Source organism: Vreelandella glaciei, from assembly GCF_013415125.1.
GTDB classification, from domain to species: Bacteria; Pseudomonadota; Gammaproteobacteria; order Pseudomonadales; family Halomonadaceae; genus Vreelandella; species Vreelandella glaciei.
This window is the reverse complement of the sequence record NZ_JACCDE010000002.1, coordinates 171,305-228,343: the sequence shown is the minus strand read 5'-3', so window position 1 is coordinate 228,343 and position 57,039 is coordinate 171,305. Positions and strand designations below refer to the sequence as shown.

57 protein-coding genes and 1 pseudogene (1 of these 58 running past the window's edge) are annotated in these 57,039 nt (G+C 53.8%); 17 read left to right on the top strand and 41 right to left on the bottom strand.

Translation table 11 applies throughout. The annotated features are described in order from the left end of the window. Positions 1-568, top strand: the 3' portion of a protein-coding gene (locus HZS80_RS02335; RefSeq protein ID WP_179915044.1) for a nucleotidyltransferase family protein. 50 nt of this gene lie to the left of the window's left edge; 568 of the gene's 618 nt are visible here — the last part of the coding sequence; its start codon lies off the left edge, out of view; the stop codon is at positions 566-568. On the opposite strand, the gene HZS80_RS02330 is transcribed toward HZS80_RS02335, so the two are convergent. Both HZS80_RS02330 and HZS80_RS02325 read right to left on the bottom strand, forming a co-directional pair. Beyond that, positions 549-1,664 carry a metallophosphoesterase gene (locus HZS80_RS02330; protein WP_179915043.1) on the bottom strand — a complete coding sequence of 372 codons (1,116 nt, stop codon included), beginning with the start codon at positions 1,662-1,664 and terminating at the stop codon, positions 549-551. The two genes, HZS80_RS02335 and HZS80_RS02330, sit on opposite strands and share 20 nt — an antisense overlap. A gap of 66 nt (positions 1,665-1,730) precedes the next feature. Next, on the bottom strand, positions 1,731-2,111 hold the full coding sequence (locus HZS80_RS02325) for a DUF423 domain-containing protein (RefSeq protein WP_035555044.1): 381 nt from the start codon (positions 2,109-2,111) through the stop codon (positions 1,731-1,733). Positions 2,112-2,247: 136 nt separating this feature from the next. On the opposite strand from HZS80_RS02325, the gene thiS reads away from it, so the two are divergent. Genes thiS through trmB form a run of 3 tightly spaced genes read left to right on the top strand, consistent with a single transcriptional unit; the run spans position 2,248 to position 4,045 of the window. Further along, on the top strand, positions 2,248-2,454 hold the full coding sequence (gene thiS, locus HZS80_RS02320; protein ID WP_022521266.1) for a sulfur carrier protein ThiS: 207 nt from the start codon (positions 2,248-2,250) through the stop codon (positions 2,452-2,454). 10 nt (positions 2,455-2,464) lie between these two features. Further along, on the top strand, positions 2,465-3,259 hold the full coding sequence (locus HZS80_RS02315; RefSeq protein WP_179915042.1) for a thiazole synthase: 795 nt from the start codon (positions 2,465-2,467) through the stop codon (positions 3,257-3,259). A gap of 15 nt (positions 3,260-3,274) precedes the next feature. Continuing rightward, positions 3,275-4,045: a tRNA (guanosine(46)-N7)-methyltransferase TrmB gene (gene trmB, locus HZS80_RS02310; protein WP_179915041.1), complete on the top strand. Its 771-nt coding sequence runs from the start codon at positions 3,275-3,277 to the stop codon at positions 4,043-4,045. 610 nt (positions 4,046-4,655) lie between these two features. Here the strand turns inward: trmB and HZS80_RS02305 are convergent. Beyond that, on the bottom strand, positions 4,656-5,570 hold the full coding sequence (locus HZS80_RS02305; RefSeq protein ID WP_035555010.1) for an AEC family transporter: 915 nt from the start codon (positions 5,568-5,570) through the stop codon (positions 4,656-4,658). Between the two features lie 104 nt (positions 5,571-5,674). Here HZS80_RS02305 and HZS80_RS02300 point away from each other — a divergent pair, with 104 nt between their 5' ends. Next, the gene (locus HZS80_RS02300) at positions 5,675-6,178 is read left to right on the top strand and encodes a hypothetical protein (protein ID WP_035555290.1); all 504 of its coding nucleotides are present in this window, start codon (positions 5,675-5,677) and stop codon (positions 6,176-6,178) included. Positions 6,179-6,183: 5 nt separating this feature from the next. Continuing rightward, on the top strand, positions 6,184-6,777 hold the full coding sequence (locus HZS80_RS02295) for an SCO family protein (RefSeq protein WP_035555008.1): 594 nt from the start codon (positions 6,184-6,186) through the stop codon (positions 6,775-6,777). A gap of 5 nt (positions 6,778-6,782) precedes the next feature. On the opposite strand, the gene HZS80_RS02290 is transcribed toward HZS80_RS02295, so the two are convergent. The 7 genes from HZS80_RS02290 to HZS80_RS02260 all read right to left on the bottom strand — a co-directional run bounded on the left by HZS80_RS02290 (position 6,783) and on the right by HZS80_RS02260 (position 13,180). Next, positions 6,783-7,892 (bottom strand): alpha/beta hydrolase family protein, encoded by a 1,110-nt coding sequence (locus HZS80_RS02290; RefSeq protein WP_035555004.1) that lies wholly within the window; start codon positions 7,890-7,892, stop codon positions 6,783-6,785. A gap of 3 nt (positions 7,893-7,895) precedes the next feature. Next, complete coding sequence (locus HZS80_RS02285) at positions 7,896-8,576, bottom strand: BamJ family beta-barrel-assembly machinery protein (protein WP_179915040.1); 681 nt, start codon at positions 8,574-8,576, stop codon at positions 7,896-7,898. A gap of 140 nt (positions 8,577-8,716) precedes the next feature. Then, positions 8,717-9,160 (bottom strand): universal stress protein, encoded by a 444-nt coding sequence (locus tag HZS80_RS02280; protein ID WP_035554995.1) that lies wholly within the window; start codon positions 9,158-9,160, stop codon positions 8,717-8,719. Between the two features lie 21 nt (positions 9,161-9,181). Beyond that, on the bottom strand, positions 9,182-10,465 hold the full coding sequence (locus tag HZS80_RS02275; RefSeq protein WP_035554992.1) for a TRAP transporter large permease: 1,284 nt from the start codon (positions 10,463-10,465) through the stop codon (positions 9,182-9,184). Positions 10,466-10,495: 30 nt separating this feature from the next. After that, a complete protein-coding gene (locus tag HZS80_RS02270) occupies positions 10,496-11,074 on the bottom strand; it encodes a TRAP transporter small permease (RefSeq protein ID WP_035554989.1) in 579 nt (192 codons plus the stop codon). A 289-nt stretch (positions 11,075-11,363) separates the two neighbouring features. Continuing rightward, complete coding sequence (locus HZS80_RS02265) at positions 11,364-12,410, bottom strand: TRAP transporter substrate-binding protein (RefSeq protein ID WP_179915039.1); 1,047 nt, start codon at positions 12,408-12,410, stop codon at positions 11,364-11,366. Between the two features lie 182 nt (positions 12,411-12,592). Next, on the bottom strand, positions 12,593-13,180 hold the full coding sequence (locus HZS80_RS02260; protein ID WP_179915038.1) for a TIGR02444 family protein: 588 nt from the start codon (positions 13,178-13,180) through the stop codon (positions 12,593-12,595). A gap of 29 nt (positions 13,181-13,209) precedes the next feature. Here HZS80_RS02260 and HZS80_RS02255 point away from each other — a divergent pair, with 29 nt between their 5' ends. Further along, entirely contained in the window at positions 13,210-15,186 is a 1,977-nt protein-coding gene (locus tag HZS80_RS02255) for an ATP-binding cassette domain-containing protein (RefSeq protein WP_179915037.1), read from the top strand. Between the two features lie 26 nt (positions 15,187-15,212). Here the strand turns inward: HZS80_RS02255 and dtd are convergent, their stop codons facing one another. From dtd to HZS80_RS02205, 10 genes are all read right to left on the bottom strand, one after another. After that, positions 15,213-15,650, bottom strand: a complete 438-nt coding sequence (gene dtd / locus HZS80_RS02250; protein ID WP_035554980.1) for a D-aminoacyl-tRNA deacylase — start codon at positions 15,648-15,650, stop codon at positions 15,213-15,215. A gap of 44 nt (positions 15,651-15,694) precedes the next feature. Beyond that, positions 15,695-16,279, bottom strand: a complete 585-nt coding sequence (locus HZS80_RS02245) for a chalcone isomerase family protein (RefSeq protein WP_179915036.1) — start codon at positions 16,277-16,279, stop codon at positions 15,695-15,697. A gap of 123 nt (positions 16,280-16,402) precedes the next feature. Next, positions 16,403-17,248, bottom strand: coding sequence for a universal stress protein (locus HZS80_RS02240; protein WP_179915035.1), 846 nt, complete (start codon positions 17,246-17,248; stop codon positions 16,403-16,405). 127 nt (positions 17,249-17,375) lie between these two features. Continuing rightward, on the bottom strand, positions 17,376-18,206 hold the full coding sequence (gene thiD / locus HZS80_RS02235; protein ID WP_179915034.1) for a bifunctional hydroxymethylpyrimidine kinase/phosphomethylpyrimidine kinase: 831 nt from the start codon (positions 18,204-18,206) through the stop codon (positions 17,376-17,378). Positions 18,207-18,344: 138 nt separating this feature from the next. Then, a complete protein-coding gene (locus HZS80_RS02230; RefSeq protein WP_035554970.1) occupies positions 18,345-19,457 on the bottom strand; it encodes a TRAP transporter substrate-binding protein in 1,113 nt (370 codons plus the stop codon). 201 nt (positions 19,458-19,658) lie between these two features. Continuing rightward, the gene (locus HZS80_RS02225; protein WP_035554968.1) at positions 19,659-21,062 is read right to left on the bottom strand and encodes a TRAP transporter large permease; all 1,404 of its coding nucleotides are present in this window, start codon (positions 21,060-21,062) and stop codon (positions 19,659-19,661) included. Further along, on the bottom strand, positions 21,062-21,622 hold the full coding sequence (locus tag HZS80_RS02220) for a TRAP transporter small permease subunit (protein ID WP_035554966.1): 561 nt from the start codon (positions 21,620-21,622) through the stop codon (positions 21,062-21,064). Before HZS80_RS02220 ends, HZS80_RS02225 begins: the two co-directional genes overlap by 1 nt. 118 nt (positions 21,623-21,740) lie before the next feature. Continuing rightward, positions 21,741-22,577, bottom strand: a complete 837-nt coding sequence (locus HZS80_RS02215; protein WP_179915033.1) for an endonuclease/exonuclease/phosphatase family protein — start codon at positions 22,575-22,577, stop codon at positions 21,741-21,743. 2 nt (positions 22,578-22,579) lie between these two features. Beyond that, on the bottom strand, positions 22,580-23,212 hold the full coding sequence (locus HZS80_RS02210) for a thiol:disulfide interchange protein DsbA/DsbL (RefSeq protein WP_035555284.1): 633 nt from the start codon (positions 23,210-23,212) through the stop codon (positions 22,580-22,582). A gap of 155 nt (positions 23,213-23,367) precedes the next feature. Continuing rightward, the gene (locus tag HZS80_RS02205; protein WP_179915032.1) at positions 23,368-23,997 is read right to left on the bottom strand and encodes a c-type cytochrome; all 630 of its coding nucleotides are present in this window, start codon (positions 23,995-23,997) and stop codon (positions 23,368-23,370) included. Positions 23,998-24,402: 405 nt separating this feature from the next. On the opposite strand from HZS80_RS02205, the gene yihA reads away from it, so the two are divergent. Next, positions 24,403-25,041 carry a ribosome biogenesis GTP-binding protein YihA/YsxC gene (gene yihA, locus HZS80_RS02200; protein WP_008956511.1) on the top strand — a complete coding sequence of 213 codons (639 nt, stop codon included), beginning with the start codon at positions 24,403-24,405 and terminating at the stop codon, positions 25,039-25,041. Here yihA and HZS80_RS02195 read toward each other — a convergent pair. The 8 genes from HZS80_RS02195 to HZS80_RS02160 all read right to left on the bottom strand — a co-directional run bounded on the left by HZS80_RS02195 (position 25,014) and on the right by HZS80_RS02160 (position 33,982). Continuing rightward, positions 25,014-25,787, bottom strand: coding sequence for an HAD family hydrolase (locus HZS80_RS02195; protein ID WP_035554958.1), 774 nt, complete (start codon positions 25,785-25,787; stop codon positions 25,014-25,016). The two genes, yihA and HZS80_RS02195, sit on opposite strands and share 28 nt — an antisense overlap. After that, positions 25,784-26,728 carry a tyrosine recombinase XerC gene (locus tag HZS80_RS02190; RefSeq protein WP_179915031.1) on the bottom strand — a complete coding sequence of 315 codons (945 nt, stop codon included), beginning with the start codon at positions 26,726-26,728 and terminating at the stop codon, positions 25,784-25,786. Before HZS80_RS02190 ends, HZS80_RS02195 begins: the two co-directional genes overlap by 4 nt. Continuing rightward, positions 26,721-27,431: a DUF484 family protein gene (locus HZS80_RS02185; protein ID WP_035554952.1), complete on the bottom strand. Its 711-nt coding sequence runs from the start codon at positions 27,429-27,431 to the stop codon at positions 26,721-26,723. The genes HZS80_RS02190 and HZS80_RS02185 overlap by 8 nt, the downstream gene beginning before the upstream one ends. A 16-nt stretch (positions 27,432-27,447) precedes the next feature. Next, positions 27,448-28,281 carry a diaminopimelate epimerase gene (gene dapF / locus HZS80_RS02180; RefSeq protein WP_035554950.1) on the bottom strand — a complete coding sequence of 278 codons (834 nt, stop codon included), beginning with the start codon at positions 28,279-28,281 and terminating at the stop codon, positions 27,448-27,450. After that, positions 28,281-29,552: a diaminopimelate decarboxylase gene (gene lysA / locus HZS80_RS02175; protein ID WP_179915030.1), complete on the bottom strand. Its 1,272-nt coding sequence runs from the start codon at positions 29,550-29,552 to the stop codon at positions 28,281-28,283. Before lysA ends, dapF begins: the two co-directional genes overlap by 1 nt. 33 nt (positions 29,553-29,585) lie before the next feature. Then, positions 29,586-29,717 (bottom strand): LPS translocon maturation chaperone LptM, encoded by a 132-nt coding sequence (gene lptM, locus HZS80_RS02170; protein WP_008956505.1) that lies wholly within the window; start codon positions 29,715-29,717, stop codon positions 29,586-29,588. Continuing rightward, positions 29,714-31,117, bottom strand: a complete 1,404-nt coding sequence (gene argH / locus HZS80_RS02165; protein WP_179915029.1) for an argininosuccinate lyase — start codon at positions 31,115-31,117, stop codon at positions 29,714-29,716. The genes lptM and argH overlap by 4 nt, the downstream gene beginning before the upstream one ends. An 81-nt stretch (positions 31,118-31,198) precedes the next feature. After that, a complete protein-coding gene (locus HZS80_RS02160; protein WP_179915028.1) occupies positions 31,199-33,982 on the bottom strand; it encodes a bifunctional diguanylate cyclase/phosphodiesterase in 2,784 nt (927 codons plus the stop codon). 134 nt (positions 33,983-34,116) lie between these two features. Between HZS80_RS02160 and hemC the strand changes: the two genes are divergently transcribed. Genes hemC through HZS80_RS02140 form a run of 4 tightly spaced genes read left to right on the top strand, consistent with a single transcriptional unit; the run spans position 34,117 to position 38,609 of the window. Then, on the top strand, positions 34,117-35,061 hold the full coding sequence (hemC, locus tag HZS80_RS02155) for a hydroxymethylbilane synthase (RefSeq protein WP_179915027.1): 945 nt from the start codon (positions 34,117-34,119) through the stop codon (positions 35,059-35,061). Then, a complete protein-coding gene (locus HZS80_RS02150; RefSeq protein ID WP_179915026.1) occupies positions 35,058-35,837 on the top strand; it encodes a uroporphyrinogen-III synthase in 780 nt (259 codons plus the stop codon). Before hemC ends, HZS80_RS02150 begins: the two co-directional genes overlap by 4 nt. Before the next feature lie 13 nt (positions 35,838-35,850). Then, positions 35,851-37,335, top strand: a complete 1,485-nt coding sequence (locus HZS80_RS02145) for a uroporphyrinogen-III C-methyltransferase (RefSeq protein ID WP_218927548.1) — start codon at positions 35,851-35,853, stop codon at positions 37,333-37,335. Further along, the gene (locus tag HZS80_RS02140) at positions 37,332-38,609 is read left to right on the top strand and encodes a heme biosynthesis HemY N-terminal domain-containing protein (RefSeq protein WP_133732189.1); all 1,278 of its coding nucleotides are present in this window, start codon (positions 37,332-37,334) and stop codon (positions 38,607-38,609) included. The genes HZS80_RS02145 and HZS80_RS02140 overlap by 4 nt, the downstream gene beginning before the upstream one ends. A 63-nt stretch (positions 38,610-38,672) precedes the next feature. Here the strand turns inward: HZS80_RS02140 and mscL are convergent. Beyond that, positions 38,673-38,840 (bottom strand): annotated as a pseudogene (gene mscL, locus HZS80_RS02135) (large conductance mechanosensitive channel protein MscL); the annotation flags it as partial. A gap of 151 nt (positions 38,841-38,991) precedes the next feature. Beyond that, positions 38,992-39,435: a universal stress protein gene (locus tag HZS80_RS02130; RefSeq protein ID WP_179915025.1), complete on the bottom strand. Its 444-nt coding sequence runs from the start codon at positions 39,433-39,435 to the stop codon at positions 38,992-38,994. 208 nt (positions 39,436-39,643) lie between these two features. Here HZS80_RS02130 and HZS80_RS02125 point away from each other — a divergent pair, with 208 nt between their 5' ends. Further along, on the top strand, positions 39,644-40,546 hold the full coding sequence (locus HZS80_RS02125) for a LysR family transcriptional regulator (RefSeq protein ID WP_133731904.1): 903 nt from the start codon (positions 39,644-39,646) through the stop codon (positions 40,544-40,546). A 9-nt stretch (positions 40,547-40,555) separates the two neighbouring features. Here the strand turns inward: HZS80_RS02125 and HZS80_RS02120 are convergent, their stop codons facing one another. From HZS80_RS02120 to HZS80_RS02070, 11 genes are all read right to left on the bottom strand, one after another. After that, positions 40,556-41,356, bottom strand: coding sequence for a universal stress protein (locus HZS80_RS02120; RefSeq protein ID WP_179915024.1), 801 nt, complete (start codon positions 41,354-41,356; stop codon positions 40,556-40,558). A gap of 37 nt (positions 41,357-41,393) precedes the next feature. After that, the gene (locus HZS80_RS02115) at positions 41,394-42,593 is read right to left on the bottom strand and encodes a benzoate/H(+) symporter BenE family transporter (protein WP_327050257.1); all 1,200 of its coding nucleotides are present in this window, start codon (positions 42,591-42,593) and stop codon (positions 41,394-41,396) included. Between the two features lie 80 nt (positions 42,594-42,673). Further along, positions 42,674-43,405 carry an ABC transporter ATP-binding protein gene (locus tag HZS80_RS02110; protein WP_133731901.1) on the bottom strand — a complete coding sequence of 244 codons (732 nt, stop codon included), beginning with the start codon at positions 43,403-43,405 and terminating at the stop codon, positions 42,674-42,676. After that, on the bottom strand, positions 43,402-44,169 hold the full coding sequence (locus tag HZS80_RS02105; protein ID WP_133731900.1) for an ABC transporter ATP-binding protein: 768 nt from the start codon (positions 44,167-44,169) through the stop codon (positions 43,402-43,404). Before HZS80_RS02105 ends, HZS80_RS02110 begins: the two co-directional genes overlap by 4 nt. Positions 44,170-44,172: 3 nt before the next feature. Beyond that, complete coding sequence (locus HZS80_RS02100; protein ID WP_179915023.1) at positions 44,173-45,240, bottom strand: branched-chain amino acid ABC transporter permease; 1,068 nt, start codon at positions 45,238-45,240, stop codon at positions 44,173-44,175. Between the two features lie 12 nt (positions 45,241-45,252). Beyond that, positions 45,253-46,113, bottom strand: a complete 861-nt coding sequence (locus HZS80_RS02095) for a branched-chain amino acid ABC transporter permease (RefSeq protein WP_022521206.1) — start codon at positions 46,111-46,113, stop codon at positions 45,253-45,255. Positions 46,114-46,178: 65 nt separating this feature from the next. Beyond that, positions 46,179-47,351, bottom strand: a complete 1,173-nt coding sequence (locus tag HZS80_RS02090) for an ABC transporter substrate-binding protein (RefSeq protein ID WP_179915022.1) — start codon at positions 47,349-47,351, stop codon at positions 46,179-46,181. Positions 47,352-47,455: 104 nt separating this feature from the next. Beyond that, positions 47,456-47,944, bottom strand: coding sequence for a benzoate 1,2-dioxygenase small subunit (benB, locus tag HZS80_RS02085; protein ID WP_179915021.1), 489 nt, complete (start codon positions 47,942-47,944; stop codon positions 47,456-47,458). 33 nt (positions 47,945-47,977) lie between these two features. Beyond that, positions 47,978-49,345 (bottom strand): Rieske 2Fe-2S domain-containing protein, encoded by a 1,368-nt coding sequence (locus HZS80_RS02080; RefSeq protein WP_179915020.1) that lies wholly within the window; start codon positions 49,343-49,345, stop codon positions 47,978-47,980. Positions 49,346-49,420: 75 nt separating this feature from the next. Next, entirely contained in the window at positions 49,421-50,392 is a 972-nt protein-coding gene (gene catA, locus HZS80_RS02075; protein ID WP_179915019.1) for a catechol 1,2-dioxygenase, read from the bottom strand. Between the two features lie 703 nt (positions 50,393-51,095). Then, positions 51,096-51,833 (bottom strand): GntR family transcriptional regulator, encoded by a 738-nt coding sequence (locus HZS80_RS02070; protein ID WP_179915018.1) that lies wholly within the window; start codon positions 51,831-51,833, stop codon positions 51,096-51,098. 190 nt (positions 51,834-52,023) lie between these two features. Here HZS80_RS02070 and HZS80_RS02065 point away from each other — a divergent pair, with 190 nt between their 5' ends. From HZS80_RS02065 to HZS80_RS02050, 4 genes are all read left to right on the top strand, one after another. Then, the gene (locus HZS80_RS02065; protein ID WP_218927547.1) at positions 52,024-53,580 is read left to right on the top strand and encodes a hypothetical protein; all 1,557 of its coding nucleotides are present in this window, start codon (positions 52,024-52,026) and stop codon (positions 53,578-53,580) included. 493 nt (positions 53,581-54,073) lie between these two features. Next, positions 54,074-55,102 (top strand): C4-dicarboxylate TRAP transporter substrate-binding protein, encoded by a 1,029-nt coding sequence (locus HZS80_RS02060; protein ID WP_179915017.1) that lies wholly within the window; start codon positions 54,074-54,076, stop codon positions 55,100-55,102. Between the two features lies 1 nt (position 55,103). After that, positions 55,104-55,613: a TRAP transporter small permease gene (locus HZS80_RS02055; RefSeq protein ID WP_179915016.1), complete on the top strand. Its 510-nt coding sequence runs from the start codon at positions 55,104-55,106 to the stop codon at positions 55,611-55,613. 2 nt (positions 55,614-55,615) lie between these two features. After that, positions 55,616-56,959: a TRAP transporter large permease subunit gene (locus tag HZS80_RS02050; protein ID WP_179915015.1), complete on the top strand. Its 1,344-nt coding sequence runs from the start codon at positions 55,616-55,618 to the stop codon at positions 56,957-56,959. Positions 56,960-57,039 lie beyond the last annotated feature (80 nt).

Sequence of the window (57,039 nt, the reverse complement as noted above, 5' to 3'; positions counted from 1 at the left end):
CCGATTTGGTGAGGATGACAAGCGCTGCGCAACTTTAACCGACGGACGCTCGCTGTTGGCAGCCTCTGTCGCGAATGCCGAGCAAGCCTTTCCTATACTGCGCGTGGCAATCCGTGAAGAGGATGATGCGACCCTGCTAGGCCTTGCAGAAAGCACGCCTCTGGTGCGACTTCATCAGGCACATCTTGGGTTAGGGGCAAGCCTCGCCGATGCGATGGCCGCGCTTAGCCACGACGCCCGCCTGAAAAGCGTCGAGGCGGTCGCGATTTTATTGGGCGATATGCCCTGGATTCACCAGAAGACGCTGCTGTCGTTACAGCGGCAAGCCACTCGCGATACCATCGTGCGGCCCTGCCATGAAGGCAAGCCGGGGCATCCGGTTATCTTTGGGCGTATGCTTTGGCCCGCGCTTGAAGCGCTAAGCGGCCATACAGGGGCCAAAGAGATTATTCGCCACAACGCCGCGCACTACCGTGAGTATCAGGTGCAGGATGTGGGTACGCTGATGGATATCGACGAGCCCGCTCACTTAGCGTTATCAACACACGCTACCCCTGGCGGAGCGTAATGCGGGTTAGCTCGGAGGGCTTGCCGAGACGTAAAGCAAACCCTGGCCATAAGCCTGTACCGTTATTGACGTAAAGCGTCATGTCTTGAACATTATAAAAGCCTGAGACGAAACCATTGTTAGCGCTGGCAACCAGTCGATCGAAACCAAGAATCATCCCCCCGTGAGTATGCCCGGAGAGCTGCAGATCCACACCGGCAGCAGCCGCAGCCACCGCATTGCGGGGTTGATGATCCAGCATAATAATCGGCGAGTCGCTCGGTGCCCCTGCTATCGCTTCCTCGACATTCGGCGCAGCAAAAGCGTGCCTGGCGGCCGTAAAATCCGTCACTCCCGCAAGGACTAAGTTCGCCCCCTCGTTGTTGATCACAATGTGTTGATTTGCCAATACCTGCATGCCGAGCGACTGGTAATACTCCATCCACTGCGGGTAACCAAAATAGTACTCATGATTACCCGGAATGGTATAGACGCCGTCGGGCGCTGAAAGCGCTTGTAAAGGGGCCACATCTGCACGACGCACATCCAGGTCGCCATCGATCAAATCCCCGGTGATGACGATTAGATTTGGCTCAAGCGCATTGGCCTTTGACACCACCGCTTCAACCCAAGGGGCTTCAAACAGCCGGCTGATATGCAGATCAGTTAACTGCACAATCTCATACCCATCAAACTCCGCTGAAAGCCCTTGAATGGCCACCTCGATATCCTTAACCGCAGGAATTCTAGCTGCTTGGCTGACGGCAAAAGCAGCCACGCCTAACGCCAACGCTCCCATGCTGTAACGCAGCGAAGAGGGAATGGCGACACGCCTTCTTTTTACTGCCATTAGCATCAGCGCTATCGCATCAACCACTAGCTGAAACACTGCTAGAAACAGCATCGTGCCGAAAATCCAATTGACGACCAGCACAATAGCTCTTGGCACCTCAGGAGAGAACATGGAGCCAAAAGCCATCAAGGTAAGCCAATGATGCTGAGCCACCAGCAACAGCGCAACGCTGAGGAGAGCTTTAAACCAGAGCGGCCATTTGAGTGGCACTAAATAGCGAAGAATAACAATCAGGCAGGGTATGGCGACGACAAAATGAAACATAGAGATGCTCATGAATGGGAAGAAGCGCGGCGCACAGCCACGCGAATATTTGGCCTACAAAGGTGCCTACTGCTTGGCCATCAGTGCGACGACCGCAACCGCCAGCCACCCGGCCATTAACAAAACGCCGCCAATGGGCGTCACAATGCCGAGGCTTAGCCCCGCCAAGGCCATTAAGTAGAGCGAGCCGGAAAAGCACACAACCCCCAATGCCCACAGCGCCAGCACCCAACGCTGACCTGCCAGCGGATGTACTCGACGCCACACCAGTACGATCATAATGGCTAGGGTGTGCCACGCCTGGTAAAGCACGCCGGTCTCGACGGCACTCACCATGGCCTCGGTCGTGCGCGCCGCCAAGCCGTGTGCCGCATAGGCGCCCAGTATTACCATCATGGCGCCTGATAGCGCCGCTATACACCACCACACTTTATCTGTTTGTTGCACACTGCTCTCCTGCTTCAATTTCATCTCTCACTTTCACTTGGTCCATCGTGCTGATTATACCCACGGCGTACCTTGCGCGGCGCTAAACCGCTACAATAGAGCACGAACTGCCACGACGAATGAGACGCGCCTATTTATGTCTATCCAGATACGTCTAAACGGTGAACCCCATACGCTGTCCACCGGCCTCACCGCCGCTGACTTAGTTGAACAGCTGGGCCTTAGTGGTCGTCGTATCGCCGTCGAAATTAACGAAGAGATCGTCCCCCGCAGCCAACACGCCGACACCCGCTTGGTCGATGGCGACCACGTAGAGGTTGTCCACGCGATTGGCGGCGGCTAAAGGAAATACTATGACCCAACTAACTGATACACCGTTAACCATTGCTGGGCGCGATTTTCACTCGCGCCTGCTGGTTGGCACAGGCAAGTACAAAGACTTTACCGAGACCGGCGCCGCCATTGCCCAAAGCGGCGCTGAAATCGTCACGTTTGCCGTACGCCGCACTAATTTAGGCCAGGACGCCGATGCGCCCAACCTGTTAGACGCCATCTCCCCCGAGCGCTACACCCTGCTGCCCAATACCGCCGGCTGCTATAACGCTAAAGATGCTGTGCGCACCTGCCGGTTGGCCCGCGAACTGCTCGACGGTCACAATCTGGTCAAGCTGGAAGTGCTCGGCGACGATCACACGCTTTATCCCAACGTGGTCGAAACGCTAAAAGCCGCTGAAACGCTGCTTGCTGATGGCTTTGACGTCATGGTGTACACCAGCGACGATCCTATTGTGGCACGCGAACTAGAAGCCATGGGCTGCTGCGCCATCATGCCGCTAGGCTCACTGATTGGCTCGGGCCACGGCATTCAAAACCCACACAACGTGCGCTTGATTGTTGAACAGAGCAAGGTACCGGTACTAGTGGATGCGGGCATTGGTACGGCGTCAGATGCTGCCATGGCGATGGAGCTAGGCTGTGACGGCGTGCTGCTGAATACCGCTATTGCCCACGCTCGCGAGCCGCTTCGCATGGCCAACGCCATGAAGCTGGCCGTGGAAGCCGGACGCGATGCGTTTCTAGCCGGCCGCATGCCGCGCCGCCAATCTGCCGATCCCTCTTCACCTTTCGCTGGCCGTATTAACGGTTAATTGATTCGAGACCCCATGACTGAACCCAACGATAGCGTACCCGAACGTCACGCCGCGCCCGAAAGCAACGCCACCACAGGGCCGGAAGGTACGGATGCACCGCTGCATCGCCGCGGCATTAAAAGCTATGTGATCCGCGCGGGCCGTATGACCCAGGCGCAAAACCGTGGCTTAGAAGATATCTGGCCGCGTTTTGGCCTGACCATCGCCGACGGCCGCCAAGACCTGAACGTCCTGTTTGGCCGTCAGGCACCGCGGGTAGTAGAAATCGGCTTTGGCATGGGCAACTCGCTGATAGAACAGGCTGAAACCCATCCAGACACCGACTTTATCGGCATTGAAGTCCACGCCCCTGGCGTTGGCAAACTGCTCGATGAAGTTGATAAGCGCGGCCTGACTAACCTGCGCGTTTACCGCGAGGATGCCCTGGCGGTGCTGGAGCAGTGCCTGCCCGAAGACTCTCTGACCACGCTGCAGCTGTTCTTCCCTGACCCGTGGCCGAAGAAGAAGCACCATAAGCGGCGCATCGTGCAGCCTGCATTTGTTGAGCTCATTCGTACTCGCTTAATGCCGGGCGGAACTTTCCACTTAGCTACCGACTGGGAAGCCTATGCGGAGTGGATGGCCGAGGTAATGGAAGCGGCCCCTGGTTATGCCAACACCGCCAGCGCAGAAACCGCCCCGTACGTGCCACGCCCGGCGTTCCGCCCATTGACCAAGTTTGAAGCCCGCGGCGAGAAACTCGGCCACGGCGTGTGGGATTTGATTTATCAACGAAAGGGGTGACTTACTCAAACGCCGCTGGCAAAGCGTCATTAAATCTAATAAAAGCACGTATTAGAAAAAAGAAAGCCGCTCCAAGGGAGCGGCAAAAAGACCGTGACTAGCAATGAGAGGGAGAAACCATGACAGTAAACTGGCGGTTTCTGTCGTGGTTGCCAACGTCTCATCAAACGCTGACAATAACACTATAATCATTCTCATTTACCTCGTCAATACAAATACGAATATTTTTTATTTACTTTTTTGTCGTAGCAACCTCGCGCCTCTATCTGCATTGTTTCTCAGCGAACAGCGATTGTTTAGATGGTTTAACTGGCACGCGAGGCATACAAACACTTAATGAGCATTTGCCCGGATCTTCATTTCGATTGACACAAGATGATAAAAAGAGAGATCCACAAAAAAAGAAAGCCGCTCCAATGGAGCGGCAAAAGACCGTGACTAGCAATGAGAGGGAGAAACCATGACAGGAAACTGGCGATAATTTTGCCGAGCAACTGTCGTGGTTGCCAGCGTCTCATCAAACGCTGATAAACACACTGTAATAGTTCTCATTTACCTCGTCAATACAAATACGAATATTTTTTATTTAAAGCCTGAGTCTGCCTATCCATCAGCTTACCAATCGCAGCCAAAACGGTAGCGTCGCCATGGCCAATAGGGTTTGTCCGGTGATAATGGCCGCCATCAGTTCAGCATCGCCGCCCAGTTGGCGGGCTAAAATATAGGCAGACGTAGCGGTGGGCAGCGCTGCAAACAGGAGCGCCACGTCACGACTGACCGGATCTAGTTGCAGCACCCAGGTTAATGCCAAGACAAACGCGGGCAGCAGCAGCAGCTTAACGCTATTGGTAGCCAGCACGCCGCGGTCAATACGCATCAACGCCGCCGGGCGCAGCGCTACCCCCACCGCTACCAGCCCCAGTGGCAACGCCGCACGCCCCAATAACTCGACCGTGTCCTGACTCCAACCAGGTAGACCGACACCGGAAAGGTTCAGGCCAATGCCCGCCAAGCAGGCCAGAATTAGCGGATTTTTAATCAGCGCCATTGCGCTTTTACCCACGCTAGCGCCGCCCAGAGTGCCAGCGGCCACAAAGCTAGCCACACACATCACGTTAACCACCGGTACCATTAGTGCCACAGCGACTGCTGCAGTGGTCGCTCCCAAGCTGCCGTGTAGCGCAGCGGCACCAGCAACGCCCACATAAGTATTAAAGCGTACCGCCCCTTGAAACACCGAGGTAAACGCAGCGGGCGTAAGCCGTAACCAGCCCCGTAAACGCCAAAGCAGTATGCCAAACAGCACCATCGCGCCCAGTAATACCAGTGCTAGGCGGCCTACCGGCACTTGGCTCACATCGGCAGTCGCCAACGTTCCCACCAGCATGGCGGGGAACAGTACAAAATAAATAAGCCGCTCCATCTGCGGCCAGAAAGTATCGCTAGGCCAACGCCAATAGCCGAGCACGGTGCCCAGTAAAATCAATAAAAACAGGGGGCCTAAAGCGCCAGTGATACTCTCCATTTGCGTCCCTTTTGCCTGCGACATCCCAGCACAGCGATATCGGCTCGATTACTGTTACCATGGCGAAACACCCGCCTCACGGCTTGCGTAGCGATTATTCTGCCATGAAGATGATATCAAAACCTGCACACCCGGCAGGCTTTCCTGCTTTAAGGGTACTGATACTGGTCACTGGTATAGCGCTGGCTGCCTGTGCCTGGTATGCCTTTGCCCATTGGTTGCACCGCGATAGCGATGTGACTTGGTTTCCCCCCGCTGCAAGCTGCAACTTGCATACAGCGCCTTGTTCCGCCACGTTGGGCGATAAAGGCAGCATCACCCTCCATGTTCAAGCGAGCGGGCGGATTGATGCATTAGAGGTATTACCACTGGAAGTTGAGGTTGATGGCGTTACGGCCACGCAGGTTGACGTTTATTTTGTTGGCCGTGATATGGACTTAGGGCTGCACCGTTTTGCCCTCAGTGCAGGTGCGCCCGGCCATTTTCAAGGACAAGGCCAAGTGGGGATTTGCACCCAAACCGTTATGCCCTGGCGAGCGCGTGTCATACTGGACACTGCAGAAGGCAAAGTGGGTAGTTGGTTCGATTTTGACGTGATTCGGAGTTAACGTATATGGCAAGGAAACCGTTATGGCTAGGCGCGGGGGTGATCGCAGTCTTGCTGGTGACCAGCGGCATAGGCCTCTATCATTATGCTTTCGCCCCCAAAGATGGGGAGCCCGTGGGCGGCCCGGTTGAACTACCCTCTACCCAGGGTGATTTTTCGCTGACCCAGCTGGATGACGATCAGCTAGCCATTTTGTCGTTTGGTTACACGTTCTGCCCTGATATATGCCCGATGACCCAGTCGGTCAAACGCCAAGCCTTGGCTCAACTCTCTGAGGAACAGCGCGAGCGGGTGGTGCCGGTGATGATTACCGTTGACCCCGAACGCGACACCATTGAGCGCATGCAGGAGTACATGGGCTTTTTCGGCGAGGAATTCATTGGTGCGGTAGGCAGTCAGGAGCAGCTTGAGGATGTTGCGTCGCGCTATGGCGTGATATGGCGAAAAGTCGAAGCGCCGGATTCTGCAATGGCATATACCATTGATCACAGCGCCTCGCTCTTTTTAGTTAACCGTGAGGGCGATATTTTGCAGCGAGTGCTCTATTCGCCAACTCCCCATGGGTTAGTCTCGGCATTAGAGAGCGAACTGGGCAGTTAGTCCACTCACTCTGATGCGCTTTCGGGAGCAGTTTGCAAGCGATCCAGCATCGCCAGCAGCGCGCCAATTTGGGTACCGCTACGGGTATCGTGCTGCGGGCTTAGTTGCCACGTACTTTCAGCAAACCCCCACCAGTCCCAGCAGCCCTGCGGGTTCGCCATACTGCTCTCCGCCTGGGGATAAAGCACAATTTGCTGATGCGCTGCCGCCCAGGCATTTAGCCCGGTATAGCGTATGAACGTATCGCCAATCGCTTCTTCATTCATTTGGCAGCCGTGCAGTGCCAGCGTTACCGGGCACTCGCCCGCTTCGCAGCCTTCAGGTATAAACACATAGCCAGTGTCGGCTAAGCCTTTTACCGCAAATTCTGACTGATCAAAGGCAACTAGTTCGCCACCCTGCTCGCCCTCTGGCTGACTACTAGGCTCGCCAGCGTCCGAGGCCTCACGTTCGGGGTAGAGCCAATCCAGCATTTCTCCGGCAATATCTTCATCGCAAGATAATAAGAAACTACCGCCCCCCTGACGACAATCTCCCCACTCCTGGGGCCCAGGGGCGGCTTCACTGGGTAACCGTACCGGCCAACCATGCCCCGCATTTTCGCTGCGCGCAACGCGTAGCTGGTCAGGCGAGTCAAGCCACTGCTGCCACTGCTCGGCGAGCAGGTCGCCGAGCAGTGGCTCAACCACTTCGTCCTCTTCACCGTGCCACAAATAGGCCCTGAGCTGGCTAAGCGCCTCGGCGCTACCTACCTGTTCAAGCCCGAGATAGCGCTGGTGGCGAGACTCAAGCTCATCTAATGAAGGCGCGCCGCGGCGCGTCATCATGCACTGGTTAAGCGCCAAACTCAGCGAGCCTTGTGCACAACTCCAAGGCCCCGCCGCCAGTACGCCCAGGCCACTAAACCGTTCTGGCCAAGCGACCGCCAGCTGGGTCGCCATATAACCGCCCGACGACACCCCCACCACGCTGGCCTGCTCACTCGCAGCACTCAATGCAGGCAAATCTTCGGGCTCACTGGCCGTCTCGGCTTGTGCTAGTAGCGGTGTGCATAGACCTAAGCAAGCTACTGCCCGAGCAAAAGAATACAGGCTGGAAGAGGGGGTTGAAGTCATCGCTTATTCGACGCCTAACAGTTCAACGCGAAAGGTCAGTACTTCATTGGGTCCAATCGGCCCTTGGCCATTCTCGCCATAAGCAATATTCGCAGGGATGTATAGCATCCAGCTATCGCCAACGCTCATCATCTGCAGCGCTTCCTGCCAACCTTCGATCACTTGGTTGGTTTGGAAACTGACTGATTCACCGCGCTCAAAAGAGCTATCGAAAACGGTGCCATCCAGCAGCATGCCTTCATAGTTCACTTCGACGGTATCTTCAGGGCCAGGCGTGGCACCATCACCAGATTCAAGCACTTCATACTGAAGGCCAGAGTCCGTCACTGTCACTTCTTCACGTTCGGCGTTTTCAGCCAGGAAAGCTTCGCCCTCTTCGAGATTGTTCTGCGCCATCTCTTCAGCTTCGGCTTCACGTGCTTGCATTGATTGCTCTTGGAACGCCATCAACGCTTCAGTCATCTCTTCTTCACTAAGCGCTAAATCATTACCTTCAAACACGTCACTCATACCGTCGTGAAACGCATCCAAGTCGAGGTCTTTGATATCGGCCTGCATGCTTTCACCCAGAGTGACACCCAGGCTGTAAGCCAAACGCTGTTCATCGGTTTCGGGCGCTGCCGCTGCAAAAGGGGCGACCAAAAGCAAACCTGTCAAAGCCGTGGTAGAGAGCAGTAGTTTCATGAAAGATCCTTTTATCTTTTATATAGCGGCGCCGAACGCCTATCTGGGTCACTTAAAGATTAACACCCACCGCCCCAAGCTGCATCTTTAGGGCGGTGGGTGTTAATAAGACCATAAAGCAAGCAAGAGGTTTAACGGATTTAGACGACCAACGTAGGACAATGAGCGGCGCCAGCAACCCGTTGAGAGACACTCCCCAGCAGCGGATTCTTTTCGCCGTTGGTGCCCTGGGCGCCAATCACGATCAGATCGCACTCTCGTTTACGGGCGAAACGCACAATAATTCGCGAGGGGCGCCCGCCTTTTACAAAGGCACGCACGCGGGAGTCATCAGCGCCCAGCTCAATAGCATGCGCTTTCGCATGTATGGCGATCTCGGTGGCGTACTCTTTTAACGCATCGTCAGGAATATCCAACTGATTGGGCCGCACCATGGAAAGCGAGGCTTCCAACAGGCTGTGGTGTTTAAACACGCACAGCAGATAAAGCTCGGCGCCCGTTAGCATCTGCAAGCCTACCGCCTTCTCCAGCGCCCTTAAGGCGCCTTTTGAGCCATCCACCGGGACTAATATGCGATTAAACATTCGCGTACTCCTTGTGGCTGTTTAGCGGAAGGCAACATCGCGCAGGAACAGTGCAATTTGCGGGAACATAATCAACAAGGCGGCCGCTAAAATCAGCATGAAAATAAACGGCGGTGTGCCTTTTATCACATCCCAGTAAGGACGTTTGAAAATCGCAATCGCGGTGAAAATATCGCAGCCGAAGGGCGGCGTTGCCGAACCTATCGCCACCTGCAGTGTTATCAAAATACCCACCAGCACAGGGTCTAAGCCTGTTGCGGCAATAGCCGGTGCGAAAATCGGTGTTAGCACTAGGATGACCACAATCGGGTCAACGAACATGCACGCCACAAAGAAGGAGATACAGATGGCAATCAGCACACCCGTCGGCCCGGCGTCATTGACCCCCACGCTCTCCAAGATCATCTGCGGGATCTGAGCAAACGAAATAATCCACGAGAAACCATTGCCTACGGCCACCAGAATAAACACCACCGCGGTGATCAAGCCGGTTGATTTTGCGATGGCATAAATATCGTGCATTTTGAGCGAGCGGAAGACCACAAACTCTAGCAAAACGGCATACAGCACGCAGGCGGCAGCGGCTTCCGTTGGGCTGAAGATACCGCCGTAAATACCGCCAACGATAATCACCGGGAAACCGAGCGGCCACAGCGCTTGCTGCACGGCCACGGCACGCTGTTTCCAGCTTGACTTTGGTTCGGTAGGTACGTCTTTTACGATGGCATAAATAATGCTGTAGGCCGAAAACATCAGCAGGATCATTAAGCCTGGCCCAATCCCGGCAATAAACAGCTCGCCAATTGATGTACCCGAGATAACCCCGTAGATAATCATGCCGATACTAGGTGGGATCAGAAAGGCAATATCACTGGCATTAATGATTAGCGCCAGCGTAAACGAGTCAGAGTAGCCCGCTTTGAGCATTTTGGGTCGCAATGGTGAGCCCACGGCCACCACCGTGGCCTGGGTAGAGCCTGAGACGGCGCCGAATAGCGTACATGAAGCTGCGGTGCTCACCGCCAACCCACCTTTGATATGACCGATAAACGACATCACCATATCAATTAAGCGATTCGCGGATTGCCCGCGGGTCATAATGTCGGCAGCAAGAATAAACATCGGCACGGCAATCAACGAAGCAGGCCGAATCCCCGCCATCATTTGCTGGATGAGCGTATCCATCTGACCGAAGCCGTTAAACATCATGTAAAAGCCAATTACCGCAGCGGTAATCAACGGGATCATCATAGGAAAGCCCAGCAACAGCAGGGCAATCATAGTGGAGACCATTATTGTCGTCATAGCTATTCCCCTAGAGTGCAGTGCTCTGCATCAGACTTCAGTTTCGGTGTCTTTGTAACCATCCACCACGCCCGTCGAGAGATACACATCGTGAGAGGTGAAGTTTTTAACAGCGGTCAGCAGGTATTGAATACCGGTAATCAAAAAGCCTATCGGCACCCATAGGTAGATAATCCAGATCGGCAAGCCCATGGAAGGCAGTACGCGACCTTTGCTATACAGATCCAGAATATAAACAACCGAATAGTAGAGCAGGAAAAACATCACTAGCGCTGTGAACAGCGCAATGCAGATCATTAGCACTCTGCGCCCACCTACCGGCAATGCATCGTAGATCGCCGACATGCGAATATGGCGACCATGACGAGCTGCATAGCCAATACCCGCAAAGGTAATCATGATAATCAAAATCCGGTTTAACTCACCGGAAAACATGATGCTGTTGCCAAATACAAAACGGGCAACCACGTTGGTGACCGTATTCAGCGCCATTAGCAAAACGCCCATCGCGAGGATCACGGCTTCCATTTTGCTAATTACAGTGTCGATCACACCTAATATCCCCGGCAAACCGGAATGGTAACTATTTTCCATCTCTTCGTCGGTCATGGCCGGACTCCTTCCTTACGGCTTTAACGACATCTGTTCAATGCCGCCAGCACAAATTAACACAGCGCTATCTCAGACCTATCAATTGCAAAGCTATCTCGCGCTATTCAGCGCGGTTCCCACTCTAGCGTAACGGCATGCCGCCGCCGGTGATTCAACGCTGGATGTACGTAACTAACGGTAACCTGCTGTTCTCCTCACCGATGACCGACTCTCACCAGCGCAACAAAAAAGGGGCAGCCGTTGCTGCCCCTTGATACATCACCTATGCCAGAACGGCTTAGGGAGATTACTCGTTAGTGACGGCTTCAAGGTCAGCTTTAAACTGCTCAAGTAGCTCTTTGCCATCTTCACCGGTCATTTCCAGGAAGGCTTCTTCAACCTGCGGGGCACGGTCACGGAAGACTTGGATCTGCTCTTCGTCAAGACGTGTGACGGTCACCTCGTCGGAGGCTTCCTGAATCTTCGCTAGCGACTCTTCCGCCAAGCCTTTGATGTGATCAATGGTGTGATCATACGCGGCTTCAGAGGCTTCGTTCACCAACGTTTGGTCTTCTTCAGACAAACCTTCGTAGAAATCCTGGTTGGCCATCATCGCCGTAGTGAACCAGCCGTGACCGGTAAAGGTCAGGTGCGGAGACACTTCGTACAAGCCGCCGGACTCGATCCAGAAAATCGGGTTCTCTTGGCCATCGATGATACCGGTCTGCAGGCCACCGTAAACTTCACCCCACGGCAACGGCGTCGGCGTTGCACCAAAGGCGTCGTAGGTTTCCGTCAATAGCGGGTTAGTCATGGTACGAATTTTTTTGTTATCCAGCTCCTCCGGCGTTGAGAAGGGCTCATTGGTCGTAATAACCATTTCGCCTTCTGGATACATTTTCAGTAGCTCTAGACCTTGCTCGGCGTAAAGCTCTGGGAACATCTCGTTGATGGCTTCACTTTCGTCAAAGAACTCAAGTACGGTTTCTTCGTCGGTAGGCAGTAGGTAAGGAATGAAAAATATCTGCGCTTCAGGAATCAGCGCGCCGGTAAAGCCTGGCGACTGGTTTACAAACTGCAGAATACCGTTCTGAGTCTGCTCCATTATGTCGTCAGACTCGCCCAGCTCACCAAAGCGGTAAACCTGAACCGTGTGATCGGAATTCTCTTCGATATGCTCTTTAAAAGCATAGGCAAAGACATCCTGTACGTCGCCTTCATACTCTTCATGAGCGTAACGCCAGTTGTCCGCCTGCGCGACAGCCGTCATGCCCATCAACAGTGCACCCACGCTTGCCGATGTGGCTAATTTGGTGGTGAAAGAACGATTAAATACGGGTTTGCTTGCCTTCATACGGTGTTCCCCTTTCAGTGGTAAGCGCGCTATATAAGTGCGCAAGAACCTAGATAATCCACGCGTATCTCAACACGACACTGTTATCCGCTATTCAGCGTTCACTAACAGACAATGGCGCTGCTTTTATTGTGTTAGCCAACGAATAACGCTAGGTATTTTAAAATCAGCTTAAATTCAGGCTAGCGCGCTCCTTGATGAGGGTCAAGCTGACAAGTAAGCGTTTGTAGCGCCTGACATAGTGCCGGCGCGGTATTTAAGCTACTCTCCGAGTGGATATTAGGTTTGCTAAAAAGCAGCTGATTTCGCAGCCATTTAGCCGAATCTTGCGGCATTTCGACGATATTAATTACACGTTGCTCATCACTATGCGCTTCTAAAACCCATTCTTGCCAACGTTGAAGGTTCTCACGCTCGGCCATTAGTTCCGCCTGCTTAATGGTTTCCCGCAGCGCAGCCACAGAGTCACTAGACGCTGCCGAGGCTTTTAAATCGCGGCGTAAACCACGCAAAACTGCTGTTACACTGCTCTGCCATTGGCGACGCTGCTTGCGCTGGCGAGCAGCCGCACGCGGGATCGCTTCTAAACCATATGAGTAGAGCCAGCAATGGAATAGTAGCTCGCAAACATCCAGCTCAGCTTCCTCCTGGAGCGTCAGGCAAGCAGTCTCAACACCAGGTTTTGCGTAAAGTGCCAGCGCAAATTCCCATAACGGTGTCTGCTGTAGGCGCTGCAATCGGGTAGAATCAAGCGTATTAGAATCTCGCATCAAATGACCCACTTTCTTCGGGAGAAGGCATGATCGCACTGCGCCAAGTCGCCCTGCAACGCGGCACGCAAACGCTACTCGACAACGCGGACGTTACCCTTAATAACGGGGTAAAGGCCGGGATTATCGGGGCAAACGGCGCCGGTAAATCGAGCCTATTCAAACTCCTGCTCGGCGAGCTTGCGCCCGACCAGGGCGAGGTAGAGATGAGCGGCGGCCAGCGCATCGCGCATATGGCTCAGGAAGTTGACGCCCTCGACCGCCCGATTATCGAGTATGTACTCGATGGCGACTTGGCGCTACGCCAAGCAGAAGCTGACTTACTGGCCGCCCGAGAAGCCGGGGAAGCCCACCGCGAAGCCGAACTGCACGGCTTGATTGAAACCCTGGATGGCTACCGCGCCGAGTCGCGAGCGGCGCAGCTGCTGGTGGGGCTGGGCTTCCTTCAGACCGATCTCACCCGCCCACTCTCGGCGTTTTCCGGCGGCTGGCGGATGCGGGTCAACCTCGCCCGTACGCTGTTTATGCCTTCTGACCTACTATTGCTGGATGAGCCCACCAACCACCTGGATCTGGACGCCCTGCTATGGCTGGAGCAGTGGCTGACCCGCTATCCGGGCACGCTGCTGCTGATTTCACACGACCGCGACTTTTTAGATGCCGTGTGTGACCACATCGTGCATATGCACCACCAAACCCTGGAGCTTTACCGCGGCAACTACTCCCAGTTTGAGCGCACGCGCGCTGAAAAGCTCGCTCTGCAACAGGCTGAAGCCGCCAAACAGCAGGCCCGCCGGGAAGAGATCGAGCGCTTTATCGCCCGCTTTAAAGCCCAGGCAACAAAGGCGAAGCAGGCACAAAGCCGGGTTAAGATGCTGGAGCGGATGGAAGATATCGCTGTAGCCCATATGGATTCTCCCTTCCACTTCACCTTGCCTGCTGCCGATAAAACATCGCGTCCGCTACTGGTGCTTGATCAGGCGCAGCTAGGTTATCGCGGTAAAAAGGGCGACGGAAGCGACGACAACATCCAGTTGGACAAGGTCAACGTTACCCTGCTGCCCGGCAGTCGCATTGGCCTGTTAGGCCCCAACGGTGCAGGTAAATCGACACTCATTAAATCACTCACCGGCGAACTCGAGCTACTTAACGGCAAGCGCGTGCCCGGCGAGCATTTGGCGATTGGCTATTTTGCTCAGCATCAGCTTGAGAGCCTGGACGTATCATCGACGCCCTTTGTGCACGTGCAGCGTCTCTCGCCTACCGCCAGCGACCAGGAGATCCGCAACTTTCTGGGCGGCTTTGGCTTTAAGGGCGACGACGCCTTCGGCACAGTCGCCAACTACTCAGGCGGTGAAAAAGCTCGCCTGGCGCTGGCGCTGGTCGCTTGGCAAAAACCCAACCTACTACTGCTCGATGAGCCCACCAACCACCTGGACTTAGAGATGCGCGAAGCGCTGACCCAGGCGCTGGCAAGCTTCGAAGGCACGGTGATTCTGGTTTCCCATGACCGTCATCTGCTGCGCGCCACGGTCGATGAGTTTTGGAAGGTGGCGGATAACCGCGTCGAGCCCTTCGATGGCGATTTGGAAGACTACCGGGTTTGGCTCAAAGCACGCCTGGAAGAGAGTCGTCGGGATTCACGCGGTGAAAAGGCCGAGCGCCAGAACCAGCAACCCAGCGGCGACAGCCGCGAAGCACGCAAAGCGTCACGCAAAGCGGCCGCTGAGTTGCGGGAGAAGCTGCGCCCGCTGAAAAAGCAGCGCGACCAGGCAGAAAAAGCCATGGAGAAGGCCCAACAGGAACTCGATAAGGTAGAGCAAGTGCTGGCAGACCCAGAGCTATACACCGACAGCGGCCGCAAAGCCGAACTGACTAAGACACTTGGTCAGCAAGCGGAGATTAAAGCGCGTCTGGATGCGTCAGAAAGGCAGTGGCTGAGCGCCGAAGAGGCGCTGGAGACAATGGAAGCAGAGCTTCTCGCCAGCGAAGAGACGGCTAGCTAGCAAAAAGCGAAGTCTCTAAAACCGGGCTAGCTTTCCAACAAAAACGTCACCGGGCCATCGTTGATAAGCGCCACCTGCATATCGGCGCCAAATTCACCGGTCGCCACGTGCGGCCAGGCAACGCGGGTCTGGGTAACCAGCAAATTGAACAGCGCTTCACCGTGGGCTGGCGGAGCGGCGCTGGAGAAGCTGGGCCGTAGCCCTTTATGGGTATCCGCCGCCAGGGTGAACTGGGAGACAAGCAGCAAACCACCGTTCACCTGCTGCAGGTTGTGATTCATCTTGCCGTCCGCATCGCTAAATACCCGGTAGTGAAGGAGTTTATGCAGCAGCTTTTCCACGTTGGCCGCGTCATCGTGTTTTTCCACACCTACCAGCGCCAACAACCCGTGGTCGATACTCCCGACGATATTGCCTTCCACTTCCACGCTGGCGCGCTTAACGCGCTGGATGAGTGCCTTCACAAAGCTTCTCCGAACTGACAAACGGCCATTATAACGACCGCTTGTTAGTTTTTCCCTAGCAGCGCATCGCGAAAGTCGTCATCCAGGGGGCGCTCGCCCAGCCATATACTGAACATGGCACTGGCCAGTTCTGCGTTACCGCCCTCAAATAGCGTTTCGCCATTGAGCGCCAGGCGCAAAGCAGCGCCGTCCCAACTCAACACATAACGATCTTGCGGCTCGACGTCCTGATAGCTTCGATTAAAAGCGTTAATATCGGCTTCTAGCTGCGAATACTCATAGGCAGTGAGGCTCTTCTTAAGGCTTTCTGTGGTGGCTTCGGCGAAGTCCGGGGCGTCGATGGCGTGAAAATAGGCAAGCTCCAGGCGCCTTGGTACGTCACCCAACGGCTGCGGCTGGGTTTCTTCTACCGCTTGGTAATAGGCGCCCGCATAGGCAGTCCAAATCATGTAACGAAACACACCGCTACCGATAAGACTATAGCGCTGGCCGTGCTCCTCTACCGTGCGCTCAAACGCTTCGCCTTTCTCAGTCACACTGCTGGCCATCGCCCAAGACATTAGCAATAGGCCAGTTAACAGCAATGATATTTGTACGGCGCGCCTAGCGCCTAATAAGCGTGTGGGCATAGAACCTCCTTCTGGCAGCATAACTATACATACCATTGCGCCAAATAAAGGTTCCGTACAATAATTTATTGTTGCCCGTACTCTCTTGAAATACCCGTATTCTGTTGAATAAATAGTGCCCGCTTACCAAGCGCGGCAGAGCATTAAATCGCAGTGCGGTTCACTTAGCAGCATCTCGGTTAGCAAGCTGGTGTGATGGGGCTGTCCACGGCTGCCGATCATCACGAGATCGGGCGAGTGGCGTTTCATATATGCCTGCAGCACATCGCAGGGTGTGCCTTGCTCTAGCACCAACTCAACATCGGGCACCCCGTCTAACTCGCGCATCAGGCTATCGACTTCGTTACTCAACTGCTCGCGCAGTCGCTGCACTTCATGTTCACGCCAATGGGCGTAATAGGCCTGCGAACCCAGTTCACGTTCGCCGGGCAGTGTCCAGGCGTGCAGCAGGGTGAGCGCCGCTTCAGGAAAGCGGATTAGCGCCTCTTTCAAGGTATGTCGCGCCGTTAGCGAAAAATCGATAGGCACCAGGATATGTTGCCAGGGCTGGGTCGGCTGGTGAGAAGAGACCACCACAGGACATGGCGCACTGCGCAGCACGCGCATGGTGGTGGTACCCGCCAGCAGGTCTTTTTGCCCACGCTTGCGATGCATGCCCAGCACAATCAGCTCGGCGTTACGCTCATGGGCTTCGCGGACGATTTCAACGTGAGGCGAGCCGGTCACGGTTTGGATCAACGTTTTCGGCGCCTCTAGGGCGTAGTCTTCGCGTAGATCCGTCAACATAGTGGTGATGTCTTCCACTACCGCGCTCTCGACATCCAGTAGTACTCGCCTGGGTAGGTAAGGGTCCAGCACGTGCAGCACGTCGAGCTGAACGCCCTGGGCATAGGCCAACCGTAGCGCCCGCGCAAAAGCGGCGCGATTATCAGCGGAAAGATCGGTGGCAAACAGAATAGTGCGAGGCATGGCGAAACGCTCCTCGGCTGAGCAGCTCAGCCTTACAAGCCGTTAAGCAAACACTCTTTATCATGGTGCGCAATATCCATTCTCGCAAGCTAACTGCTGCCCAAATGCTTCAAAGCAGTACACTCAATCACCACCAAGCGTGAAAATGGTGCACCGGGCCGCGCCCTTTCCCCACATTCAAGCGTACGCTCGCCTCCAAGGCCGCATGCAGCCACTGCTTGGCATCGCTGATGGCAGTTACCGGGGCATCCGCATCGGCATCCACGGGGAGCTTCGCCAGACAGGCGGCAATCGCCGAAGATAGCGCGCAACCGGTACCGTGCAAATTGTCGGTATCGATGCGCGAGGCGGGCAACCACTCATGGCCGTTGGGGGTTGCCAGCAGATCCGGACAGGTCGCTCCACGCAGATGGCCGCCTTTCAGCACCACATAGGGTGCACCCAGCTGCGTTAACCCCGGCAACATCGTTTCCATGGCGTCTAAACTGGTGGGCGACGATGTATCGAGCAGTACCGCTGCTTCCGGTAGGTTGGGGGTAATCACATCGGCCAATGGCACGAGAATATCGCGTACTGCTCGAATGCCGGCGTCATCGACCAGAATATCGCCGCTCTTGGCGACCAACACCGGGTCGAGCACGATCCAGCGTGGGCGCCGCTGACGCAGCACATCGGCTATCACCTCGGCGACCTCGCGGCTGGCCACCATGCCAATTTTGACCGCGTCTAGCGAGACATCATCCAGCAGGTGTTCCAACTGCTCGCGAATAGCCTGGGGCGAGACGGGGTACACCGAGGCCACACCACAGGTGTTCTGAGCGATCACTGCAGTAATCACGTTGGTGCCGTAAACGCCAAGGGCTGAAAAGGTTTTCAGATCCCCTTGCAGCCCGGCGCCCCCCGAAGGATCGGAGCCGGCGATGGTAAGCACATTGCGAAGACGGGAATGGGTAGACATGGGGCTCCTTCACGGCAAAAACGTCACTATGCTCCTAGGATACCCAAGCTGCGCGCCTTATGCTGCCGAAAACGTAAATGCCAAACACACAAAAGCCGCCCGAAGGCGGCTCGTTAATGTGCGTCAAGCACCGGCAAACTATTGCGCGGTATCACCTTCCGGGTTGCGGGCGTTGTAGTACGCCTGCTCGGAGATGGCGTGGTAATCCTCGACCTTCTCTTGGAACGCCTGATAAGAGTCATAGATACGCGTAGCTAATTCGCTCGATTCCGCTAACTCGGCAACCACATCTTGCGAGTGCTCACGCGCCTGGGCCAGTACGTCGTCGGGAATGCGGCGTAGCTCAACATCGTGCTCATTCACCAGGGTTTCCAGCGCATCGTTGTTACGTGCGGTGTACTCATCCAGTACGCTTTGGTTAATGTCGCTAATAGCGGTTCGCAGGATCGCCTGTAGATCCGCTGGCAGCTCCGCGAAAGCTTCTTCGTTAACGATTGCCTCGAACATGACCGTGGGCTCGTGCCAGCCTGGATAGTAGTAATAATCGGCGGCTTGGTGCAGGCCGAATGCCAGGTCGTTGTAAGGGCCAATCCACTCGGTTGCGTCAATCGCACCAGATTGCAACGAAGTAAAGATCTCGCCGCCCGGCATGTTCACAATCGCGACACCCATACGGCTCATTACTTCGCCGCCCAGGCCCGGCATGCGCATTTTCAGGCCGTCGAGATCGTCAACCGAGTTGATCTCTTTGTTGTACCAGCCGCCCATCTGCACGCCTGAGGCACCCGCCACCATGACGTCAACGCCGAAGTCATCGTAGAGCTCGTTCCACAGCTCCATACCGCCGCCATAGCTTAGCCAGGCGTTCATCTCTTGAGCATTCATCCCAAACGGCACGGCGGCGAAGAACTGTGCGGCAGGCGCTTTGCCCTTCCAGTAGTAGGAAGCGGAGTGGCCTAGTTCAGCGGTACCGTCAGAAACAGCGTCAAACACCTCAAACCCCGGCACCAACTGGCCAGCACCGAAGACTTCAATGGTCAGGCGGCCATCCGACATTTCGTCGACCAGCTGCGATAGACGCTCTGGACCCTGGCCAACACCTGGGAAATTCTTTGGCCAGGAGGTGACCATTTTCCAGCGGAACTCGTCCTCTTGCGCCTGGGCGTGATTATCGAAGCTAGAAACCACCAGCAAACTGGCGGAGAGAGCGGTCGTCATCGCGATGGCGACTGGGAGTGTTTTGGCTTTCATACAATAACCCTCTTACTTTCTATTATTACTATTATGAGTAGGGAATACCCCGCCTAGCGTAGAACGCTAGGCGGTTTGCTACAGTCCATTATTTGCTATAAGACACTAATGGCTCGTTGCTGCTTTTTAGTTAGGTTGCCACATATATTCGTTGATAACTGCGTTGACCACAGCAATGCTTTTCAACTTACCTCTTGTTGACTAGAACTGCGAGGGAAGCCAGGTTGCCAACTGCGGGAAGAAGCTAAGCATGAGCAACATACCCAGCTGCATCAGGATAAACGGGATCACGCCACGGTAAATAGCCGAGGTAGATACAGACGGTGGCGCTACGCCACGCAGATAGAACAGCGCGAAACCAAACGGCGGCGTTAAGAACGATGTCTGCAGATTGATAGCAATCATGATGCCCAGCCAAATCGGGTCAAGCCCCATGGCAAGCAGAATTGGCCCGACAATCGGCACCACCACAAAGGTGATTTCGATAAAGTCGAGAATGAAGCCGAGCAGGAAGATCACCAGCATCACGATGATCGTCGCGCCGACCACGCCGCCAGGCATACCCTCGAACAGCTCGGTCACCATGTGTTCGCCGCCGTAGGCACGAAACACCAGCGAAAACAGCGCTGCGCCGATCAGGATCAGAAACACCATAGTAGTGACGTGAGTGGTCGAACGCAGCACGTCTTTCAGGGTCGCCCAATCGAGCTGACGATAAGCCAGCGCCAGCACCAGAGCGCCAAAGGCGCCTACCGCAGAGGCCTCTGTGGGTGTGGCAAAACCGCTTAGAATCGAGCCTAGCACCGCCACAATCAGCACCACGGGAGGCACCAAGCCTTTGAGCAGCAGCATGCCAATGCCTGAGGTGTGGCCAAGCTCAGCCATTAACTCTTCGCGGTCAGCAGCAGGCGCCATGTGCGGGCGCAACCACGCCACCAGCGCCACATAGATCATATACATCACGACCAGCAGTAGCCCAGGCACCAGCGCGCCCATAAACAGGTCGCCCACGGAGACCGTTTTAGGACTGAAGATCCCCATATCCAGCTGCGCTTGCTGATATGCCGATGACAGCACGTCACCGAGCAGTACCAAGGCAATGGAGGGCGGAATAATCTGCCCCAGCGTGCCGGTAGCACAGATAGTACCGGTCGCCAGTGACGTGCTGTAACCACGCTTTAGCATGGTGGGTAGCGACATCAACCCCATGGTGACCACCGTGGCCCCCACAATACCGGTAGAGGCGGCCATTAGCATGCCCACCAGCGTCACCGAAATACCCAAGCCACCGCGCATAGCGCCAAACAGCAGGGCCATGGCATCCAGCAACGTTTCCGCCACTTTGGATTTTTCCAGCAAGACGCCCATCAGCACAAATAGCGGCACCGCCAACAGCGTTTGGTTGGTCATAATACCGTAGAGCCGATTGGGCAAGGCGGCGAGATAGCCGCTATCAAAATTGGCGTCGATACCAATGGCTTCCAGACCCAGCCCCATACCGGCAAACAGCAGCGCCGTTCCCGCCAACGAAAGCGCTACGGGAAAGCCGAACATCAACACAATGCAAATGACGGCAAATAAAATAATCGGCATGAATTCCAGCATCAAACACGCTCCTCAAGATGGTTGCCGCCAGCAGCAGCCGGCACTATCCGTCCAGCCATCACATAGCCATTACGCACGATCTCAACCACGCCTTGCACGATCATCAGCACGGCAAACAGTGGAATTAAGGTTTTCAGTGCATAGACAGCCGGAATGCCACCGTAATCAGGGGAGGTTTCCAGAATGCGCCAGGAGTTGGCCACGTAGCCCAGGCTGGAAGCGATGATAAAGACCATCACGGGAATCAAAAGCGTGATAATACCTACAACATTGATTAACGCCTGACGGCGCGGGGTCATGCCTCGATAGAAGATATCCACTCGCACGTGGCCGTCGTGGCGAAAGGTATAGGCAGCGGCAAGCATAAAGACACTAGCGTGCATGTACATCACTAGTTCTTGCATGAAAATGCTGTTGATACTGAACATATAACGAAGCAGTACAATCGCGAACTGAATCAACATCATAATGATGATCAGCCACGCAAGGGTACGCCCGAACCACTCTGAAGCGCGGTCCAGCGCACCAATAAATGCAGGTAGTTGTGTTGTGTCCGACATGGAAGTGTCTCGCGTAAAACGACTAAGGGGAGTCAGCGCCCCAGACAATAGCGCATATACGCGGACAATGCAGCGCTCACAGACGACAAAGACAAGCTTGTTAGCCTAAACACTTAGCCTAAGCGCTTGAGCGAATAGCCGCTAAACAAGCCTCAGGCAGCGGAAGATTGACGGCTATCGGCAGATGATCAGAGAACAGATGATCCAGCACGTGCACTTCCGCGGCCTCTAGCGATTGCGACAACAGAATATGATCCAGCGCATGGCGCGGTTGCCAGGAAGGATAGCTGAAAAGGGGTTTAACCGGGTGCAGGGGCAGCGACAAACTAAAGCGCTTGTGAGCGTGTAGTTGGTCAGGCGTACAATTGAGATCGCCCATCACCACTACGTGGCGCAGCGGCTGAATAATATCGCTTAGATAGTTGAGTTGGCGCACACGACCGCGGTGGCTAAGCGCCAAGTGAGCAACAAAAATATGCAGGGCATCCGGGCCTTCGCCAAAGCGGGCATGAATAGCGCCTCGGCCAGGCATTGCGCCCGGCAAGCGGTGCTCAACAATCTGACTAGGTACCAAGCGCGACAGTAACCCATTGCTGTGCTGGGCAATACGTCCCAGGTTGCGGTTTAACTGCTGAACATGGTGCGGAAATCCCGCTTTGGTAGCGAGATACTCCACTTGGTTAACGCGGCTGGAGCGAAAGCTGCCGCCATCAACTTCTTGTAGCCCAACTATGTCGAACTTACTCAGTACTTCGCCCATCATGTCCAGCCGCTGCTGGCGACGGGGATGCGGCAATAAGTGCTGCCAGCTGCGCGTGAGATAGTGATGATACGCTGACGTCTGGATGCCCACCTGCAGGTTAAACGTCAGCAAACGCAGATGGCCATCTTCCAGCAGCGTCGAGCGTGGGCTGCTTACCTGCGAGTTATCACGCTCTCTCGCTTCACGCAACACGGTTATTCTGCGCGCTCTGCACGCACCTGCTCGACCAGCGCATCAGCGATTTTAGGCATATTTTCCAGGCTACCGGCTGAACTCGGCGAAACAACGTAGCGACCATCAATCACCAGCGCGGGCACACCCATCAACTTCATCTCACGCATACGGTTGTTGGCTTCATTGACATCGCTACGAACACTAAAGTCGGTCAGCGCTTTTTTGGCCTCTTCTTCGCTGACACCGTAGTTAGCGAAGAAAGCGGCAATCTCATCGGCCTCGGTGAGCGACTGATTTTCCTGATGGATAGCATTAAAAAAATCGGCGTGTAGCTCCTCTTCAATACCCAGCGACTCAGCCGCGTAGAAAGCGGTAGCGTGGGTATTCCAGTCGCTGCCCATGGTAGCAGGCATATGTTCTACGCTAACGTCGTCTTCCAGCGTCTCGTACCACTCATTAACCGGTGTTTGTAGGCGGTAACAGTGCGGGCAGCCAAACCAGAACACTTCAGTAACTGCAATTTGCCCGTCTTCAGCGTGGGTTTCTACCGGGGACTCAAGCACTTCATAGTGCTGGCCTTCAACGACATCCTGAGCACTCACTAGCGCAGAAAAACCTAGACCGGCTAGCGTAACCATTAGCGTTTTAAACACTGTTGTTTTAAACATTGTCGTTTTAAACATCGTATAAATTTCTCCATGGGTAAGCGAGGACTAAGACCGTGGTTATATTAGCGGGTTCCCTCATTTCAAGCACATCGGCAAATGAGGGAACCAAACGGCACAAGGAGGTATAAAATTTTGCAGCCTTAATTCAGTCCTAAAACGTAGTTCGCCACAGCTTCCATATCCCTGTCACTCATTTTGGAAGCAATATCGCCCATAATATTATTGGGGTCATTGGTGCGATCGCCGGACGCAAATGCCTGCAGCGTAGAAACCGTATATTGAGCATGCTGCCCGGAAAGGCCAGGATAAACGGCACTGCCAATGCCTACCCCGGTTGCCGTGTGACAGGCTGAACAGGCAGGGATACCCTTGGCCATATCGCCAGCACGGTAAATCTCTTCGCCGCGCGCCAATAGTTCAGCGTCTTCGTCGTTGGTTTGACCCAAGTTAGCGTCTTGTTCCGCAAAGTAGGCCGCGGCATCCCAAGCATCTTGGTCAGAGTAGTCATCCACGATGCCCGCCATTTGAGGCACCACGCGTTCACCGTCGCGGATATCCATAATCTGCTTGGCCAAGTAAGACATTTGCTGCCCCGCCAGGTTAGGGAAAGCGCCCGATGGGCTAATGCCCTGTTGACCATGACAGGCGGCGCAGGTTTGGGCCATTTCCTGGCCAGCGGATGCGTCAGCATCGGCTTGGTAGTCCGTTTGAGCGTGGGCGATGCCAACGGCGCCCATGGTAATTGCCAGGCTTGCCAGTAACTTTCTCATTGCTATTCCACTATGCCGTTTTATGTTTGACTGGTACGCACCCTGGGCGCTTCCCAGGCTCCACAAATTACCAGGGTTAGCTCCGCCAAAACGAACAACGTATCGCATTGGTCGCTGTCGGCTAGAGGGCGATGGTACACTAGCGCCCCAGGTCGCAGATATAAACCGCTTGCATTATAACGAATCACCCCAGCGGCGGGAATGCAAGTCCTGGTCTGCTTTAGGGGTAATTCGTCGCAGTCCTGCTCTCATTTCTCTATTATGCGTCACTACCAAGCGTTCTACTTTACGCGCTGAAGAAGCCATGCTGGGTTGATAGTACGTTGATGATAGCGCATTGATGAGAACATTGATGATAGTGCGTTGAGTAGGCCGCTTTTATGTTCGTTTTTCAGGATTAAGTCCATGACTACCCCCCACGATAGCCCAGTCCCTCGGCTGAACTACCCGACGGCAAGTTTTATTATCAGCGCGCCTACCTTGGCTTTGTGCCCAGATGATACCGGCGCAGAAGTCGCCTTTGCCGGGCGCTCTAACGCGGGAAAATCAAGCGCTATCAACGCCTTAACGCAACAAAATGCGTTAGCGCGCACGTCGCGTACACCGGGGCGCACTCAGTTAATTAACTTCTTCAGTGTCATGAACGATGAGTCGCTGCGTTTGGTTGACCTGCCCGGCTACGGCTACGCCAAGGTGCCAGAATCGGTCAAGCTAGAATGGCAAAAGCACTTAGCAGAATACCTACGCAACCGCTTTAGTCTACGCGGCTTAGTACTGCTAATGGACGTGCGCCACCCGCTCACTGAGTTCGATCAGATGATGCTCAATTATGCCGACCAGCGCGAAATGCCGGTGCATATTCTGCTGACTAAAGCGGACAAGCTTAAAAAAGGGCCCGCCAGCGCTTCGTTGCAGAAAGTACGCTCGCGCTTGAAGGAGTGGGAAGACTTGGTCTCTGTACAGCTGTTCTCTTCGCTTAAGCGCGACGGCGTCGATACACTATCCCAGAAACTCAATCAGTGGCTGTATACACCGCCTGAATGATGCGTTTCCAAGCCCGCCTTTTCTAACATCTCAAGCACGCGGGGCAGCTCTTTCACATGGGCAATACGGTGTACCCGCGGGGGAAGCGGTTGATCCTCCGCTTCAGAAATCCATACCGCGTGCATTCCCAGCTGCTGGGCAGGGAGCACGTCCTCCTGCCACGAATCGCCCACGTGCATGGCGCACTCAGGGGCGACTTTTAAACGCGACAGTGCGGTGAGGAAAGGCTTCGGGTCGGGCTTGGGCGCCAGTAACTCGCCCGCAGCAATGGCGACCGGAAAATAGCCAGCCAGCGGCTGACGTTTAAGATGTATATTGCCATTGGTAATCGCCGCCAACTGATAGCGCTCCGCCAGGGCAGCCAGCAGCCCGGCCGCTTCTGGGTGTGGCGTGACCTGCACGCGTAAGCGGTGAAACTCATTCATCGCCGCTGATGCCCACATCAACGCAGCACTGCGGTGCAGACCTGCGTCTTCTAACTGGGCCTCCAGGGCGCGCAAACGTAGCCAGGTAAAGTCACCGCGCCGTTCAGACACCTGTTTGGCTAACTGTTGACGGCGCTGAAGGTAATCTCGCCCGCCGCCTTCGTGGGTTAGCACCAAGGCAGGCTCCTGACGCGCCGCACGCCAAGCCTCAAGGGCTTCCAGCAGCCAGCGATAGTGCCCCTCTTCGGTGCGCGCCATCACCCCGTGGTTATCCCAAAGCGTGTCATCCAAATCGAAGGTAATCGCCTTCAGCATCGTCATGGTTTGCTCCTGGGGCTATTTTTGCGGTCGCTGGGGCCTCGTTTGGCGCGGGGGTGGGCGGCATCGTAACTGGTTGCAAGATGCTGCCAATCAAGTCGGGTATAGATTTGCGTGGTCGAAAGATTGGCGTGCCCCAGCAATTCTTGCACGGCGCGCAGATCCTGGCTCGACTCCAGTAGATGGCTGGCAAAGGAGTGGCGTAAACGGTGGGGGTGAAGATGTTCGGGTAGGCCACGGGCAAGCGACAGCTGCGCTAAGCGCTTTTGGATGGCGCGATGGCCTAATCGTTGCCCGCGCTGGCCCACAAATAGCGCCTGCTCATTAATGGGGGCTAGCGCTGAGCGGCAACCCAACCACTCAGCCAGTGCCTGTTGAGCGCGACGCCCGACGGGCACCTGGCGCGGCTTCCCCCCTTTGCCAATGACCCTTACCCGGCTATTTTGCAAATCACCCAGATCAAGCCCGGCAAGCTCCGCTAAACGTAGGCCGCTGGAGTAAAAAAGCTCAAGAATGGCCTGATCCCGGGCACCCAGCGGCGAACCATCGTGGGGGGTATCGAGAAAACGCGCCAGGGCGTCGACATCCACGGGGCGTGGCAAGTGGCTAGGCTGTTTGGGCGTGCGCAATAGCCCGACCGGGTTATCGTTCAACACACCCTGCTTGACCAGGTAATCCGCGAACCTGGAAAGCGCCGCCCTTCGCCGGGCAAGGCTTCGAGGCGCCAAGCCCCGGCTGCGTTCTGCGCCCAAAAACGCCCGCAGCAGTGCGGTATCTAACGCCGCAGGATCCGTCACCTCACGGCGATCAGTAAATACGCATAGCGCGGCTAAATCATGCCGATAAGCCTCTACGGTGGCAGGGCTAGCATGGGACGCCAGCGCGGCCAGAAAGGCCTCCACGCGCTTGGCGATCATGGTTTCCACCAGCGGCGTTTCAACCATGATCGCCGAGACGCACCAAAAGACGCGCGACGATATCACCCAAGTACTCGGTGAACAGCGTGTCCATGCTGGCGCGATAGGCGTCAGGGCTGGGGCTGGCCAGCAGCAGATAGCCCAACGGATCACCGGCTGAAAGGCGTGAAATAGCGCAGGAACCCGCTTTACGGGGTGCTTTCACGTGGGGCAGCAGGCACTTCCAGTCACTGACGCTGAGCTTCACGCAGCGGCTGGTGCGGCCATCCAACAGCGCCGCTAGGCGCGCACTCGCGTGCTGATCCAGTACGTGACGCGGCGGCTGGGGTGGCGTTGGCTCACTATCGCTTAAAGAGGCCGGACACCATAGCGCCATGGCCGGGGTTTCAAAGCGCTCGCTAAGCTGAGTGGCCAACGCCTGCGCCAACGCATCGCGATCCGGCGCTTCCACCAGCGCGATTAGCGTTTCCCGCAGCCGACGGTACTGGGACTCGTTATGGCGGGCGGTTTCCAGCAAGTGTTCCAGGCGGCCTTCCGCGGTTTCCGCACGCTTACGCAGATCAAAGACCAAGCGCTCCAACAGCGATACCGCCCCGTCGATGTTCGGGTGGGGAACCTGCAGCTGTTGCAGAAGTCCTTCGCGACCGACGAAAAAATCGGGATGACGCGCCAGCCAGAACGCCACTTGATCAGGATCGAGCGTTTTGCGGGGTTCGGGGGCTTGAGACATCGCCGTTCTCCTCGAATTAATTGAGTGCTACGCGACCATCGAAGACGCGTGTAGCCGGTCCCACCATCGTCAGCGCCCCTTCAGGGTCAGGCCACTCAATGCTGAGCTCTCCACCGGGTAAATGGACTTTTACGGGGCTTTTTAACAGCCCCTGGCGAATACCGCTGGCCACTGCCGCACAAGCGCCCGTGCCGCAAGCGAGCGTTTCGCCGCTGCCGCGCTCGTATACGCGCAGGCGTATTTCGCTGGGTGAGAGTACCTGCATAAAGCCCACGTTAACACGCTTGGGAAAACGGGGATGCGCCTCTACCAACGGCCCGAGGCGTTCCACCGGGGCGCTATCAACGTTCTCAACCTGCATCACCGCGTGGGGGTTGCCCATGGAGACCACACCGATCTGCAGCGTTTCATCACCCACTTGTAGCTGATGTAAGGGCTGATCCCCTGGGGCATCGAACGGCAGCGCCAGCGGGCTAAACCGCGGGCGGCCCATATCCACTCGCACCATGCCATCAAGCTGTACGGTCAGCACCAACGGGCCACCGGCGGTTTCTACGTGGATTTCATGCTTGTGAGTCAGCCGCTGATCGCGAACGAAGCGGGCAAAGCAGCGCGCCCCGTTGCCACAGTTCTCCACTTCACTGCCGTCAGCATTATAAATGCGGTAGCGAAAATCCATCTCGGGGTCGCGGGGCGGCTCGACAACCAACAACTGGTCAAAGCCAATGCCGAAACGCCGGTCTGCCAGCGCGCGGATCTGGGCTTCGTCCAGCCGGGCACGCTGAGTGACGAGATCCACCATGACAAAGTCATTACCCAGGCCGTGCATTTTGGTGAAGTGTAAAAGCATCAGCGCTCCCCTTCGGGCAGCAGCGCTTCACCTGCCCACAGACTGGCAACGGTTTCCCGTGCACGCACCACGTGGCAACTGTCGCCATCGACCATCAACTCGGCGGCGCGCGGGCGGCTGTTGTAGTTCGACGCCATGACAAAGCCGTAGGCGCCTGCGGAGCGAACCGCCAGTAAATCGCCTTCGGCAATGGCCAGCTCGCGCTCTTTACCCAGGAAGTCACCGGTTTCGCACACGGGGCCCACTACGTCGTAAAGGGCGCTTTCGCGCGTTTGGCGAGTATCCACCGGGACAATCGCCTGCCAGGCTTGGTACAGCGCCGGACGAATCAGGTCATTCATGGCCGCATCGACAATGGCGAAGTTCTTGGTCTCACCAGGCTTGAGAAACTCTACCCGAGTGAGCATAACGCCAGCATTAGCGGCGATGGAGCGGCCAGGTTCAAACAGCAGCGTCAGCGCTTCACCACCTTCCCAACGTGAAAGCCGCGCCAACAGCTGGCTGGCGTAATCAAACGGTTGGGGCGGCTTTTCATCGCGGTAAGGCACGCCCAGACCGCCGCCTAAATCGAGATGTTCGATTTCGATGCCGCGTTCACGCAGGCGCTCCATAAGCATCAGCAAGCGATCAAGGGCATCCAAAAAGGGTGCCGTTTCGGTGAGCTGTGAACCAATGTGGCAGTCGAGCCCTTTCACCTTCAGATTAGGCAGACTCGCTGCTAGTTCGTAAACATCCAGCGCTTCATCCACTGGAATACCGAACTTATTGTCCTTCAAACCGGTGGAGATATACGGGTGGGTTCCCGCGTCGACATCTGGATTGACCCGCAACGAGACAGGGGCGATTTTACCCAGCTCCCCCGCAACGCGATTCAAGCGCTCAAGCTCCGGGCGTGACTCAACGTTAAAGCACTTAATGCCCACTTCCAGCGCACGGGTCATTTCATGGGGCTGCTTGGCAACGCCTGAAAACACCACCTTCGCCGGGTCACCACCGGCTTTAAGCACCCGCTCAAGCTCACCGATAGAAACAATATCGAACCCGGCACCCAGCTTGGCCAACAGCCCCAGCACCGCCAGGTTGGAGTTGGCCTTCACCGCGTAACAAATCAGGTGCGGATGGCCACCCAGTGCTTCGGTATAGGCGCGAAAGTGACGCTCAAAAGTGGCTTTTGAGTAGACGTAGCAGGGCGTGCCGTGTTCGTCGGCAATGCGTGATAGCGGCACGTCTTCGGCATACAGCACGCCATCGCGGTAATTAAAATGATCCATGGTGCTCTCCCCTTCTCCTGGGCCTGCAGCTATCTATTCAGACGCCTGACTAGACTGCTCATCAGCAGGTGCATCGTCCGGCAAATAAAGCGGCCCTTTTTGCCCACAGCCTGCCAACCCGGTTAACAGCAGTGTGGTAAGGGTCAAAATTGCCAATGTTTTCATGCGCCCGCCTTGAGTGCGCTGAGTGCCTCACGCGCTCGTTGGGCGGCAGCCCGCACTTGGTTTGGCGCCGTGCCGCCAATGTGGTTGCGGGCAGCTACCGAACCTTCCAGGGTAAGTACCTCGAACACATCCTGCTCGATGGTAGCGGAGAACTGCTGGAGCTCATCAAGGCTCATTTCAGACAGATCTTTTTCGGTTTTTAGGCCATAGGCTACTGACTGACCAACAATTTCATGAGCGTCGCGGAAGGCCACACCTTTGCGTACCAGGTAGTCAGCCAAATCCGTCGCGGTGGAGAAGCCGCGCCGCGCCGCTTCATACATGCTGGCTTTTTTGGGTTCAATCGCGGGCACCATATCGGCGAAGGCTTTTAAGCAGTCGCGTACGGTATCCACCGCATCGAACAGCGGCTCTTTATCTTCCTGGTTGTCTTTGTTGTAAGCCAACGGCTGGGACTTCATCAGCGTGAGTAGCGACATCAGGTGACCATATACCCGGCCGGTTTTGCCACGCACCAGCTCGGGCACGTCAGGGTTCTTCTTCTGCGGCATGATCGAAGAGCCGGTGCAGAAACGGTCAGGCAAATCGATAAAGTTGAACTGGGCGCTGGTCCACAGCACCAGTTCCTCACTCATGCGCGACAGATGCATCAGTAGAATGCTGGCAAAGCTGGTAAATTCAATCGCGAAGTCGCGGTCTGACACGGCATCCAGAGAATTCTCTGACGGGCGGTCAAAGCCCAGTAGCTCTGCGGTCACATGGCGGTCAATGGGGTAAGTGGTACCGGCCAGGGCAGCCGCGCCTAGCGGCATCACGTTAACGCGTTTGCGACAATCCAGCAGGCGCTCGTGATCCCGGGCCAGCATCTCTTGCCAAGCCAATATATGGTGGCCAAAGGTGACCGGCTGGGCGGTTTGCAAGTGGGTAAAACCGGGCATAATCGTCTCGGCTTCACGATCAGCCAGTTCGATCATGCCTTCGCGCAGGCGCTTGAGTTCCACTTCGATAACATCGATCTCATCGCGCATAAACAGGCGAATATCGGTGGCGACCTGGTCGTTACGCGAGCGCCCGGTGTGGAGTTTTTTGCCGGTAATGCCGATCTTTTCGGTCAGCCGCGCCTCGATATTCATGTGCACGTCTTCTAACGGCACCGACCAGTTAAACTCGCCGCGCTCGATTTCGCCCTGAATCTCGTTCAGGCCGTTAATAATCGCATCGCGCTCGTCATCGGTAAGCACGCCGACCCTAGCCAGCATATTGGCGTGGGCGATAGAGCCCTGGATGTCCTGGGGGGCCAGGCGCTGGTCGAAATTAACAGACGCGGTGAAACGTGCGACAAAGGCATCGGTGGGCTCGCTAAAGCGACCGCCCCAAGACTGATTCGTAGCTTGGCTCATCGAAGGTATATCCTGCTGACAAAGCGTAAAAGTCGTTATGGAAAGTGGGAGTCGTTGGGGAAAGTGTACCAGAGTCGCCGGTCAGCGAGCAGCAAACACAGGGGGAGATGCCAAAAATGCGCGGAGTGCGTCTAAGGGCATAGGACGAGCGAAGTAGTAGCCTTGAAAGTAGTGGCAGTGGCACTTTTCAAGGTAGGTAAACTGCTCCAGCGTCTCTACCCCCTCCACTAGCACCCCTAGCCCCATTTTTCCCGCCATGGCGACAATACCATCGATAATGGCCGCATCGTTGTGATCGGTAATCACATCGCGCACAAACGAACGGTCAATTTTGATTTTATTAATCGGCAGGCGCTTAAGGTAGCTCAAGCTAGAGAAGCCGGTGCCAAAATCGTCTAAGGCAATATGAACGCCCAACGCAGACAAATCCTCTAATGCCTGGATTGCTTGTTCGGCGCTGTCCATTAAAACTCCCTCGGTAATCTCAAGCTCTAGCAGCACTGGCGCTAAGCTACTCTGGGCCAACACCTGTTCAATAGAGGCCAGAAAACCGGGGCGTTGAAACTGCATCGGAGAGATATTGACCGCCATGGTGATCGGGCCAACACCCATGGCATTAAGCTGCTGGGCATCCCGGCAAGCGGTCGCTAGCACCCAATCACTGATCGGTATGATCTGCCCGGTATCTTCTGCCAAGCTGATGAAATCAGACGGTGGAATATTACCGCGCTCCGGGTGTTGCCAGCGGATTAATGCTTCCACGCCCACTACGCGCCCACTCGGGGCATGGATTTGCGGTTGGTAATACAGCGTAAACTGCTGTTGCTCAATGGCCTGCTGAAGCGCGCTGCGCAAACTTACCCGTTCACTCACTTTGCGGTTTAAATCTTCGGTATACCAATGGTAGGTATTGCGCCCTCGGCGTTTGGCCTTGTACATGGCCAAATCGGCTTGTTGAATAAGCTGGCGAGGGTTTTTCATATTGCCATCGTTGATAGCAATGCCGATGCTGGCGGTAATGCGCAGTTCGCTACCGCGATACCAATAGGGCGGCGAAAGCCTCTGCAGTACGCGTTCAACCACCTGTATCACATCGTTTTCATAGGCTAAATCGGGCAGCAGCACAACGAACTCGTCACTCCCAAATCGCGACACGGTGTCCCAGGGGCGCAGCTCGTCTTCAAGACGCTTGGCGACTTCAATCAAGATAAAGTCGCCTACCTCATGACCCAGGGTATCGTTAATCGGTTTGAAATCATCCAAGTCGATAAACAGAACGGCGATAAAACGCTGGTAACGACGCGCCAGGACGCACCCCTGCTCCAAGCGTTGGCCAAGCATTACCCGATTAGGCAGCCCGGTCAGGGCATCGTGATTGGCGTTATAAGTGAGCTGGGCCTGATACTCGCGCTGCTCAGATACATCGTTTTGAACACCCAGATAGTGAGTCACGTCACCTGTTTCGTCGCGCACTGGCGAAATATACAAGTCATTCCAAAAAATCGAACCATCACGCCGATAGTTACGGATCACTACGTGCACTTCGCGCTGCTCAGTAACACCTTCCCGCAGCAGTTTGACGGTAGCGGGGTCGGTATCTTCGCCCTGTAAGAACCGGCAATTACGCCCCCGCGCTTCACTGCGCGCATAGCCGGTGATGCGCTCAAAGGCGGCATTGACGTAGACCATGGGGAGATCGCTGCTTTGGGCATCGACAATAATCACCCCATTGGTGCTTGATTCCACACTACGCTCTAGCAGCTTCAGCTGATGCTCACTCGCTTTGCGATCGCTAATATCACGGAAATAGACCGTAAGCCCTTCAACGGAAGGATAGACATGTACCTCAACCCATATGCCTAGCCGCGGGTTAAAGGCCTCAAAATGACCTGCCTGCTGTTGACTCGCAGCGCGTTGATACTCCTCGTCAAAGCGGCTGCCTTTTGCATCGGGAAAGCTCTGCCAAATATGCTGGCCCAATAACTCACCTTCACGGCGCTTCAATATTCGCTCCGCCTCGCTATTAACGTAGGTGAAGTGCCAGCGAGTATCTAAGGTAAAAAAGCCATCGGTGATACTATCAAGGATAATGGTAAGCCGTTGTGCAAGTTGGGTGATGTTTTCACGCAGCTGTTTTTGCTCGGTAATATCCTGCGTCGAGCCCTCCACCTGACTGATTTCCCCACGCTCATCGCGCACGGCCTTACCAATAACACGCACCCAGATATGCTTACCTTGGTAAGTGATCACCTCAAGCTCTTCGTCAAAACTCGTCCCTTTTTCGCAGCAGGCGGCGAACACTTCGTGGATACGTGATTGAGAAGAAGGTGTGTAAAATTCAATCGCTTGAGTAACGGTGGGCTGGAAACCGGGAAGCAGACCATGGATACGGCAAACCTCATCTGACCAATTTGGCTGCCCAGCGTCCATATCCACGTACCAACCACCAATAAGCGCGGTTTCACCGGCAATTTGAAACAGCCGCTGATTGCTCAATAACTGCGCCTGAGCAAACTTCTGCTGCGTCACCTCGCGGGCAATAATATAAATAATATCGCCACCGGCACTGGGGGTAATCTCAATCCAGTGCGTTTGGCCTAATATTGATAATGCTCGCACTTCAAAGGCGGCAACAATTTCCCCCCGCTGCATGCGTACCAGCGCCGCTTCAATCACAGGATGATCCTGCGGGTCCACCACGACACCGCAGCGACGACCTAATAACGCATCTGCTGAGTATCCCAATAGCGACTCAAAGGCTGGGTTGACCTGAAGCAACCTACCCTCAAAATCAAGGCAGCAGAACAGATCCTGCGACAGCAGGAAAAACTGATCGAGCTGGCCATGCGGTAACACTATGGACATAAGGCTTCCTAGGGAACTAATGGGTACTTTGCAGAGCCAACATTAACGCCGTTATTTTTACTGTGGCGCTAGGTGCTTTATGATGACACTTATCATAGCTTGACTCGCCGTGTCTGCGGTATAGGGAGAATAACGTGCTATCAATCACCAAACTGCGCATTGCCACACGTAAAAGCCAACTGGCCATGTGGCAGGCTGAGTACGTTCGCGACCGCTTAATGGCGGCCCACGACGGCCTTGAGGTCGAGCTTGTGGCACTGTCTACCAAGGGCGACAAAATTCTCGATACGCCGCTTTCAAAAATTGGCGGTAAAGGGCTGTTCGTCAAAGAGCTGGAAGACGCCATGCTGGACGGTCGTGCCGATATTGCCGTCCACTCGATGAAAGATGTACCCATGCACTTCCCCGAAGGGCTGGGCCTGTCGGTCATCCTAGAGGGCGCCGACCCTACCGATGCGTTTGTATCCAACCATTACTCTAGCATTGATGAGCTTCCCGAAGGGGCGCGTATTGGCACCGCCAGCCTACGCCGCGGCCTGCAGATGCGTGAAGCTCGCCCCGACCTGCAAATTCTTAATCTGCGCGGCAACGTGCAAACTCGGCTGGGTAAATTAGACGCGGGCGAATTTGACGCCATCATTCTGGCGACCTCCGGCCTCAAGCGGTTGGGCTTGGATGAGCGGATTGCCCAGGCACTACCGCCGGAAGTGTGCCTGCCCGCCTGCGGCCAAGGTGCCCTAGGCATTGAGTGCCGCCTGCATGATCCCGAGCTGATTGCCTTGCTAGCCCCGCTTGATGACGCGGATACCGCGACCCGCGTACGCGCCGAACGGGCCATGAACACGCGCTTAGAGGGCGGCTGCCAAGTACCCATTGCGGGCCACGCGGTGCTGGATATTGACAATGAAACCCTGTGGCTACGTGGCTTAGTGGGCAACCCAGAGGGCACCGAAGTGCTGCGCGCTGAAGGCCGCGGCTCGATGCATGAACCGGAAGCGCTGGGCATTCGCATTGCCGAAGAGCTGCTCGACCAGGGCGCTGGCGATATTCTGGCTGAGGTTTACGGCCGCGCCATATGAGCCAACCGGTACTGATCTGCCGCCCCGGCGAGCGCGGTGAAGCGTTGGCCGCTGCTCTGCGCGAGCGAGGCGAGAACGTTGAATCACTCAATGTGATGCAACTCGAAGCCTTACCAGAAACCCCTGAAATGCGGCGTATCTGGCTGGATATTGATCAGTACCATAAGATAATAGTCATCAGTCCCTTTGCGGCCACTTGCTTAAGTGAAGCGCTGGATCGCTTCTGGCCGCAGTTGCCTATTGGCATTGACTACTACAGCGTTGGCAGCGCCACAGCAGCGACGCTTTATGATCAGTTGGGTGTCCGCGTGCATGTGCCTGATCTGAGTGCCGGCGAAGATACCAGCGAAGCACTGCTGGCGCTTGCCTCGTTACAGCAGTTAGCGCACCAGCGTATTCTACTGGTGGCGGGTGAAGGTGGCCGCCCGCTGCTCGCTGAAACGCTTGCCGAACGGGGGGCACTGGTAACACGAGCTGCGGTGTATCGACGCAGGTTTCAACCCCTTGCCCCCACGCTACAAACGCGTCTTTCTTCAGGTAATTACCGGGCGTTGATCGTCACCAGCAGCGAACTGCTGGAACATCTGGCAAAATGGTGCAATCAGGCGGCCTTGAACCAACCGCTAATCGTTTCCAGTCGCCGTTTGGCTACACTGGCTGGCATACTGGGTTTTTGTGACCTTAAGGTGGCGTCCGGAGCTACGCCAGCTGCGTTGATAGCGGCGTTGGAGACCTGCGACCCACAGGGTGCCGATGTCGATCAAGGAACTTACTAAGGGCTAGCGACACATGAGCAAACAAGTAAACGATCAGGACGATGTACAACCGACGTCCTCCGATGCCTCTCAAGGCGTCCCTAAAACGACCGACAAAGCAGCTTCCACGACCGACGCGACTGAGCCCAGCACGCCGAACACACCGCCGAGCTCTACAACACCTGCTCAGAGTGGTGCTAAAAATAGTCGGTCGCGGCGGCGTGGAAAGGGCTCGTCCACTGCGAGTTCAACCGCTGCTAGCAGCGCGGCAAAACCGGCAGATACCTCGACGCCCAGCAGCACAGGCTCATCGTCACCGAGTGCCGCTCAGCCAGGCTCTTCCTCCTCAAGTGGGTCGACCTCTAGTTCGCCATCTTCAAGCGCCGGCTCGTCAAAGCCGACCAGCGACAAGTCATCGGCGGGCACCTCGCCGCCCACCGGCCACAAAGGCAGCGGTAGCGGTAGCGGCCAGAGCGGCGGTGGTGGTAAAAGTGGCGGCCTGGCAATTGCCCTGGTGATTATTCTGGCGATTGCCCTAGCGTTCGTCGCTTGGCAAGGTTGGCAACGCCTGGATAATCAGCAGCAGCGCCTCGACGAACTGGCGCAACAGGCTGAAGGTAGCGCCTCACAGCAGGCGGTTAGCGACCTTGAATCACGCCTGGATAGCGGCGAAGCCGAGCGCGATGAAGCGTTGCAGAGCACTCTGGGCGACCTGCGTGATGAATTTGACAGCTACCGCAGCGACGTTGATGAGACCCTAGGCCAAGTGCTGGATCAGCTCTCTCAGGAGCAGGATACCGACGAGCGCGAGTGGCTGCATGCCGAAGCTGCCTACCTGCTACGCCTGGCCAATCAGCGCTTGCAACTGGAAGGCGACGTTGACGGCGCGGCCGCACTGCTGCGTACCGCCGATGCGCGCCTAGTTGATGCTGATAACCCAGCGTTGACGCCCGTACGCGAAGCCATTGCCAATGAGCTAGCCGCGCTGGACGCCGTGCCCCAGGTTGACCGTACCGGCCTCTACCTAGCGCTCAATGCCCAGCAGGAACGTATCTCCTCTCTGCGACTCTCTCAAGAAATTGAGGAGCAAGCGGTAACCTCCAGCATCGAACAGCCGCCGACCGGCACTTTCCAGCGCCAGCTGGCGCGCTTCGGTGAAGAGCTTAAAGACCTGGTGGTGGTTCGCCATCACGATGAAGCGCTGGAAGCGCTGATTACTCCGGAGCAAGAGTCTTACCTGCGCCAAAGCCTGCGCTTAGTGCTGGAGCAGACACAGCTGGCCCTGCTCAACGAAGAGAAAGAGCTTTATGACGCGAGTATCGACAAAGCGCTGCAACTGCTGAACGACTACTACGACACCACTCGCGAAGAGACCCAAAGCGTTATTGCGCGCCTTCAAGAGCTCAAGGAAGCCGAGGTAAAACCCGAGCTGCCCGACATCAGCGCTTCACAGCAGGAACTTGCACGCTTTATCGACAACCGCTATGAGACGCGTGGCCAAAGCGGAGGTGATTCATGAGAAAGCTTGTTCTCCTCATTGTCGCAGGCCTCGCCGTCGGGGCCCTGTTCGGGCATCTGATGATGTCGGTGCCCGGCTACTGGCTGATCCGCGTGGGCGACTCCTCCATCCAGACATCGTTTTGGTTTGGTCTGGTACTGCTGTTTGCCGCCTTTATCGTCCTACACTTCGTGCTGCGTTTGCTCAGCGGTATTATTCGCCCCATGGGGCGTTTTCGTAGCTGGAACAGCCGCGCCCGTAACCGTCGCGCCATGCAGCGCACTGTGCGTGGTCTGGTAGCACTGACCGAAGGGCGCTGGAAAAAGGCCGAAAAAACCCTGGTTAATGCCGCCGATGACTCCAGCACACCGCTGGTCAACTACCTATCCGCAGCGCTGGCGGCCCATTACCAGGGCCACCACGTGAAATCCCAGGAGCACCTGAATCAGGCACAGCTAACCACCGACGGTGCCGATACCGCCGTTGGCCTGATGCAAGCGCAAATGATGATTGAGCGTCAGCAGCCCGAAGAAGCGCTGGCGATTCTAAATCGCCTGGATAAGAAGCTCTCCAACCACCCGCAGGTGCTCAAGCTTCTCAAGCAGGTGCACTTAAGCGTCAACGATTGGGAAGGCTTAAGGCGTTTGATTCCACGCTTGGCGGCGCAGAAGCTCATTACCCAGCAAGAGCGTGAACAGCTTGAGTTTAAAGCCTATCGCGAACTTATCGTGTTTGAAGCGCAAAACCCCACCAACATTGAGCGGGTGCGTGGCCTTTGGGCCGACATGCCCGACTACCTGCGCGGCAACACCGAGCTGATCGTGCTATACAGCGAAGCGCTGATTCAAGCCAACGAAGAGCCAATTGCCGAGCGCTTGCTCAACCATTCGCTGGATCACCACTGGGACGCGCGGCTGGTGAAACGCTACGGCCTGCTAAACGTAGATGCGGCACGCCAACTTGCTAAAGCCGAGAAGTGGCTGCAGGAACGCCCCAACGACCCAGAGCTGCTGCTCGCTTGTGGTCGCCTCTCGCTGCGTATCGGCCAATGGCAGAAAGCACTCGAGTACTTTGAAGCCAGCCAGCGTCAGCGCCCCAATGGAGAAGTCTGCGCTGAGCTTGCGCGCCTCTATGCAAGCCTGGGCGAGCATAACAAGAGTCAGCTCTACTACCGCCACAGTGTTGAGATGTTGGCCAAATCGCTGCCATCGCTGCCGCAACCCAGCGATGCTAACGACAGCAAAAAGCCCGACAGTAAGCAAAAAGAGAGCAAAACCATTAAAAAAAGCGCGTAGCGGCGCTTCTGCTATACCGCTCAAGGGCGCCTTCATAGGCGCCCTTTTTAGTGGCTAAGGTTTGGAAAAACCCACACCGCCCACCAACAAGCCAATCAGCGGGTTCATCACATCCGCCACCAGGCTCTGCACAATCAGCGTAAACGCCCCGCCGACAATGATCCCCACCGCCATATCGACGACGTTGCCTTTTACCGCGAACTCTCGAAATTCCTGGAAAAATTTTGTCATTTTCAAACGTCCTAACGTTTCGTTTTTAGCCAATACCCTGAGTTATAGCGTCTTGCTAAAAACATGGGCTAGGCTGTGTTAGGCGACAAGTAAATTTCTGCAGATTGAAAACTGTATCGGGAGAGGTGCGGGCAGATATCGCCGCTGCTTTTTATTGGCTCACCGTAATCACAGGACACTTGGCTGAATGGCTCACTTTGTGCGATACACTGCCAATCACCACACCAGCCAAGTCGCTTAGTCCCCGGCTGCCCATCACAGTGGCATCGACATTATTGGCATTGGCGGCCTCTATAATGGCGCGGGCTGGGTCACCTTCCGTCAGCAACTCTTCAATGTGCTTAGCGCCCTCTGCCTGCGCGGAGCTCACCGCCTGGGCCAATAGCTGTTCACCCAACTTCTCGCGTTCAGCAAGCGTAGTACCAGCATCAATCGCACCAATGCCCCATACCAGTGTGGTCGCATAGGTAAGCGTTTCAGGTACATGTAGTAAGTAGAGCATGGAGCCTTCTCTATCCAGCAGCTTGCAAGCTACTTTCAAAGCTTGTTTAGCGCTCTCAGAGCCGTCGACAGGAACTAAAATACGCGCATACATGGCAGGCCTACCTCCTTTTATTCTAGCGTTCTTTACTAAAGTCGTAGTCGATATTTCGCTTTTAAACGTTTAAATGCTGGTAGCGTTATGGCGCTTGGTTAGGCTGGTTTTTAAGTTGCCTCAATACGTGAAAAGCATCGCCAGCATGCTAACAAGCGAATGACAAAGCCAATATTGTTTAAGTAGCCGCTCATACCTTGGAGGTATCATGGAACTACGCCACCTGAGGTACTTTTGTGTTGTAGCCGAAGAGCTTAATTTCACTTGTGCTGCTGAACGCTTGCATATGTCACAGCCGCCTCTTTCACGACAAATTAAGCAGTTAGAACAAGAAGTAGGCGCCGAATTGTTTGAACGCAGCTCAAGAGGCTTACGCCTGACCCCGCCGGGGGTTTTCTTTCAGCAACACGCCTTACAAATTTTAGAGAAAGTAGAAGTCACCATCGACGCCACTCGACACATGGCACGTAGCAAACGTGCACTATTTGGCATTGGCTTTGTACCCTCCGTATTTTACGGACAACTCCCTATGCTCGTGCGTGATTTGCGCCATATGGATAATGTTGAGCTCTCATTGGCAGAGCTTACCACCGTACAACAAATTCAGGCGCTCAAAGCTGGTCGCATTGATATGGGATTTGGGCGTCTTCGCATTGACGACCCGGATGTCGAGCAGGAAATTCTCTTCGATGAGCCATTTATTGCCGCCCTATCAAGCGGTCATCCATTAGAAGGCACCACCCCTACCTGCGAAGAACTGGCTCGCTATCCACTAATCCTCTTTCCCGCAAAACCACGCCCTAGCTTGGCAGACATGGTACTAGGCATTTTCCGCCGCCAAGGTTTAAAGGTTGAGGTGGTACAGGAGGCCAACGAGGTTCAGACGGCGCTTAGCCTCGTCGCCTCAGGCATTGGCATTACACTGGTTCCAGAACAGGTAAAACGTGTCCAGCGAGACGGCATCACTTACGTAGCACTGGCAGACAAAACCATTACCTCACCCGTCATTTGCAGCCGTCGGCGCGGCGAAAAACCCTCTCCCCTTATGCAGGAAGCCAATACTATTTTAAATGTACTCGTGGAAAACCGCCGCTCCGGTCGTTACCCATAACCCCCTCCTTTATGGACGCAGTACGGCCACTGGACAGGACGTTTCGTGCAGCACTTCATGGCTAACGCTGCCGGCCACTACTTGCGAAAGACCACTATGCCCATGGGTTGTCATGGCAAGCATGGTATTATGGCTACCCGCTAAGTAGCTGACGATAGAATCCGCGGGGTCGCCATGCAGCACCTCCCAGTCAACCTCAAGCGCTTGCTCACTCTCGACACGGCGTGCCAAAGCGGTCAAGTAGGCTGACTCCATGACATCGGTATGACCTAACGTCGTTGGTTTTCTAGCGGCAGCATCCATTACTTGCAGCAGCTGTAACCGAGCCCCCAAGCGCTTCACTAAGGCAGAAGCATAGGGCAAGATTTGCTCGGATAGCTTAGAGCCATCGACGCAAACGGCTAACACTTCAACGCGGTGGTGAGCACGGCTGTCATAGCGTGGGCCACACAGGTAAACCGGTCGATGGGCTCGACGTACAACACCGGCAGTTACACTGCCTATCAGCATTTCGGGCACCGGGCGGCGCCCATGCGCCATCATGCATAGCCCGGTATCTTCACGGCTGGCAAGCTCACCGAGGTATTCCTTAGCGCTATCATGGGAAACGACATCAATGTGTACTGTTTCGCAATGATGCTTCGATAGGCGCTCCTGCAGTTTAACCCGCCTGGCGGCTATCTCATCCTGCGCTGGCACCACTGAGATAGCGCTTACATCCATGCCTAGTTGGTTTGCAAACTTTTGGCCAAACTCTAGTGCATGCAAAGCGCCTTCACTGTCATCAATTGCCACAACGATCTTTTCCATGGTTACACTCCAGCTACCGCTTAAGTAGTGTCTACTGTTATTGGGTTTTATGGTTAAGCGAGTTAAAACGTCGATGCAGCAGGTTGTAGGCAAGCGCCCCAACAACGACTCCCCAAAAGGCAGAGCCTAGCCCTAAAAAGCTAATGCCAGATGCCGTGGCAATGAAGGTAATGACAGAGGCTTCCAAGTGACTCTTTTCGGCAGCAAACGCGCTGATATTACTACTGATGGCGCCAATCAGCGCAAGGCCCGCCAGTACGGCCACAAATTCCCCCGGCAATGAGGTAAATAGCGCCACAATAGTGCCAGCAAAGATGCCACCAATTAGATAGAAAACGCCGTTTGCCACCCCCGCAACATAGCGCTTATCAGGGTCTTCGTGCGCTTCCTTGCTGGTGCAGATGGCTGCCGTAATCGCAGCGATAACCGTCGTAATACCGCCGAAAAAAGCGGTAAAGAATGACGTTAAACTGGCCACAATTACGATTGGTTTGGCCGGGGTGGAGTAACCTGAGGTACGCAAAATGGCCATACCGGGCAAGAATTGCCCCGTCAGACTGACCAAAACCAGCGGAATAGCCAGGCTCAAGGTAGCGTTCCACGTCCACTCGGGGCGGATAAACTGTGGATCCGCAAACTGAACGGAAACACCTTCCAGGCTTGCGCCTTCTAACAAAACTGCCAAAGTAACCCCGGCAATCAAAAGCAGCACTAAGCTGTAGCGAGGCGTAAGTCGCTTAAATAGTAAATAAGCGATAATCATACCAATCGCCAACGCCGGTACGCTTTCCAATGAGACGAAAACGCCTACACCAAATTGGAACAGGATGCCTGCCATCATCGCGCTGGCGATACCAGGGGGGATCATCCGGATAATTCGGTCAAAAGAGCCAGTAACACCGATCACGAAAATGATCATTGCTGCCGTCAAGTAAGCACCTATCGCTTCATTAAGTGACAGCCCTGGGAAAAGAGTCACTAATAACGCAGTCCCAGGCGCCGACCAAGCGGTCACCACCGGGACTTTTAACCACAGGCTTAAAAAGATACCCGAGACTGCTGCGCCGATAGAGATTGCCCAGACCCAAGACGTCATCATGGCGCTGGATATTTCGGCGCTCTGGGCTGCCTGAAAAAAGATCGCCAAGGGGCCAGAGTAAGAGACCAGCACTGCCACAAAGCCAGCAGCGATTGCCGGAATCGATAGGTCCTTTAGCAATTGCTTGTGAAATTGCATGCAACACATTTCCCTGTATCAATGAATTTAACGCGATAGCCGACATCAATTCCGGCAAGCATCCGCTTGCCGGAGCCATGTCAGGCGACGCCGAGATGGGTTTCAAGGATTGAAGGATTGTCTTTTAGCCCCTGGGAATCACCGCTATAGACCACTTCCCCCTTGACCAGCAGCAGATGTTTTTCTGCTATCTTAAGAAGGTTATCGATATTTTTATCGACAATAATGGTCGAAATGCCGGTCGCCTTGACCTCTCGTATGATCTTCCAGATTTCATCTCGGATCAGCGGGGCGAGTCCTTCGGTCGCCTCATCAAGGATCATCAAGTCAGGATTTGTTGTCAGCGCGCGACCAATAGACAGCATCTGCTGCTCGCCGCCCGAAAGAAAAGAGCCATCGTGGTTAATACGTTGACCCAAGCGTGGAAATGTATCCAGGACTCGCTCCAGCGTCCAAGGGGACTCTCCGCGCTCATTAGGGCGTGCGGCCATAATTAAATGCTCACGCACACTGATGCCGGGAAAAATGCCACGCCCCTCAGGCACGTAGCCGATCCCTTGGCGAATGAGTTGCCAAGGACGCCGCTTGGTAGCCGAGACGCCCTTAATAAACACCTCGCCACGCCGCGGGGGGACAAAGCCCAGTATCGACTTCAACGTAGTAGTCTTGCCCATCCCATTGCGGCCCAGAAGACTCAGTGTTTCGCCGGGCATCAGGGTCAAATTCACCCCGTGCAAAATATGGCTCTCACCGTAGTAAGTATGCAGCCCCCGGGCATCAATCAATGGTGTACTTGTTTGCTCTGCGCTCATGCGGTTGCCCCCTCATCATGACGCCCCAGATAGACATCGCGTACCTTTTCGCTAGTACGTATCTGTTCTGTTGGACCACTCTCCAACACACAGCCATCGACCATAACGGTAATGCGATCGGCCAATCGGAAGACCGAATCCATATCGTGCTCAATCAGCACCAAAGTATAACGATCCGTTAAACTAGCGAGCAGCTCCGTGACCTGAGCCGTCTCTTCACGCCCCATCCCCGCCATTGGCTCATCCAGCAGCATCAGCGACGGTGCTGTCGCTAGCACCATCGCGATCTGCAACTGACGCTGTTCGCCATAGCTCATATCGGATGCTGTCGTATGAGCGCGATGATTCAATTGGCAGGTATCTAGCACCTCTTGAGCACGCTCGCTCACCTTTTGTGCTGTTTGACGCGAACGCCAGCTGCCAAACACACCGCCCATATGAATACGCGCCGCCAGCTCGCAGTTCTGTAGGCAACTAAGACGTGGGAAGATATTGGTCTTCTGGTGGCTACGGCCAATCCCCATACGCGCGATCTGGCGCGCGCTTTTACCCTGAATCGGTTGTTGGCGGTAAAGCACTTGTCCTTCAGAGGGCGGGATCTCGCCAGAAAGCAAATTAATCAACGTGCTTTTACCCGCACCATTAGGACCCAAGATGGCGTGTATCTCATTGGCCTTAACATCAAAATCAACATCGTTAACCGCCACTAAACCACCAAAGCGTCGGGTCAAACCATGGGTGGCCAAGACAATCTCGTCGCGCATGGCTTAGTTCTCCTTACGCTGTGTAACGGGTTGAGCTGAGGTAGCTATCGACGCATTCTCTTTCTCGGACACGGCTTCGGAGGCTGTTTGACGCTTGCGGCGCCAGGGTGGCGCGATTATCAAGCCGGCAATGCCCCGTGGAAGCACTAGTACGGCAGCGATAATGGTCAGCCCCATCAGGATGGGCCAGTGAGTCGTGGCATGCTCATATAGGTAGAGCAGAATCTCGTAGGCGAAGGCGCCTAAGATGGGCCCAAAAATGGTACCCATGCCGCCTAAAATCAGCATCATTAGCACTTCGCCAGAGGTGTGCCAGCCAAGCTGAGCCGGATTAGCGAAGCCGTACTGCATCGCCGCCAACATGCCAGCAACCGCCGCCATTACCCCAGCGATAACAAAGGCAACCAGTTTGTAGCCACTGGTGGCATAGCCTAAGGCCTGCATTCGGTGCTCGTTGTCATGAATACCGTCGAGCACTTGACCAAAGTAGGAGCGAGTGAGCCAGCGTAGAAAGAAGTAGCCGAGAAGCAGCATCCCTAAACAGAAGTAAAAGAAGCTGTAAGGGTTATCAAGATCTACCAGCGTACGCTCCCCTAATGCCAAACTCGGTCGGAACATAATAAAAACACCATCGGTTCCTCCCGCAAACTGGGATGTACTAATGAAGTAGTAAAGCATCTGGCCAAATGCCAGCGTTGTCATGATGAAGAAGATGCCTTTAGTGCGGATCACCAGCACACCGACGATTAACGCGACACAGGCTGAGACGCCCATAACAAGTGGCAGCATCCACCACATTGACGCTGGACTAAAATCAGGGCTGGCTAACGCTAGAGTGTAGGCCCCCAAACCGAAGAAGAGCGCATGCCCCAGACTGACTAAGCCCACAATGCCTACCAGCAGATCCAGACTCATGGCAAACAGGGCCAGAATCAGCATCAGGGTCAGTTTCTCCAACATGAAGTTGGCCTGATTACCGAATACCGCTTCTCCCCAGAGAGGAAAAGCAGCCACCAACGCCGTTAATACCAGCATGATGAACGCAACGCGCTTGGGATATCTATGTAACATTTCTTACTCTCCTCACGCGAAAAGACCGCGCGGTTTCACCAGCAATACCGCCGCCATAATCAGGTAGATCACCATGCTGGCAAGGCTAGGGATGAGTACCGCCCCAAAAGTGGTGGCCATGCCAATAATGATGGCGCCCCAAAAGGCTCCTTTAATGGAACCAATACCGCCGATGACGACGACGACAAAGCAAGTGATGAGAATGCTATCGCCCATGCCTGGCGCGATAGAGGTGAGCGGTGCGGCGATCATTCCCGCAAAGGCAGTGAGCGCAACACCCACGCTGAAAATCAGCGTAAAGAGGGTACGGACATTGATTCCCAGCCCTTCAACCATGTCGCGATTAACCGCGCCGGCGCGGATGATGATGCCCAGCCGCGTATGCCGCATCACCCAATAGATCACCCCAGCCAATGCCAGGCAGACGCCCATCACAAAGAGGCGGTACACCGAGTACTGCAAGTTATCAGTCAACTGAATACTGGCATCGAACGGTGCAGGCACCGCAACACGATGCACATCGCCCCCCCAAATAATCCGCTGTGCTTCGTTGAGCACTAAAATCAGACCGAAGGTTAGCAATACTTGATATAGGTGATCGCGCTTGTAGAGCGTATCCAGAAACAGCCGCTCAATAATAAGTCCCAATGCAATAGCGATAGGAATAGCCACCAGAATAGCCAGCCAAAAATTACCCAAGCGCAGGGTAAGGTCGTAAACCAAATAGGCACCAATCATATACATAGCGCCGTGGGCCAGATTGATGATGCCCATGATGCCGAAAATCAACGTCAAACCGCTGGCAATCAAAAAAAGCAGCAAGCCGTACTGCAGACCGTTAAGGAGCTGTACGCTGAAAAATGCGAGATCCATAAGATCCCTCCGAGAATCTGAGTGAGGGGCGAGCCATGCCCGCCCCAGAATGCATACCGATGTGGTTACATCTGACAGGCATCATCGGGTACTTCTAGATTCTCATAAGCCATACGTAAGACTTCGTGCTTACCGTCGCGAATCTCGCGTAGATAAACATTTTGAATGGGGTGGTGGGAGTCTGAGAAGCTCAAGGGCCCCCGTGGACTCGCCAAATGGACGTTGGCCAATACCTCAATCAAGCGCTCCTGATTTGAGGTATCGCCACCCAGTACTGAAAGAGCCTGAACCAGCATCATGCCTGTGTCATAACCCTGTACCGCGTAGGTATCAGGTATTTCACCGTAGGCATTTTCATAAGCTGAAACGAAGGATTGGTTAGCATCATTTTCGAGGGTTTCCGCGTAATGAAGCGTGGTCATTACACCTTCGCCTGCATCACCTAGAGCCGTTAAATTACCCTCAGTTAGGAAACCTGAACCTAGCAGCGGTATACTCTCTTTCAGGCCTGCTGCCGCATAATCTCGAACAAAGCTGACACCACCGCCGCCCGCAAAGAAGGTGTAGACAGCGTCAGGCTCAAGACTGGCAATTTGTGTCAGATAGCTCTGAAATTCAGTACTAGGGAACGGCACTAAAATTTGCTCGATGATTTCACCACCTTCAGCAGTAAAAGCCTCTTCAAAACCAGTAAGGTCCTCTTTGCCACCTGCATAATCCCAGGTAATGGTGACAACTTTACGATGCCCTTGATCGTAGGCCACTTTGCCCATCGGGTAGCTGTCTTGCCACATGCTAAACGAAGTACGGAAGACGTTTGGCATGCAAAGCTCATTAGTGGCGGCCCCCAACCCTGCGTTCGGAATGATGGTGATGGCACCGGTCTGCTTGGCGACCCGCAGCATCCCCATAGCTACGCCGGAGTGTACCGGGCCGATCACAAAGTCAACGTCGTCCCCATTGACGAGGCGGCTCATGTTCTGAGGCGCTTTGGAAGGGTCAGCTTCTGAATCAAGCTCGACATACTCCACATCACGGCCACCCAACTGACCGCCCTCTTGTTCAATAGCCAGCTTTACTCCGTTCGTAATGGCTTCCCCAAGGGCTGTATAAGTACCTGAATAAGGAAGCATTAAGCCGAGCTTCACCGGGTCTTCGTTAGCAGCGACGTTCATAGCTGAGAACATGGCGGTAGCGCTTAGCAGAGTGGCGAGGGAGGTCTTTTTAAATGTTTTCATTATATTTTCACCAGGGTTAAGTTGTTTTTAAATTTTCATTTTCAACTTGCTATCGCTTCACGCGATAGCAAGACAAGCGACATCCCTGTCTTCATCAGCACCGATTACACGTGGTAAACATCAATGACCTGATGGATATAGTCGTTATTCAGCTGCACAACTTTTCTTGTGATCAGCGGCGTCTCTCCCGACACGTCCAGGGTGTAGAAGCACGTGCCGAAGAAGCTGTCGGTTTTCTTGTAGCGGTGGTTGAGCGTGTGCCAGTTAAACCGCAGGGTGACCGTGTCGCCCTCGTGCGACAGGATTTCCAGATTGGTCACCTGATGCGTGGTGCGCGGCTCCGGCGTACTCGCCCCACTGCGCTCGGTCTTGATCCGGTAGACCCGGTCTTCCAGCCCTTCCCGGTTGGGGTAGTAGATCAGTGAGATCTCGCTGTGCGGGTCGCGAGTGAGCTGGTCGTCGTCGTCCCAGGCCGGCATCCAGAACTCGGCGTCCTGACGATACAAGGTAAGCCACTCGTCCCACTCCCGGTCGTCCAGCAGACGCGCTTCGCGGTACAGGAAGGCTTGGATCTCGTGATAGCTAATGCTCATGTCACTTCTCTCCTCTCTTCAGGCGCTGGACGATTAGGCAGACGCGGTGGCGATAAACTGGCTGCGCTCTTTGTCGATGGCGCGCAGCATTTCGGCGACCCAGTGCTGGTGGTGCAGCACGTAGAGCCCTTCGTCTTCCGGCGAGGCGCCGCTGAGCAGGGGCTTCATGTCGATCGCTTGGGCATCTTCATCGGCGCCTTCGATCCACTGTTGGGCGCCGCGGGAGAGGTCATTCCATTCGGCCAGCGCGCCGTTGTAACCTTCCTGGCAGGCGCGGAACTCTTCGAGATCGTCAGGCGTGCCCATGCCGGAGACGTTGAAGAAGTCTTCGTACTGGCGGATGCGCACACGCCGGTCCTCGGCGGCTTCGCCTTTGGGCGCGAAGCAGTAAATGGTGACTTCGGTTTTGTCCACGGCGATCGGACGGATCACGCGGATCTGGGTGGAGAACTGGTCCATCAGATAGACGTTGGGGTAGAGGCAGAGGTTGCGCGTCTGGTTGACGATGGAGTCGGCGCGGGCGTCACCCAGCTGTTCTTGGATCCAGTCCTTGTGCTGGTACACCGGGCGGACTTCCGGGTTGAGCAGCCGGGTCCATAGCATCATGTGGCCGTTTTCGTAGGAGTAGAAGCCGCCTTTGCTTTTCGACCAGCCATCGGCGTCCACCGCTTTGGTGCCGCCCGCATCGTAGTTGCGACGCTCCATGGTGGAGGCGTAGTTCCAGTGCACGGAGCTGACGTGGTAACCGTCGGCGCCGTTTTCGGCTTGCAGCTTCCAGTTGCCGGTGTAGGTGTAGGACGAGGTACCACGCAGGATTTCCAGGCCTTCGGGGGCTTGGTCGACGATGTTGTCGATGACCTTGGTGGTTTCACCCAGGTGCTGTTCAAGCGGTTGCACGTCGTCGCTCAGGCTGCCGAACAGGAAGCCTTTGTAGTTTTCAAAGCGCGGTAGGCGCTTGAGGTTGTGGGAGCCATCCTGTTTGAACTGGTCAGGGTAGGCGCCGTTTTTCTCATTTTTGGCTTTGAGCAGTTGGCCATCGTTTTTGAACGTCCAGCCGTGGAACGGGCAGGTGAAGGTGCCCTTATTGCCGCGCTTACGGCGGCACAACGTGGCGCCACGGTGGGCGCAGGCGTTAATCAGGCCGTGCAGTTCGCCCTGCTTGTCGCGGGTAATGATCACCGGCTGGCGGCCCATGGTGACGGTCATGTAGTCACCCGGCTCGGCGATTTGGCTCTCGTGGGCCAGGAACAGCCAGTTGCCTTCGAAGATGTGCTTCATCTCCAGTTCGAAGAAGGCGGGATCGGTAAACATGCTGCGGTGGCAGCGGAAAATCCCCTGGGCGGGGTCGTCCTGGACGGCGCCGCGCACGCGGGCTTCGAGCTGATCAAGCTGTGTGGTCATGATCTCTCTCCTCGTATTTATTATGTCTCGCTAAAGCGAGCCCAGGGGAAGGCTCGCCTTGATCAAGGTCGGGTCTTAAACCTTGGCGGTTCCGGCAAGCTGGCTGGCCAGATCCTGCTCGTCTTCTTTGGCCCGTGGGCGGGCGTGACGAACCTGCAGTTCGGGCGCCTCGACGGGGGCTAGCGTCACATCGAACACCACGTGGGAGAACGGGCCGTCCAGGTCACGCTTGGCGATCTCAGCGGGATCCTCGATCCGCTCGGCGGGGATGACCAGCTCTTCGCGGGTGGCAAAGGCAAAGTCATCAAAGGTGTAGGGATCACCCGCCAGGTTGATCTGGGTGGTCAGGTGCTGGTGACCGGGGGCGGAAACGAAGTAGTGAATATGCGCCGGGCGTTCGCCGTGGCGACCGAGTGACTTGAGCACCACATCGGTGGGGGCGCCTTCGGGCACGCCGTAACCCGAGGGGATAATACTGCGCGCGGTGTAGCGGCCGTCGCTGTCGGTATAGATGGTGCGGCGCAGGTTGTACTCGGATTGAGAGGGGTCGAAGAAGGAGTAGCCGCCCTGGGAGTTGGCGTGCCAGATCTCGACCTTGGCACCGGCAATCGGGGTGCCGTCGACGTCGCGGACCTGGCCGGTCAGCCACATGGTCTCGCCGTCGGTCGCTTCGTCGTCCAGGCGGGCAAAGCCGTCGGCTTCCGGGGCGCCGGCCACGTACAGCGGGCCTTCGATGGTGCGCGGGGTGCCACCGGTACGCTTGGCTTCGGCATCGATCGCGTCTTGGCGCATGTCGAGGAAGTGGTCAAAGCCGAGCCCTGGCGAGAGCAGACCGAACTGGGTCTGGCTGCCCAGGGCATTGAGTAGGTTGACGCCCGCCCAGTACTCTTCCTCGGTGACGTCGAAGTCGTCGATCAGCTTGAACAGGTCGCCAACCAGGCGGTGGACAATTTGCTTGGCGCGCTCATTGCCGCCTGACTGATCAAAGCCAGCCACGGTTTTAACAAAGTCTTGAACTTCGGGGGTGTCGAATATCTTCACGGTCATGATGAAACCCTATCGTTGGTTTTCTTGTTGTCTTGGAGCCCGGCGATAGCGTCAGTGATTCAAGGTGAGGTTGGGGAACGTCTATCTTGGGCCTAAAGACGACAGTTGTTGCTATGCTCGACACTAATATCGGTCAGGTCGCAACCACCAGACCAATATCGTTTGAGTTTCTTTCCATACTTCATAGGTATCTCGAATGAGATCGTATTTTTCCTTTCAACTCCCTAAGTAGTACCGTGAAGAAGGGGTTAATTATTTATTTTAAAAGGAAAATTCTGAATTAGCCACGAAGGGGGTACTCATCACCATTAGTAAGGATCTCACTTTCATTTGTCCTTTAAACCGATAAAATGGCTTTCCCGCGGCGTAACGTTCATCTGCCCCAACCCTAGGAAGCAATAATTTATTTCTGATTGCGACAAAAGGATAAAGGGGAGTGAAAAATAAGGATTGCACAAAAAATGAGCCGCGATATCGTAAGCTAGCCAATGGTCAGCCGTATGCTGGCCCTCCTGCCTCTACCATGTGATCCCAAGTACTGCAGTTATTCTATGGATTCAGGACTCTATGAATTTAGGTCTCCAAGTGCACGCCTGAAGTGCTCTGAGAGATGTTGATGAAGAAACAAGGAAGCACGCCAGTCGTTCATTAAATAGTGTTGCTCTTGGAGCCTCTATCTAGTATGTCTAAATCACTAAATTTTCTAAACATCAGATTTAATTATAAGAACTCCTCCTGGTAGGCTTCTAGCCAAAAACATCGTTTCAGGATTAGCTAAATTAAGGTTTTTGTTTCGAGCGTTACTATATGCGTGCTCACGCATGCGCGATTCGGCTCTTTGCCCCTGTCGAGTCAGTATTGAGGATAAAATTATACAATGATCAGCATGAGCAGAATGAAGCTGAGCTAAATTTTTCTCTTTATTTTTTCTATCGAATATTATAGCTCGCGTTGAAACTAGCGGAATACGTGATATTTGGTTAATTGCTGTTTCTATAGCCCAATTTCCAGAAGCAATAACTAACAACTTATGAAACTCCTCATTGATATTCACCCACTCCTCTCTTTGCATTTCATCAACAACACCACAAGAAAGCAAATATTCAGATCGGTTTATAAGAGCTTTCATTTCCGAGGCAAGGCTATCAGGTATTCCCTTCTCCGCTGCAAGCCTAACAGCCATAGCTTCAAGCTCGCCACGCACCTCTATTGCATCAGTTATTTCTTGAATAGTGAATTTTCTTATTCTCGTACCACGATTAGGTTCTCTCACTAACAACCCTTCATGCTCTAACTCACTCATAGCAAGTCTGGCTAAAGTTCGGGATACATTTAGGCTTTTAGCAACAGAGACTTCTCTTAATTTCTCACCCGGAGCGTACAACCCGTCTAACACTTGCTCCCTCAAAGCAAACACTACACTCTCAAGATTAATGCTCATTTATCCCCCAAGATTTTTAAATCTTTTATATTATTAAATATTATATGCATATAATAGAAATCACAAAATTAGACCAATGTCTATATTTGCATGCAAAATTAGCACTAACAGCGACATAAATTACCATCTATGCTTTGTAATGCGTTCAATGCATGCAATTTAAAAATCCCGTATCTTTAGGTGATGTATTATGAATCAAAAAACCCGCCTCGACATGGCTCGCTCACTTGCTCCATCATTTGAGCACCCTCCCTTGTCAGGTTCTCGCCCCCCACGCTGCCCACCATATGTGGAGGTAACGCACTCCGAACAGTTGATGCCTTACCTAGAGCATGTGGCAAAACGCCCATACAACCATGGACTAAATGCATGTTGGGACCTACAGCCAGGTGAAAGAATTTTGCTTAGAGTTGACAATTGGCATAGCCCAATGGTTATTGAAGCATGCAAAAAAATACTTGAAAAATATAAGGTTAAATATGAAATACGCTACATAGATCGAGGTGATATTAAGCAATGGGTTGGTGCGGATGAGGTAGACTATTACTTATTCAGAACTAAAGAACTTGCCCAGTGGATGGATGAATGGGAAGAAGAAGCTGCTAAGAAAGAGTTTGATAAAATTTTTATGGGTTATGGTGGCCCAGTACTCACAGACAAGCATGTCAAAATACAAAGGATGCCATTTATAACTCCTGAAATTCTGGCCTCCCCTGCTCACGCAATGCCTATTGAAGTTATCAATGCAATTGATGAATGGACGTGGAAACGCATCAGAGCAGCTAAACGGGCACGTATTGTTGACCCAGAAGGGACAGATATCGAATTCACCAACCACGATGAATACTGGGATGATAAAAGAGAGTTTTACAATCCAAAATTAGTAAATAAGACTTGGGAAGGAAATCCTAAGTTCGGAGCAACGTATCTTCCTGGGCATATTACTGGCCGCCCCTGGATGTTTCTAAACAAGGAAGATGGAAACGGGGTTATTGCAGGAACTACTAATCATATTGCGCCTTGTGACTGGACACAGCTAATCGTTGAAAATTCGAAAATAACTAAAATCAATGCAGGAGGAGAGTTTGGAGATAAGCTTAGAGATATGATGGAGAAAACTAAAGATCTCCAATATCCAGGATTCCCAGGTAAAGGGCTTATGTATTGGTGGGAAGCCTCTATCGGTACCAACCCACATATTCACCGTCCGAGAAAGGACTTTCCCTCCGGGTTTGTAAACTGTCTTTATGAGCGGGTTCGTTCAGGTGTTATACATATGGGCTTTGGGACAATTATTTCGTCTATGGATGAGCGTAAAGCTGCTCGCCAGGGCTTTCCGGTCGGTCATTGGCACTTACACCTTTACTTCCCAACTTACCATTTAGAAATGGCTGGAGATAACGAACTCCTCATAAAAGATGGTCGTCTTCAAGCCCTAGATGATCCTGCAATAAGAAAATTGGCCTCAAAATATGGAGATCCTGGCCTTTGGCTAGACGAGTCATGGAATCCAGCTGTCCCTGGACTTAATATGAAAGGAGATTACTGGAAAGATTATGGAGAAGACCCTCTAGGTTGGGTAAAGCATGAGCTAGATATTTGTAGAAATGATCATCCAAAATTCATGGAAATGGTCGGAGCCGATAACAAATACTGCCAGGGGAAAGGGAAAGAATTCTGGGCAGGTGGTTGCTGTGGCCATAGCGGTGTAGAACCAGCCACTTTTAAAAGCAATTGCTGTGATTAAGGGAGTAATTAACGATGGTCTATCACAATGAAATCAAGAAATTCCATGTGGGCATATACAAATGCATAGCAACACCTTCGCATGGAATGATGTTTGCTGGCTTCATGATAGATCATTACACACTGGGTCATGATCCACTCTGCATAAGCAACTTCCAATTCGATCCTCACATGTTTTTACATATGGTGTCGAACTGCCCAGCAATGAGCCTTGGCATGTTAATAGGAATTGGATATGAATGCCTATTTTCCAACCCAAGGCGTTCGCTAACATCAGCAACTATAGTACTTATCGTTGGATTCCTAGCCATGTACTTTGGGAAAGTAGCATACCCCATGTCACATTTTGCCCCTTTCGCCATTATGTTGGCATCAATGATAACGATGGATTTACTCACCAAAACACCTTTTCAAAGATTAACCACTATGGCATAGCGATATCCCTGCGACAAAATACGACATAACAATTAAACCCTGACCAGGAGTTTTATAAAATGCAAAAAACAAGTGCGGCCGCCATCGGGCTTATAGGGCTTACCATTCTTTCTGCTGAAGCATCTACCGTTCTACGTTTCGCCGATTATGGGCCTAATAGAGGAGTCAGGGCTGAAGCGATGGAGTGGATGGCTTCAGAGCTAGAAAAAAGGTCTGACGCAGAAATTAAAATAGACTTCTACTGGGGAGGATCTCTGGTAGGAGGACGGGACACACTAACAGCCATCGAAAGTGGAGTCGCCGACGCTGGAACTGTTGTGGGGTTTTTTACGCCGCAGCAGTTACAAGCATACAATATAGGCGACCTTCCTGTTGAAAACAGCGATATGTGGGTTGGAATGCGTGCCATCCATGATCTATCAAAGAATAGCGAAACTTTGCAGGAAGAGTTCGAAAAATCTGGGGTTGTATATTTAACTAATTTCACATCTGGGCCTGTTCAGCTAATCTGCCGCTCCGAAGTTAATAGCCTTGAAGATATTAAAAATCTCAAGATTCGTGCTTCAGGACCATATGCAGATACACTAGAAACCCTCGGTGCGGAAGTCATCAGCATGAGTCAGGCTGATGTATATCAAGCATTGGACTCAGGGCTTTTGGATTGCAACCAAAATTATTACTATTCTATTGATGCGTATCGTCAATATGAAGTAGCACCTTACATCCTCGAGATGGACTGGGGCCAAAACTTGTCTTTTGGAATATTTGCCAATAAATTCTCTTACAACTCACTTAACGAACACAACAAAAATGTTGTTAACGAGACTTCTGAAGATTTCATTGATCACTTCTATAAATCTTTGAAGAACAGTAATGAATCCGCAAAAAGGAAATTTCAGGAAGATGAATCAATAAATATATCTTATCTTTCAGAAGAAGATAAAGCGCTACTTAATGAATCCAGCAAATTATCAATTAATGAATGGAAAGGTAGATTAGAGAGTAATGGTGTAGATGCCGAGCACTTTCTTGAAGAGTACTACACCCTTATAGATAACTATAAAATTGAAAAAACCAAGGTAGAATAAAATGGGTAACATAGAACTAAACTTACCCCCTGCTCAGCCCAATCGGGCTGAGCTGTTTATGCTAAATATTTCTGTTATAGCTTTCTACGGAATGGCTATCATTGTTACCACTAATGTGATTAGCCGATGGATAGGAAGGCCAATAATACCTGATGACATACTTTTGGTTCAGGAGCTCATGGTCATTGTTATCATGTTCCCTCTCGCTTTAATCACAGCTTGCAGGCTGCATATTAGTGTCGATGTATTCACGGAAGGCTTAGATAAAAAGGGAAAAAAAATTCTTGCTTTATTAGAGCATAGCGTTGGCCTAATTTTTTTGTTTCTTCTAGCGTGGGCAGCAACCAATGGGATGTCAAAAGCCTGGAGTACTCAAGAATACTACTCCGGTGTTCTTGATATACCCGTATGGATTGGGCACTTCCTTTTCACAATTGGTATATTATTTTTTCTTTTCCGTCTAGCAATTATGGCGGTTTATGATTTTCGTAGCTTATTGCGTGGGGTTTAATCGTGGATCCTATCTTTTTAGCATCTATAGTAGTTACTTTTGTGTTGATATTACTAGCATTGAAAGTCCCTATTGCATATAGCCTAGGGAGCTGTGCCTCAATTGGGCTAATCGTCTATTTTGGTTGGCGTCCAGGATCCGACTTGAATATTCAGTCAGGGCTTAAACCTGCTCTTCAATTGATTGAGACAAATGCTTATGCTTTTGTTCACTCATATCCATTAAGCATGATTCCTCTGTTTATAGGCTTAGGGCACATAGCATATCATGCCGACATAACAACAGACCTTTATAAGTCATTGCGTATTCTTTTAAGAAAGCTTCCTGGTGGCTTAGCTATTGCTTCTGTTAATGGCTGTGCTGGCTTTTCAGCGATCACAGGATCGAGTGTTGCTTGTGCTGCTGCAATGGGACGAATTGCAGTTCCAGAAATGTTGAAATACAATTACCACCCCCGCTTAGCTTCTGGTTCTGTTGCTGCGGGCGGAACCCTTGGATCGCTAATTCCACCAAGCCTGCTGTTTGTGATTTACGCAATTTTCACAGAGCAATCCGTTAACAACCTCTTTCTTGCCGGCGTTGTTCCTGGCCTTCTAACGTTGGTAGGTTTTATTTTAACAATTTCCATATGGTGTACCATCAGGCCACAAGATGGTCCAAAGCTAAAAGACGATATCGGTAAAAAAGATAAAATTGAGGCTGTTATAGGTTTATGGCCATCTTTTTTACTATTTTTTGTCGTTGTTGGTGGAATATACTCAGGAATATTTACCCCAACTGAAGCAGCGGCTGTAAGCTTGGCTGTGGCGGTGATGATTGGAATTGCCCGTCAGAAGCTTAAACTCTCCAGTGTAATTGAGGCAGGGAAAGAAACTGTTCGTCAGACAGCCGCAATTTTTTTAATTGCTTTGGCGGCAAAGCTTTTTACGACTTTCATCTCTCTTAGTCGGGTAACACCATGGATACTTGACTGGCTATCGAGTATCGACCCTCCTTTTGTTGTAGTCTTGCTGGCAATAGTTGTTTTTTACTTAGTAATTGGAATGTTTCTTGATTCAATTGGCATTCTTGTTCTAACGCTACCATTCACAGTCCCGATCATGTCTGCATATGGTGTTGATCTTATATGGTTCGGCGTAATAGTAATAAAGCTATTGGAGATTGGTCTAATAACTCCCCCCGTTGGTTTAAACATATTTGTTATACGAGGGGTGACCCCTCCCAGCGTAACTTTAACTTCTGTGTTTCAGGGAGCAGGTGCTTTCCTTATTTTAGACTTTGTTGTCTTAGCCATGCTACTTTCTTTCCCAGTACTTTCACTTTGGTTGCCAAACTCAGCTTTTTAATATAATTCCATAAATTCTTTAAATATTCTATTATAAAATAATATGAACTATAATTATATAATATCAATAAAGGAAAAAAG

Bases quoted from the DNA above. Each gene is read 5' to 3' on its own strand.
- HZS80_RS02330 (WP_179915043.1), bottom strand. From the start codon at position 1,664: ATGTTTCATTTTGTCGTCGCCATACCCTGCCTGATTGTTATTCTTCGC.
- thiS (WP_022521266.1), top strand. From the start codon at position 2,248: ATGTCTATCCAGATACGTCTAAACGGTGAACCCCATACGCTGTCCACC.
- HZS80_RS02315 (WP_179915042.1), top strand. From the start codon at position 2,465: ATGACCCAACTAACTGATACACCGTTAACCATTGCTGGGCGCGATTTT.
- trmB (WP_179915041.1), top strand. From the start codon at position 3,275: ATGACTGAACCCAACGATAGCGTACCCGAACGTCACGCCGCGCCCGAA.
- HZS80_RS02305 (WP_035555010.1), bottom strand. From the start codon at position 5,570: ATGGAGAGTATCACTGGCGCTTTAGGCCCCCTGTTTTTATTGATTTTA.
- HZS80_RS02300 (WP_035555290.1), top strand. From the start codon at position 5,675: ATGAAGATGATATCAAAACCTGCACACCCGGCAGGCTTTCCTGCTTTA.
- HZS80_RS02295 (WP_035555008.1), top strand. From the start codon at position 6,184: ATGGCAAGGAAACCGTTATGGCTAGGCGCGGGGGTGATCGCAGTCTTG.
- HZS80_RS02290 (WP_035555004.1), bottom strand. From the start codon at position 7,892: ATGACTTCAACCCCCTCTTCCAGCCTGTATTCTTTTGCTCGGGCAGTA.
- HZS80_RS02285 (WP_179915040.1), bottom strand. From the start codon at position 8,576: ATGAAACTACTGCTCTCTACCACGGCTTTGACAGGTTTGCTTTTGGTC.
- HZS80_RS02280 (WP_035554995.1), bottom strand. From the start codon at position 9,160: ATGTTTAATCGCATATTAGTCCCGGTGGATGGCTCAAAAGGCGCCTTA.
- HZS80_RS02275 (WP_035554992.1), bottom strand. From the start codon at position 10,465: ATGACGACAATAATGGTCTCCACTATGATTGCCCTGCTGTTGCTGGGC.
- HZS80_RS02270 (WP_035554989.1), bottom strand. From the start codon at position 11,074: ATGACCGACGAAGAGATGGAAAATAGTTACCATTCCGGTTTGCCGGGG.
- HZS80_RS02265 (WP_179915039.1), bottom strand. From the start codon at position 12,410: ATGAAGGCAAGCAAACCCGTATTTAATCGTTCTTTCACCACCAAATTA.
- HZS80_RS02260 (WP_179915038.1), bottom strand. From the start codon at position 13,180: ATGCGAGATTCTAATACGCTTGATTCTACCCGATTGCAGCGCCTACAG.
- HZS80_RS02255 (WP_179915037.1), top strand. From the start codon at position 13,210: ATGATCGCACTGCGCCAAGTCGCCCTGCAACGCGGCACGCAAACGCTA.
- HZS80_RS02245 (WP_179915036.1), bottom strand. From the start codon at position 16,279: ATGCCCACACGCTTATTAGGCGCTAGGCGCGCCGTACAAATATCATTG.
- HZS80_RS02240 (WP_179915035.1), bottom strand. From the start codon at position 17,248: ATGCCTCGCACTATTCTGTTTGCCACCGATCTTTCCGCTGATAATCGC.
- thiD (WP_179915034.1), bottom strand. From the start codon at position 18,206: ATGTCTACCCATTCCCGTCTTCGCAATGTGCTTACCATCGCCGGCTCC.
- HZS80_RS02230 (WP_035554970.1), bottom strand. From the start codon at position 19,457: ATGAAAGCCAAAACACTCCCAGTCGCCATCGCGATGACGACCGCTCTC.
- HZS80_RS02225 (WP_035554968.1), bottom strand. From the start codon at position 21,062: ATGCTGGAATTCATGCCGATTATTTTATTTGCCGTCATTTGCATTGTG.
- HZS80_RS02220 (WP_035554966.1), bottom strand. From the start codon at position 21,622: ATGTCGGACACAACACAACTACCTGCATTTATTGGTGCGCTGGACCGC.
- HZS80_RS02205 (WP_179915032.1), bottom strand. From the start codon at position 23,997: ATGAGAAAGTTACTGGCAAGCCTGGCAATTACCATGGGCGCCGTTGGC.
- yihA (WP_008956511.1), top strand. From the start codon at position 24,403: ATGACTACCCCCCACGATAGCCCAGTCCCTCGGCTGAACTACCCGACG.
- HZS80_RS02195 (WP_035554958.1), bottom strand. From the start codon at position 25,787: ATGACGATGCTGAAGGCGATTACCTTCGATTTGGATGACACGCTTTGG.
- HZS80_RS02190 (WP_179915031.1), bottom strand. From the start codon at position 26,728: ATGGTTGAAACGCCGCTGGTGGAAACCATGATCGCCAAGCGCGTGGAG.
- HZS80_RS02185 (WP_035554952.1), bottom strand. From the start codon at position 27,431: ATGTCTCAAGCCCCCGAACCCCGCAAAACGCTCGATCCTGATCAAGTG.
- dapF (WP_035554950.1), bottom strand. From the start codon at position 28,281: ATGCTTTTACACTTCACCAAAATGCACGGCCTGGGTAATGACTTTGTC.
- lysA (WP_179915030.1), bottom strand. From the start codon at position 29,552: ATGGATCATTTTAATTACCGCGATGGCGTGCTGTATGCCGAAGACGTG.
- lptM (WP_008956505.1), bottom strand. From the start codon at position 29,717: ATGAAAACATTGGCAATTTTGACCCTTACCACACTGCTGTTAACCGGG.
- argH (WP_179915029.1), bottom strand. From the start codon at position 31,117: ATGAGCCAAGCTACGAATCAGTCTTGGGGCGGTCGCTTTAGCGAGCCC.
- HZS80_RS02160 (WP_179915028.1), bottom strand. From the start codon at position 33,982: ATGTCCATAGTGTTACCGCATGGCCAGCTCGATCAGTTTTTCCTGCTG.
- HZS80_RS02150 (WP_179915026.1), top strand. From the start codon at position 35,058: ATGAGCCAACCGGTACTGATCTGCCGCCCCGGCGAGCGCGGTGAAGCG.
- HZS80_RS02145 (WP_218927548.1), top strand. From the start codon at position 35,851: ATGAGCAAACAAGTAAACGATCAGGACGATGTACAACCGACGTCCTCC.
- HZS80_RS02140 (WP_133732189.1), top strand. From the start codon at position 37,332: ATGAGAAAGCTTGTTCTCCTCATTGTCGCAGGCCTCGCCGTCGGGGCC.
- HZS80_RS02130 (WP_179915025.1), bottom strand. From the start codon at position 39,435: ATGTATGCGCGTATTTTAGTTCCTGTCGACGGCTCTGAGAGCGCTAAA.
- HZS80_RS02125 (WP_133731904.1), top strand. From the start codon at position 39,644: ATGGAACTACGCCACCTGAGGTACTTTTGTGTTGTAGCCGAAGAGCTT.
- HZS80_RS02120 (WP_179915024.1), bottom strand. From the start codon at position 41,356: ATGGAAAAGATCGTTGTGGCAATTGATGACAGTGAAGGCGCTTTGCAT.
- HZS80_RS02115 (WP_327050257.1), bottom strand. From the start codon at position 42,593: ATGCAATTTCACAAGCAATTGCTAAAGGACCTATCGATTCCGGCAATC.
- HZS80_RS02110 (WP_133731901.1), bottom strand. From the start codon at position 43,405: ATGAGCGCAGAGCAAACAAGTACACCATTGATTGATGCCCGGGGGCTG.
- HZS80_RS02105 (WP_133731900.1), bottom strand. From the start codon at position 44,169: ATGCGCGACGAGATTGTCTTGGCCACCCATGGTTTGACCCGACGCTTT.
- HZS80_RS02100 (WP_179915023.1), bottom strand. From the start codon at position 45,240: ATGTTACATAGATATCCCAAGCGCGTTGCGTTCATCATGCTGGTATTA.
- HZS80_RS02095 (WP_022521206.1), bottom strand. From the start codon at position 46,113: ATGGATCTCGCATTTTTCAGCGTACAGCTCCTTAACGGTCTGCAGTAC.
- HZS80_RS02090 (WP_179915022.1), bottom strand. From the start codon at position 47,351: ATGAAAACATTTAAAAAGACCTCCCTCGCCACTCTGCTAAGCGCTACC.
- benB (WP_179915021.1), bottom strand. From the start codon at position 47,944: ATGAGCATTAGCTATCACGAGATCCAAGCCTTCCTGTACCGCGAAGCG.
- HZS80_RS02080 (WP_179915020.1), bottom strand. From the start codon at position 49,345: ATGACCACACAGCTTGATCAGCTCGAAGCCCGCGTGCGCGGCGCCGTC.
- catA (WP_179915019.1), bottom strand. From the start codon at position 50,392: ATGACCGTGAAGATATTCGACACCCCCGAAGTTCAAGACTTTGTTAAA.
- HZS80_RS02070 (WP_179915018.1), bottom strand. From the start codon at position 51,833: ATGAGCATTAATCTTGAGAGTGTAGTGTTTGCTTTGAGGGAGCAAGTG.
- HZS80_RS02065 (WP_218927547.1), top strand. From the start codon at position 52,024: ATGAATCAAAAAACCCGCCTCGACATGGCTCGCTCACTTGCTCCATCA.
- HZS80_RS02060 (WP_179915017.1), top strand. From the start codon at position 54,074: ATGCAAAAAACAAGTGCGGCCGCCATCGGGCTTATAGGGCTTACCATT.
- HZS80_RS02055 (WP_179915016.1), top strand. From the start codon at position 55,104: ATGGGTAACATAGAACTAAACTTACCCCCTGCTCAGCCCAATCGGGCT.